The sequence below is a fragment of the Pseudooceanicola nanhaiensis DSM 18065 genome, from assembly GCF_000688295.1.
Taxonomy (GTDB): Bacteria; Pseudomonadota; Alphaproteobacteria; order Rhodobacterales; family Rhodobacteraceae; genus Pseudooceanicola; species Pseudooceanicola nanhaiensis.
In genome coordinates this window covers 167,354-215,839 of the sequence record NZ_JHZF01000015.1, presented here as the reverse complement: position 1 = coordinate 215,839, position 48,486 = coordinate 167,354, and the positions used below count along the sequence as shown (strand labels likewise).

Sequence of the window (48,486 nt, the reverse complement as noted above, 5' to 3'; positions counted from 1 at the left end):
CGTCCACGGCCGCCATCAGTTCGCGGATCTTGTTCTCGCCGATCGCTTCGTCACGGCCTTCGAGGGCGGCCAGGGCCGAACCCGCGATGATCGGGATGTCGTCGCCCGGGTAGTCGTATTCGGTCAGCAGTTCGCGGACTTCCATCTCGACGAGCTCGAGCAGCTCCTCGTCGTCCACCTGGTCGACCTTGTTCAGGAAGACGACCATGGCGGGGATGCCCACCTGGCGGCCGAGCAGGATGTGCTCGCGCGTCTGGGGCATCGGGCCGTCGGCCGCGTTCACCACCAGGATCGCGCCGTCCATCTGGGCGGCACCGGTGATCATGTTCTTCACGTAGTCGGCGTGGCCGGGGCAGTCGACGTGGGCGTAGTGACGCGCCTCGGTCTCGTACTCGACGTGCGCGGTCGAGATCGTGATGCCGCGGGCCTTCTCTTCGGGCGCGCCGTCGATCTGGTCGTAGGCGCGGAATTCACCGAAGAACTTGGTGATCGCCGCCGTCAGCGTCGTCTTGCCGTGGTCAACGTGACCGATCGTGCCGATGTTGCAGTGCGGTTTCGTCCGCGCGAACTTTTCCTTTGCCATTGGCTAGGGCGCCTCGTCGTTTGGGGGGCGTGCCTGACACTCAGGGTGAGCCCGTTTCGTCTTCGCGGGCCATTTATTGGCTCGCGGCGGGAAAATCAAGCACCTGCAGGGGGTGTCGGGGCTCAGAGGCCCGAGGTGATGGGAACCAGTTTCCGCGGCGTCTGGCGCGGCGCCGCGTAGGGCTGATCCCCGACCGTCACGGTGCCCTGTGCGGTGGCCGCAGGCGCCGGGTCGGCGGGTTGCGCCGCGGCGGCGGAGGCCGCCGAGACGGGGGCCGCCGCGGTCGTGGTGGCGGTCGCGGCCGGGACGCGCGCGGCGGCGCCGCCCTTGGCCGAGGTGGGCGCCGGCGCGGGACCGAACCATTCGCGGTTCTCGAGCAGGAAGTTCTCGATCTCCTTGGCGGCATTGGCCGCGAGGTTGGCGAGCTGTTCCTCCTTCGACTTGGTCAGCCCCGATCCGACGATCACGTCGCCCGAGAAGCTTTCGAAGACGGTGATCTGCTTCGGCTTCGGCGTCAGCTTGATCTGCTTCGCGTCGTCCCAGACCGAGACGTTCAGGATCAGGACCGATTTCGGCGCGACCACCAGCGGCACGCCGGGCAGCGCGATGTTGTAGCCCTCGACGCTGACGCCGAGGTGGTAGTAGTTCGTCCCGTCGTAGCGGCCGAAGCGGTCGTCGATGGCGGATTTCAGAGCCGTGCTCAGCTCTTGCTCGGTGGCGTCGCGCGACAGCGGGCCCTTCTGCGCCTTCGACGCGATCACGACATTGTGGCCGAGCAGGAAGTTGCCCAGATCCGCGGTCGGTTCGTCGAGGTCGTTGGAATTGGTGCAGGCGGCGAGGGCCACCAGGGCCGCAAGAATGAGAATGCGCAAGGTCGGCTCCCGTCGTTGTCCGTCCCCCCGGATACCCCACCCCCCGTCGTGGCGCAACGCCCCGGCCACTGGCACGCGGCCCGGGCGTGTCTATATTGCCGATCGAAGGGAGTGCATGCCATGACCATCCAGGAGCCCCCGCCGCGGCCGGGCGATGCGCCCGACCTGCCGGTCCGCGTGCCGCTCGTGACCCAGCCGCTCGGCCTGCTCGCGAGCCTGCGGGCGGCCCGGGCCAACATCCTTTCGATCATTCCGCGGATCGCGACGACGCAGCCGATGGTTTCGGGCCGGACCGGCGTGCGCTGGCACATGGTGATGGACCCGGGCGCGATCCGGCGGATGCTGCTCGAGAAGGTCGACGCCTATCCGAAGTCGATGGTGACGAAGAACCTGCTGCGGCCCGCGATCGGCGAAAGCCTCTTCGTGGCCGAGGGCGCGCATTGGCGCTGGCAGCGCCGGGCGGCCGCGCCGGCCTTCTCGCACCGGAACGTGGCGGCGCTGGCGCCCTGCATGACGCGGGCGGCGGAAGAGGCCTGCGCCCGGATCGAGGCCGCAGGGCCGCGCGCCGTGAACATGTACGACGAGATGGTCCGGGCGACCTTCGACGTGATCTCGGACGTGACCTTCTCGGGCGACGAGGGCTTCGACCGGGCCGCGGTGCACCGCGCCGTGGACGGCTACGTGGCCGAGGCGGGGAAGGTCTCGCTCTTCGACATGCTGGGCTTTCCCGACTGGGTGCCGCGACCGGGCCGGGTGCGCTCCGGCCGGGCGCTGCGCGAGATGAAGAGCGTCGCGGACGCCTCGATCGAGGCGCGGCGCAAGCGCGGGTTGGAGGGCGTGCCGGACCTGCTCGACCTGCTGCTGGCCGGGGAGGACCCGGAGACGCGGCGCCGGATGAACACCGGAGAGCTGCGCGACAACCTGCTGACCTTCATCGTCGCCGGACACGAGACGACGGCGCTGACGCTGTCATGGGCGCTCTATCTCTGTGCCTTCGATCCCGAGGTGCAGGAGGCCGCCGCCGCGGAGGCCCGCGAGGTGCTGGGCGACCGCGCCGCCGGGGCGGAGGATGTCGCCGCCCTGCCCCTCGTCCGGCGGATCGTGGACGAGACGCTCCGGCTCTACCCGCCCGCCGCCCTGGTCTCGCGGACCGCACTGGAGGCGGACGCGCTTTGCGGGCGCGAGATCCGGCCGGGCGACACGGTGATGATCCCGATCTACGCCCTGCACCGCAACGAGCTGCTCTGGGAGGCGCCGGATGAATTCCGCCCCGGGCGGTTCGCCGCGGCGAAGGCGGTCGACCGTTATGCCTACCTGCCTTTCGGCGACGGGCCGCGGATCTGCATCGGGGCGAGCTTCGCGATACAGGAGGCGGTGATCATCCTCGCGACGCTGCTTGCGCGGTTCCGGTTCCGGAAGGTGGCGGGCAAGGTGCCGGCGCCGGTGATGATCATAACGTTGCGCCCCGAGGGCGGGGTATGGCTGGAGGCGGAGCGGCGGTAGGGGTGTCGGCACCCTCCCGTGGCGAGGCGGAGGTTGGGTGACCCCGGCCCGATTTCGGGACCGTGAGACGGTGATCCGCTTCCCATGTCCGGAACAAGGCCGAAGGCCGCCGGACAAGCGCCGGCCCGTCCCCGCGGGCTGGCGCTTTGGCGACGCTGGCGCCTGCGTCCAAGGTCGGGATGTGTTTGGCTGCGATAAAGCGCGCCGCTCTCCTGTTGCAAGCGCCATCCCACGGGCCGGCGCTTGACCGGCTTGTGCCTGAAAGCCCCCATTCCCGAAGCCTGAAACGCAGTCGTCCCGCCTTTCAGCGGGACGAAACCTCCGGCAGGAGCATGTCCGGAACGATGACGCGGGCGACCGCCCCGCCCTCAGGTGAAGCGGTTGTCCCTCGGGAAGCCGCGGGGGGCCATGCGGCCCGAGGAGGCGCGCTTGCCCTGCCAGTCCGAGAGCTCGGTCTCCGTCCGGGTGCGGCCCGCGGGGTCCTTCCAGGAAAGGCCTTCGGCCAGCGTGAAGGTGGTGAGGTCCGACAGGCCGCCGTCCTTGAACTTCTGCAGCCGCACGCCCTTGCCGCGGGTCATCTCGGGCAGTTCCTCCAGCGGGAAGACCAGCACCTTGCGGTTCTCGCCGACGCAGGCGACATGATCGCCCGACGCGGGTTTGCAGAGGAGCGCGCGGACGCCCTCCTTCACGTTCAGCACCTGCTTGCCCGAACGGGTCTGCGCGAGGATCTCGTCCTCCGGCACGAGGAAGCCGTCACCCGCCGAGGAGGCGACGATCAGCTTGCGGCCTGGGACATGGACGAAGAGCGTGACGATCTCGGCCTCGTTGGGCAGGTCCACCATCAGGCGCACCGGCTCGCCCATCCCCCGCCCGCCGGGCAGGTTCGAGGCGGGCAGCGTGTAGAACCGCCCGTTCGAGCCGAAGACGACGATCTTGTCGGTGGTCTGGGCGTGGAGGACGAAGCGGCCCTCGTCCCCGTCCTTGAACTTCAGCTCGGAGTTCAGGTCGATATGGCCCTTCATCGCCCGGATCCAGCCCATCTTCGAGCAGACCACGGTGATCGGCTCGCGCTCGATCATCGCCTCGAGCGGGACCTCCTCGACCTCCGCGGCCTCCGCGAAGACGGTGCGGCGGGCGCCCCAGTCGTGGTCGCGGCCGAAGGCCTTCTTGGTCTCGCGGAGCTGTTCCGAGATGCGCGTCCATTGCACGCCCTCGTTCTCCAAGAGGTCCTCGAGCCCGGCGCGCTCTTCCATCAGCGCTTCCTGCTCCTTGACGAGCGCGTCCTCCTCCAGCCGGCGCAAGCTGCGCAGGCGCATGTTGAGGATCGCCTCGGCCTGCACGTCCGAGAGCCCGTTCTCGCGCCCCGCGAAGCTGTGCGGGACGGTGCGGCTGCCGTCGTCGCTCTCGGCGAGCACGCCGAGGGCCACCGCGTCGGCATCCGAGATCAGCGTCAGGCTCGAGACGTCGACCCCGGCGAGCGGCGAGCGGTAGCCCGCCTCGTTCATCGCGCGGGGGATGGTGGACTGGTGGCTGCGCGACCAGTCCTCGTACATCAGCGCGGCCTTCGGATCGTCGTCGTAGCGGATGATGTCGATCACCCGGTCGAGGTTCAGGAAGGCGGTGATCAGGCCCGCCAGCACCTCGAGCCGGTTGTCGATCCGCGCCATCCGGTGGCGAGACCGGCGCACGAGCACCTCGCGGCGGAAATCGAGGAAGGCGCGGAGGACCTCCTTCAGCGAGCAGACCCTGGGCGTCACGCCGTCGATCAGCACGTTCATGTTGAGCGAGAAGCGGGTCTCGAGGTCCGAGTTCCGGAAGAGCATGCCCATCAGGAGCTCCGGATCGACCGAGCGGGATTTGGGCTCCAGCACCATCCGGATGTCGTCGGCGCTCTCGTCGCGGATATCGGCGAGGATCGGGATCTTCTTGGTCTGGATCAGGTCGGCGATGCGTTCGATCAGCTTCGACTTCTGCACCTGGTAGGGAATCTCGGTGACGACGATCTGCCAGGTGCCGCGCCCGAGGTCCTCGACCTCCCACTTGGCGCGCAGGCGGATCGAGCCGCGGCCGGTGCGGTAGGCTTCGGCGATGGCGTCGCGGGATTCGACGATGACGCCGCCCGTGGGGAAATCGGGGCCGGGGATGTAGTTCAGCAGCGTGTCGTCGCGGGCGTCGGGCGTCTTGATGAGATGCAGGCAGGCATCGCAGAGCTCGGCGATGTTGTGCGGCGGGATGTTCGTGGCCATCCCGACGGCGATGCCCGACGAGCCGTTCGCCAGCAGGTTCGGGAAGGTCGCGGGCAGCACGACCGGCTCGGTCAGGGTGCCGTCGTAATTGTCGCGGAAGTCGACCGCGTTCTCGGCGAGCCCCTCCATCATCGATTCGGCGACGGCGGTCAGCCGCGCCTCGGTGTAGCGCGAGGCGGCGGGGTTATCGCCGTCGATATTGCCGAAGTTCCCCTGCCCGTCCACCAGCGGATAGCGGACGTTGAAATCCTGAGCGAGGCGGGCCATCGCGTCGTAGATCGCCTGGTCGCCATGCGGGTGGTAGTTGCCCATCACGTCGCCGGAAATCTTCGAGGATTTCCGGAAACGCCCGCTGGAGGCGAGCCGCAGTTCGCGCATCGCGTAGAGGATCCGGCGGTGCACCGGCTTCAGCCCGTCGCGGGCATCGGGCAGCGCGCGGTGCATGATCGTCGAGAGCGCATAGGTCAGATAGCGCTCGCCGATTGCGCGGCTGAGGGGTTCAGCCAGTTCCGGCTGGCCGATATTGGGGTTGTCGGTCGTCTCGCTCATAGATGATGTGATACCGATCCGCGCCGTCCCGGGCAAGGAAACAAAGGGGGGCGGAGGTATTCCTGACTTAGGGTCACCGCAGAATCGCGCTATGATGGGAACATTCAATTAATTGGAAGCGTTGCCCTTGGCTGCCAACGAAGGGAACGGTCAATGCGGTTTATTCTGGTTTCTACATTTTTCATGGCTTGGGTCTTCTACGAGATGAGCGGAGGGTCCGATTTCGTGCCCGCGTCGCAACGCGACACCGGACTCGTGGCATCGGCCGAGGCAAGCGACATCCCCGCCGCGCAGGCCGCGAAGGCCGAGGCGGACACCACCGCGAACGAACCGATCGCCACCCGTTCGGCCGCCTCCCCGGCCGTGGACGGGCTGATCTTCGCGACGATGAAACCGGCAGCGGCCTCCGACCAGGCGGAACTGCTGAACGCCTCGGCCACCGCGGAGCCGCGCAACGTCGGCGAAGGTTCCCTGAAGGTCATCGCCCTGCCCGGCACCGTGAAACCGCAACCCGCGTCCGCCCCCGCTGCCCAGGCGACGGTCGAGAAGGCCGCCGTGTTTGCCGCGCCCGAGATGCGCCGCGTCGCAGGCAGCAGCGTGAACATGCGCAACGGCCCGGGCACCAGCTACGACGTGCTGGACCGGTTGGGCGAAGGCGACCTTGTCGAGATCCTGCAGGACACGGGCGATGGCTGGGTGAAGCTGCGCGTCGAGGACACCGGCCGGATCGGCTGGATGGCGGACTTCCTCCTCGCCTCCGCGGAGTGACGCAGCCGCGCGTCCGAGCGCACCGCGTGGCCCGGCCCCGCGATTGATGGACCAGACGGAATGAGATAGCCCTGCCGGATCAACGGCGGGGCTTTTTCATGTCGGAACGCAGCATCCTCATCACCGGCTGTTCCAGCGGAATCGGGCTGGATGCGGCGCGCGGTCTGCGCGACCGGGGCTGGCGGGTCTTCGCCGCCTGCCGCCGGGAGGAGGATTGCGTGCGGCTGCGGGCCGAGGGGTTCGAAAGCCCGCGCATCGATTACGGCGACGGCGAGAGCATCCGCACCGGGCTGGCCGAGGTGCTGGCGGCAACGGGCGGGACGCTGGACGCGCTGTTCAACAATGGCGGGCACGGCCTGACCGGCGCCGTGGAGGACGTGCCGGTCGAGGGCCTGCGCGAGGTCTTCGAATCGAACGTTTTCGGCGGCCACGACCTGACCCGCCGGGTGATCCCGGTGATGCGGGCGCAGGGGCACGGACGGATCGTGCAATGCTCCTCGGTCCTGGGCTATGGCGCGCTGCGGTGGCGGGGCGCCTATGTGGCGTCGAAGCACGCGCTCGAGGGGCTGACCGCGACGCTCCGGCTCGAGATGCGGGACACGCCGATCCACGTGGTGCTGCTGGAGCCCGGGCCGATCACGAGTGATTTCCGGATCAAGGGCCGCGCCGTCTTCGAGCGCTGGATCGACTGGGAAACCTCGGCCCGCGCCGGGATGTATCGCGACACGCTTCTGCCGCGGCTCTACGGGCCGGGGGGCAGGGACGCCTTCGAGCTGCCCGCCTCTGCCGTCACCGCGCAGCTCGTCCGGGCGCTCGAGGCGCGTCGGCCCCGGGCGCGCTATCGGATCACCGTGCCGGCCAAGGTCACATGGTGGGCGCGCCGGCTGCTGCCCGAGGCACTGGTCGAGGCGCTGACGGCCCGGGTGTGACCGCCCCCTCCGCCCCCCTGCGCGGAAATATCCGGTTCGCTTTCCCGCGCCGCTCGCCTAAGTGGGGGGCAGAGGGATGCGACGTCCCGAGGAGCCCTGACGATGACCAATGACCCGTTCTTCTATGTCGTGATGATCGCCGTCCTGGCGGTGGCCGCGATCCTGCTCTACGGCATCGGCGGCTTCGCACGCGGCGTCGATCCGAAGAAATCCAACAAGGTGATGCAGCTCAGGATCGCGGCGCAGTTTCTCGCCGTCGTGCTGATCGTGCTCTTCGTCTGGCTCAGAGGGGGGAACTGATGGTCGTTCTGAACAAGATCTACACGCGCACCGGCGACGCGGGCGAGACGGCGCTCGGCGACGGGACCCGGGTGCCGAAACCCTCGCTCCGGGTCGAGACCTACGGCACCTCGGACGAGACGAACGCGACCGTCGGGATGGCCCGGCTTCATGCGACGGGCGAGATGGACGCGCGCCTTGCCGCGATCCAGAACGACCTCTTCGATCTGGGCGCGGACCTCTGCCGCCCGGGGATGGAGAAGGACGCCGAGGCGGAGTACCCGCCGCTCCGGATGGTCGCCGCGCAGGTGGACCGGCTCGAGCGCGAGATCGACGAGATGAACGCCGGGCTGAAGCCGCTGCGCAGCTTCGTGCTGCCGGGCGGCAACCCGCTGTCGGCGGCGCTGCACCTCTGCCGGACCGTCTCGCGCCGGGCCGAGCGGCTCGCCGTCGCGCTGATGGCCGAGGAAGGCTGCAACCCCGAGGCGGTGCGCTATCTCAACCGCCTGTCGGACTGGTTCTTCGTGGCCTCGCGGGTCGCCAACGACAACGGCGCGACGGATGTGCTGTGGGTGCCGGGCGCGAACCGGTAGACCGGCGCGGACCAGGCGGGGGGAGGGCTGACGCGCGACGCGGCGCCGCGATGACCCTGCCGTCAGCCCGCGACGCTTCGGAGCGGGTAGCGGGCGAGTTCCGTATGCACGGCCCCTGCCGCCGACAGCGCGCTCTCGAACAGCACCACGTCGCGCACCGGGAACGCCGCGCCGCGATACCCCGCGTTCCGGGCAAGGAACATCCGGATCCCCTCCAACGCCTCCGCCGGCAGCCGTTTGCGGAACCGCGCCACGGTGACATGCGGGCGGAACCGCTCGCGGTCGAGCTCCAGCCCCGCCGCCCGCACCTTGCGGCGCACCGCCCTGTGCAGTTCGGTCACCGGCCCGGCCTCGGCAACGCCGGCGAAAAGCACCGCGGGTGTGGTCCCGCCGAACGTGTCGAACCCCGCCAGCGCCAGATCGAACCCCGGCGCGGAAAGGCCCTGCATCTCGAGGTCCAGCTCCTCGGCAAAGGCCGCGTCCTGATCGCCCAGGAAGGCGAGCGTCAGGTGGAACGTGTCGGGATCGGTCCTGCGCCCCACGGTCAGGTCGTCCTGCACCGCGGCGAGGTCGTCCTTCACCTCCTCCGGCAGGTCGATGGCGAGGAACAGGCGCATCGCGCCGGTCAGTGACGCAGGCCGACGAGGTGCCAGAAGGTGCGCAGCACCACCAGCAGGACCAGCATCGGCAGGATGATCATCCGCAGCAGGAAGATCCCCGTCAGGCTGAGCGAGGCCTGCAGCAGTTCGTCCGCGCCGTTCCAGAAGACCCCGGCGGCGGCGCGATAGGCCTCGATCGTGTCGAGCCAGTTGCGCTCCTCGATCCCCGGCTGGTCGACGCCGATCAGCCGCTCCGCCTCGCCGCCGATCCGCGACAGCGTCGCGTTGGCCTCGGCGAGCGAGGCCTGCGTCAGAAGCTCCCCGCCCCAGAGCCCCACCACGAAGGCCAGCGGCAGCGCGACCGCGAGGGCGAAGCCGATCGCACCGCAGCCGCCGAAGGCGCGGCGGAGCGGCTGCGGCGTCCGGTGCCAGCCGCCGGGCGCCACCTCGCAGGTGCACCGTCCGATCAGCGCCAGCGCGAGCAGCACGCAGCCTGCCGCCACCGTCGGCGCCATCGAGATCGAGAGCACGCCGGTCAGCACCGCGACCGCGAAGATCAGGCCCGAGACACGCTCCACCGTGTCGTCCACGGGCTCCAGCCATTTCAGCGGGTGCACCGTGCCCGAGACGACCATCGAGCCGCCGACCTCGACCTCCTGCGCGAAGGACAGCGCGGCGTTGATCGCGCGGAGCGAGATGTAGGTCGTCCCCGCGGCGAGCGCGATGTCCTTCTGGAAGCCCTCGGCCTCTCCGACGAGCGGGTTCATCCGCGGCACCGTCGCGAGCAGCGCGAAGGCCACCGCCAGCACCAGCGCCAGAAGCCCGATCAGGGGCCGCGACCCGTGGCGGCTCGCCTCGTCCCGATACCGCGCCTCGGCGCTCACCGGCGGGGCGGTCCGGCGCGCGGGATCCGCCCGGAGCGGCGGCTCCTCCGGCCGGCGGGGCCGGTCGGTCACAGCGTGCCCGGCACGACCTGGTCGGGCGGCCGGTGACCGTCGGCGAAGGTCTTGATGTTGATGATGACCTTCTCGCCCATCTCGATCCGGCCCTCGGTGGTGGCCGAGCCCATGTGCGGCAGCATCACCACGTTGGGCAGGCTGCGCAGCTCCTCGTTGACCTGCCCGAATTCGTAGACGTCGAGCCCGGCGCCCGCGATGGCGGAGGATTTCAGCATCCGCGTCAGCGCGTTCTGGTCGATCACCTCCCCGCGCGAGGTGTTCACGATCACCGCATCGGGTTTCATCAGCTTGAGCCGCCGCGCGTTCATCAGGTGGAAGGTCGAGGGCGTGTGCGGGCAGTTGATCGACAGCACGTCCATCCGCGCGACCATCTGGTCGAGGCTTTCCCAGTAGCGCGCCTTGTATTCCTCCTCGATCTCGGGACGGAGGCGGCGGCGGTTGTGGTAATGCACCTGCATCCCGAAGGCGTTCGCCCGCTGCGCCAGCGCGCGCCCGATCCGGCCCATGCCGAGGATGCCGAGCCGCCGCCCGGCGATGCGGCCGCCGTTCAGCGCGCCGGGCGACCAGCCGTCCCAGTCCTGCGACTGCATCCGGGCCAGCCCCTCGGGGATCCGCCGGGTGACCGCGAGGATCAGCGCCATCGCCATGTCGGCGGTGTCCTCGGTCACCACGCCGGGCGTGTTCGAGACGAGGATCCCGCGCTGGCGGCAGGTGGCCACATCGATGTGGTCGACCCCGGCCCCGTAATTCGCGATCAGGCGGAAGTTCGGCCCGGCCTGCGCGATGAGCGTCTGGTCGATCCGGTCGCGCAGATTCGGCACCAGCACGTCCGCCGAGCGCATCGCCTCGCTGAGCTCCTCGCGGGTCATCGGGCGCTCGGTCTCGCCGAAGCGGACATCGAACAGCTCCCGCATGCGGTCCTCGACGGCCTCCGGAAGGCGTCGCGTAACGACAACACTCAGACGTTCAGATGGCATTCGGCTCCTCCGGCGACTTCCAACCCCTGCGGCTTGCTGGCAAGTTGCATGAACGAGGCGACCGGCACAAGAACCGGCACCGAAGAACAAGCAGTATCGGGCTGACAACATGACCAATATGGCGGCGGTTCTCTCCGCGGTGGCATGCGTGCTCGCATGGGGCGCAGGCGCGCCCCGCGGCATGGCGCAGGACACCGTGACGGTGGCGGCGATGCCCGCACAGGCGGCGGCCGAGGCGCCCGAAGTCCAGGCAGAAGAGCAGACCGTTCAGGCCATGGGCCCGGTGACGCATCTGCCGCTGCCCAGATTCGTCTCGATGAAGGCCCGCGAAAGCAACGTCCGCCGCGGGCCCAGCCTGACCCACCGGATCGACTGGGTGTTCCAGCGCCAGGACATGCCGCTCGAGATCGTCGCGGAATTCGGCCACTGGCGCCGGGTGCTGGACCAGGATGGGATGGGCGGCTGGGTCCATTACTCGCTGCTGAGCGGCAACCGGACGGTGCTGGTCCGCGACGAGATGGTCGAGCTCAGGATGCGGCCCGATCCGCAGGCCAAGGTGGTCGCCAAGCTCGAGCAGAACGTGATCGCCCGGCTTGGCGAATGTGGCCCGAACTGGTGCTACCTCCGCGTCGGATCGCACCGGGGCTGGGCCGCCAAGACCGGCCTCTGGGGCGTCGGCGTGGACGAGATCCGGGACTGACACGCGCGCTTCCGTCGCGAGGCCGAATTTCAGATATGTGCCGGAGGGTCGGGCGCTTTCCCCTGCCCTTGCCGCTTGCACGGTGACCGGGCGCCGGTAGGATGGCGCGGTTTGCAGCCCCGACGGAATTCCGATGCCCGCCTTTCTCCGCCCCCTCGCCCTGTTCCTCGCCCTGCTTCTCGCGCCGCTCCCCGTGGCGGCGCAGGAGGCCGACCAGCCGGACGGCGCGATCGAGGTCACCGACGACCGCGAGACCGACATCGCCATGGCCAACCGGATCCGCGCCATCCTGCGCGAGATCGGCGGCTACGAGGATGTGACGGTCGCGGTCAATTCCGGCATCGTCACCTTGCGCGGCACCGTGCTCGACGCCGTATCGTCGCAGCGGCTGAACGAGATCGTCAGCCGGATCACCGGCGTGGTGGCGATCCGCAACGAGGTCGAGGAGACGACCGACGTGGTCCGCCGGCTCGATCCCGCGCTGGAGCGCTTCATGGAGCGTGCCGGGCAGACCGTCGCCTTCCTGCCGCTCCTCGCCATCGCGCTGCTGGCCTTCATCATCGTGGCCACGATCGGGGTGCTGCTGGCGCGGATGACGCAGCCGTGGGACCGACTGGCGCCCAATGCCTTCATCGCCGACATCTACCGCCAGATCGTCCGCCTCGCCTTCGGGGTCGCGGGGCTGGTGGTGGCGCTTGATATCCTCAATGCGACCGCGCTGCTCGGCACGATTCTCGGGGCGGCGGGGATCATCGGCCTGGCCATCGGTTTCGCCGTGAAGGACACGGTCGAGAACTTCATCGCCTCGGTCATGCTCTCGGTCCGCCAGCCGTTCCGCCCGAACGACGCGGTCGAGATCAACGGCGACGAGGGCAAGGTGATCCGGCTGACCTCGCGCGCGACCATCCTGCTCAGCTATGACGGCAACCACATCCGCATCCCGAACGCGACCGTGTTCAAGAGCCGGATCGTGAACTTCTCGCGCAATGCCGAACGGCGGTTCCTGTTCGATCTCGGGGTGGCGCCGGATGCCGACCTCGCCCGGGCCGTGACCGTGGCGCAGGAGACGCTCACCGCCCTGCCCTTCACCCTCGAGAACCCCGCGCCGAGCGCCTGGATCGAGGGCGTGGGCGACAGCACCGTGACGCTGCGCCTGATCGGCTGGATCGACCAGAACCACACCTCGCTGCCGGCCGCCCGCGGCGAGGCGATCCGCCTGTCGATGGTCGCGCTGACCGAGGCGGGAATCGCGATGCCCGAGCCCACCTACCGCATCCTCGACGCGAACAGCGATGCCCGGACCGACGCGCCCGAGACCGACCGCCGCGCCCCCGCCTCCAAGGCCCCCGCGCCCGAAACCCCGCTCAACGTCGAGGCGCAGGCCGAGAGTGAGCTTGCGGCCATCGTCGACGAGGAGCGCACCCAGGGCAATCCGGACCTCCTGCGCCGCGAGGCCCCGACCGAATGAGCCCCGCGCCGCATGACCTTCCGGCAGCGGCGAAATTCGGTCGAGAAAACGCCGAAAGGGGTCTTGCGGTGCCCGCCGTCAGCGCGTAAATACCCGCCCACGTTGGGGTGTAGCCAAGCGGTAAGGCAGCGGTTTTTGGTACCGTGTACCGTAGGTTCGAATCCTACCACCCCAGCCAATCTCCTCGAATGACTGCATACGTCCCGACGGGACAGCCGCTGATCAAGCGGCCCGCCTCCGTCTGCGCGTCGGCGTGCCTCACAAAATGGGTCACAGGGCGCGCCGAACCGGCGTCGAGACCCGGGCCGAAAATGCGGTCTTCACTCGGAGGATGGGCTGAAATGGCCGGCGCGCAGAAGACGTGCCCTGCGCTGCGCGCCCGAGGCAGGTGCGGGTCCTGAGCTCAGCGCTCTCGGACATTTCGCTCGGGCTCAATTCCCGGACCATCGGCGGGCATGAGACGCCCGCCGCAATTCCACACGCAAGCAGGTGCATCAGACCCTGGAAACGGCCTTCCGCGCAACCTTCGGACCAATGAGCCAGGGCGCGACGCGCCAAAGGTAGACACCGAATGCCAGCGTCCAGAGGATGGCGGACAGATCGACCCCGTCGAGACCGCCAAGCGACACATCCTGGCCAGCCACGCGGGCCAGGGTGGCGGCACAGATCAGGGCGAATGCGCTGGTGAGCCAGGGGCCGGCAACCAGCGGACGGCCTGTATGACCCATCGTTGCCCGCATCATCACCGCCAGCGTCATCCCGGCGACGGCTCCGATGCCCAGCACATGGGCGCTGACGGCCGGACCCACGAGGCCCGCCGCTCCGGCCCCGATGGACGCAAAACCCAGCGGCACCATCAGGTATGCGACGTGGAGCATCAAGAGAAGCGGCGACCGCCAGGCGGCCAGCCCCCGCCAGCGCAGCAGTCGCACGAGGTGCAGCACCGCCGCGGCGCCGCCGGCAAGAACGCTCGCGGCATGAAACGGCGCAACGACCCAGCTGACCAGTGCGGCAGCCCCGACCAGGATGCAGAGACCGTCGAAACGATTGAACGCAACCGGCATCCGCTCCGACCTGCGTTGGGCAAGCCAGTTCCGCGTGAAGCTCGGCACGATACGCCCTCCGATCAGCATGATCAGGAAGATGAGCAGGGCGATCCCGAGCCGACGGCCGATTTCCGACACACCCTGAGTGAGCGCCTCGACGTGAAACAGGATATTCGCGCCCCAAAGCAGGGAGACCGGGACGAGCACCTTGAGGTTCTTCCAGTTGCGACCGGCCACGATTTCCCGTGCGATCATGGCGGCGACAGCCAGCAGGAACATCTGGTCGATGATGGCGGCCCCGACCGGACCGACCGGCAACAGCCCCGCGACACCCGCCCTCCCCGCCAGCCACAGCGCCAGCAGAACCATCAGAGGCCAGCCCCGCGTCGGCATCCTGCCCGTCCAGTTGGGAACGGCCGTGAACAGGAACCCTGCGACAACGGCAGCACCGTATCCGAAGACCATCTCATGTATGTGCCAGTCGGTCGGTGCGAGCTGGCCGCTGACGCTGATCTCTCCCCGCCAGATCAGCCACCACATCGGGATCACCGCGGCGGCGAAGAGCCCGGCAAAAAGAAAGAAGGGACGAAAGCCATAGCTGAAGAGCGCCGGGCCTTCGTATATCTCGCGCGTTTTCATTGATCTTACCCCTGGAAAGCAATCGGGCGGCACCATTGGCACCGCCCGGATCGGTCATCAGACGCGGGACGCTGCGTCATTCCACCTGAGCGATCAGATCGGCCATGCGGCCCTTCGCCTTGCCCTTCTGCTTCACGGCCTCGGCCGCTTCGAGGTTGACCGCCTCGCCCACCTGGATCAGCGCGACCATCCCCATGGCATAGTGCGGCGTGCACTTGATGCCGTAGACGCCTTCGGCCTCGACGGTGAGGTCGAATTCCTCGTTGAACTTGGTCTTGAAGCCCTCGACGCCGTCCGGGAGCATCCCGTCGATATCCTCGACGTTGTGGCCCTTGTCGGTGGGAATGAACTTCACCACATCACCGGGCTGCGCCTTCACGAAGGCAGGCTCGAAGACCATTGCACCGGCTTCGCCCTTGTTCTTCATGTGCACCTCGAAGGTCTCGGCACCGGCGGCACCGGCGGCAAGGGCAAGCGCGGCGGTCATCATCAGTTTCGTAAGCATCGGAACATCCTTTCGTGTCTTGTCCGGTTGCATTCTCTGACCCCGTTATGCGTTAAGGTGGGCAGCCGAACTTTGCTCTGAAACAAACTCCGGACACGAACGTGCCCAAACTCGACGAAAGCCTGCTCAGCGATCTGCCGCCCTTCTCCCTGCTGGAGAGGTCGCAGATTCGCGAGATCCTGGATCACGCCGTCTCGCGCCGTTACGAAGAGGGCACGGCGATCTTTCGCGAAGGCCACGACGCTGACCGGTTCTATCTGCTGCTCGACGGCTATCTGCGCGTGGTCCGCACGACGCCGGGTGGGGACCAGATCATCGTGCTGCACATATCGCCCGGTCAGCTCTTCGGGATCGCTCCGGCCCTTCAGCGCGACACCTACCCTGCGACATCCATCGCTGCCGCCGAGTCGATCGCGCTCTCGTGGCCGGTCAGCCTCTGGTCCGACTTCACCGCGAACTACCCCGGCTTCGCGACCGAGAGCTACAAAACCCTAGGGCAGCGCTTGGGCCAGATTCAGGAAACGCTGACCGAGATGGCCACGCAGGCGGTGGAGAAGCGGGTCGCCTGCGCCCTGCTCCGCATGGTCAACCAAAGCGGCCGGAAGACAGCCGAAGGGATCGAGATCGCCTTTCCCATCACCCGTCAGAACATCTCCGAGATGACCGGCACCACCCTGCATACCGTGAGCCGCCTGCTGTCAGGCTGGCAGAAGGACGGGATCGTGCAGTCGACTCGCAAGCACATCGTGGTCACGGACCCGCATCAGCTTGTCCTCCTGAGCGGCATGCAGGGCTGAGCAGGGCCGTCAGGCACCTGTTTCCCAGCTGTCCCCTCCGGTCAAGAACACGGGCGTCAAAGGCGGCTCAGCCTTCGGAGAGCAGCATCTCCAGATCCGCACGGAATTCGTCTTCGTCCAGATCATATTCCAGGCACGCATCCGTGATCGCGTGAAACGGCGCGATCGGGCAGCCCGGGCAAAGCATCCCGCGGGCCAGGAACGCAGCGGCAGCCAGAGGCCATGCGGCGAAAAGGTCCGCCAGCGGCAGGTCGGGGTCATCGAAGTCGGGCTTGCTCATCGCGGGTCCTTTCATACCCGCATGCTGCGCTCATCTTTCGTGCCGTTCTTTGCGATTGCGCAACAAGCGGCCACGTCCGGCCCCCTAGACGTCAGGTATCCGCAACAATTTGTCGGGACCGCGACATGTCAGAACTACTCACCAAATCGCGGGCCAGGAACGTGTTCTACGGGGGATCCATCTTCTTCGTCGTCGTGTTCGTGGCCCTGACGGCGCAGAGCCATCGCTACATCGTGGACAAGGCCACTGCCGGAATGCCCCTCACCGACGAGGTTCGGCTGGGCAAGCACGTCTGGGAACGAAACTCCTGCATCAACTGCCACACGCTGCACGGCGAGGGCGCCTATTTCGCGCCCGAGGTCGGCAACGTGATGACCAGGTGGGGCGCCCAGGACGACCCGGAACTTGCCTACGAGATGCTGGACGGGTGGATGCAGGCGCAGCCTTCGGGCATCGAGGGCCGCCGCCAGATGCCGCGTTTCGAGATCACCGAGGAGGAGATGCGCGGCCTGGCCGAATTCCTCCGCTGGGCCGATCAGACCGACACCCAGAACTGGCCGCCGAACGATGCCGGCTGATCGAGGGACAGGAGAAAAATCATGAAATACCAATCGCAAAAAGTGGCCTACGCCTACTTCCTCGCGGCGATGGGCCTGTTCGGCATCCAGGTGCTGGGCGGGCTGCTGCTGGGCTGGATCTACGTCTCGCCCAATACCCTGTCCGAGGTGCTGCCCTTCAACATCGTCCGCATGATCCACACCAACGCGTTGATCGTCTGGCTGCTGCTCGGCTTCTTCGGCGCGGCCTATTACCTCGTCCCCGAGGAAAGCGAGCGCGAGATCTTCTCGGTCAAGCTCGCCTACATCCAGCTGGCGATCCTCGTGGTCGGCACGCTGGGCGCCGTCGGCTCCTACCTTGTCGGCATCCACGGCGGGCGGGAGTTCCTCGAGCAGCCGCTCTGGGTCAAGTTCGGCATCCTCGTGGCCGCCGTGATCTTCCTCTTCAACGTCTCGCTGACCTTCCTGGCCGGGCGCAAGACGGCGATCACCAACATCCTGATGACGGGGCTCTGGCTGCTCTGCCTGCTCTGGGTCTTCGCCTTCATCAACCCGGACAACCTGTCGCTCGACAAGATGTACTGGTGGTTCGTCGTGCACCTCTGGGTCGAGGCGACCTGGGAACTCGTCATGGCCGCGATCCTCGGCTTCCTGATGCTCAAGCTGACGGGCGTCGACCGCGAGGTGATCGAGAAATGGCTCTACATCATCGTCGCCACGGCGCTCTTCTCGGGCATCCTCGGCACCGGGCACCACTTCTACTGGATCGGCACGCCGGGCTACTGGCAGTGGATCGGATCGGTCTTCTCGACCTTCGAGGTCGTCCCCTTCTTCGCCATGATGTCCTTCGCCTTCGTGATGGTCTGGAAGGGCCGCAAGAACCACCCGAACAAGGCTGCGCTGCTGTGGTCGCTCGGGTCCTCCACCGTGGCCTTCTTCGGCGCGGGCGTCTGGGGCTTCCTGCACACGCTGCACGGGGTGAACTTCTACACCCACGGCACGCAGATCACCGCCGCCCACGGGCACCTCGCCTTCTACGGCGCCTATGTCGCCCTCAACCTGGCGATGTTCAGCTATGCGATGCCGCTGCTGCGGGGCCGCGCGCCCTATAACCAGGTGCTCAACATGGCGAGCTTCTGGCTGATGACGGGGGGCATGGCCTTCATGACCTTCACGCTGACCTTTGCGGGCACGATCCAGACGCACATGCAGCGCATCGTGGGCGACTACTACATGGACGTGCAGGACCAGCTCGGCCTCTTCTACCTGATGCGCTTCGGCTCTGGCATCGCCGTGGTCCTCGGTGCGCTCCTCTTCATCTACTCCATGCTCGTGGTGCGCCGCGAGGTGGTCAAACCCGGCCCCGTCGTCAAGGACGCGGCCGTTCCGAAAGAGTGATCCGATGAAAGACCTCAACACAGCCGATCTGCCGTTCTACCAGCCCGTCGCCGACGAATGCGCGGTCTTCGAAACGGCCCATGCCAACGCTCTGCCCCTTCTTCTGAAGGGGCCGACCGGCTGCGGCAAGACGCGCTTCGTCGAACACATGGCCGCGCGTCTGGACCTGCCGCTGCACACCGTGGCCTGCCATGACGACCTCTCGGCCGCCGACCTGATCGGACGCTACCTGCTGAAGGGGGGCGAAACCGTCTGGGTCGACGGGCCGCTCACCCGCGCCGTGCGCGAGGGCGGCATCTGCTACCTCGACGAGGTGGTCGAGGCCCGCAAGGATGTCACCGTCGTCCTGCACCCGCTGACCGATGACCGCCGCCGACTGGTCATCGACAAGACGGGCGAGGAACTGGTGGCGCCAGAGAGCTTCATGCTCGTGGCCAGCTACAACCCCGGCTACCAGAACATCCTGAAGAAGCTGAAGCCCTCGACCCGGCAGCGCTTCGTCTCGGTCGGGTTCGACTTCCCGACACCGGAGGTCGAGGTGCCCGTGGTCATGCGCGAAAGCGGGCTGGACGAGGGCCGGACGAAGGCGCTGGTCCGGCTGGCGGGCGGCATCCGCAACCTCTCGGGGATGGACCTGGAGGAAGGGGTCTCCACCCGCCTGCTGATCTACGCCGCCACGATGATCGCGAAGGGGATGCCCGTCGACCGGGCGCTTCAGGCGGCCATCATCGAACCGCTCAGCGATGAGCCGGATGTGCAACAGGCCCTGCGCGATATCGCCAGCGCCGTGTTCGGGTGATGCCATGATCCACGTTCTCGACCTCATGGAGCCGGAGGAGACCGTCGGCAACCTCTGGCACGACATGGCCACGCGCAAGGCCGCATCGGATGCGGACCGCGCCGTCACCTTCGACGCCATGCGCCCCAGCCTTGCAGCCCTCTTCCGGGCTCTCGGCGGCCCGGCGGGGGTCGAGATCGTGGCAGCGCCCCTCGCCTCCTCCGACCACCGGCCCGGCCTCTTCCGCCGGGTCGGCACTCCGCGAGAGATGGTGCATCTGGCAGATTTCGACGGTGAGCGGCTGCGGCTGCCGCCGGAGATGGACTGCTTCCCGACGCGGGACCTCAACCGCGCCGCCTATCTCTGGCTCGCCTCCATCGCGGCCTTTGCCACGGTGCCCCCGGGGCTCGACGACCCTTACCGGAACGACCTCGCCCAGATCGCGGCGAATGGGGCTGCGATGGACCGGGCGTTCCGCGCCTGCCCCGGCCTGCAGGACGCCTATCACGCCCTGTGTCGGGAAGCCTGCGCCCTGCGCAAACGCAGCGCCCTGCCCCGACACGAGGCATCCGTCGAACGGATGATCCTGGACCAGATCGGCTGCCAGCGCGGCGGGATCGCCGTGATCGACGCCCCCGCCCCGCGCGGCTACCGCAGCTATGCCCCGGTGCCGATCTGGCTGCGGTTCCTGCCGCGCACCACCGGCAAGGGCGCGTCGGATACGGCGGAAGAGCCCGACCAGGCCCCCGCCTTCGCCGTGCCCAGCCGGAAGGAGGCGAGACGCGAAGACCGCGACCAGGCCAACCGCAACGACGGTTTCATCATCCATCGGTTCGAGACGATCATGTCCTGGGCCGAAAGCCTGAACATCAACCGCATGGTCGATGACGACGATCAGGACAACGCCGCCAAGGCGGCCGAGGATCAGGACCACCTGACATTCTCGGAGAACATGAAGCGCGCCGCGACCCGGCTGCGCCTGTCGCTGGACCTGTCGCCGCAGGACGCCGATCACGAGATGCTGGCGGGCAAGTTCACCTACCCGGAATGGAACCGCCGCACCGGCGACTACATGCCCGGCCATACCCGCGTGCTGGAAGCCGCCGCGAAACCGTGCGCCGAATACGCCCCGGACCCCCGCCTCGTCGCCCGGGTCAAACGCCAGTTCGCGCCGCTGCATCCGCGCCGCGTTGTCCTGCCTCGTCAGATCGACGGGGAGGACCTGGACCTCGACGCCCTGGTCACCTCCCGCACGGACATCGCCTGCGGGCAGGAAGGGTCGGACCGGGTCTGGCAGGCGGGCCGCCCCGTGGCGCGTGATCTGTCGGTGGCGATCCTGATGGACTGCTCCCGCTCGACCGAGGCCGCGATCGGCGACACCTCGGTGATCGAGGTTGCGCGCGAGGCGCTGACCTCGCTGGCCGAAGGGATCGACACCGCCGGCGACCGGCTTGGCATCTGGGGCTTTTCCTCGCTCCGCCGCGACCGTGTCTTCCTGCATCGTGCCAAGACCTTCGAGGAACCCATGTCCCACGAGGTCACCGCCCGGATCGGTGGTTTGACCCCGGGCCACTACACGCGCCTCGGCGCGGCGATCCGCCATGTCTCGGCGCAACTGGCCGAAGAAGGAGCCAGCCGCCGCCTGCTGCTTGTCCTGACCGACGGCAAGCCCAACGACCTCGACCACTACGAGGGCCAGCACGGGATCGAGGACAGCCGCATGGCCGTCCGCGAGGCCCGCGCGCTTGGCCAGGCGGTGCATGGCGTCATCGTCGATCAGGACGGGCAGGACTGGTTCGCCCGCATCTTCGGCCGCGCCGGCTTCACCCTGCTGCCGCATCCCGAACGCCTGCCCCGGGCGTTGCCCGAGATCTATCAAACCCTGACCATGGAGAGCTGAGATGAAGCGCATCCTCACCATCACCCCGTATCTTGCCCTGACCCTGCCCACGACCGCCCTGGCCGAGGCGTTCGACAGACCGATCCCGCAGCCGCAGACGGAAGCCGCTGAATTCTGGTTCTTCGTCGGCTCGGTCGCGCTGATCCTGTCGCTCGTCGCCGTGCAGATGCTGGTGAGCCGCCGATGAGACCATCACCGAAACTCTTCGCGGCGCTCTACCCCTTCGGCGCCGGGGCCATGGGAGTGAACCTCTTCTTCGCCTCGCTCATCGGGTCGTGGATGGGCTGGCCCGTTCTGACGCCCTGGCAATCCGCCGCCGGGGGGCTGGTCATCGGCCTGCCCGCAACCTACGCCTTTGCCTGTCACATCATGCGACTGATGGAGAAGGCCGAAGGCTGATGACCGGATGGACGGAATACATGCTCGCGCTGGCGATCTTCGTCGCCAGCCACGTCCTGCCGCGCTTCGGCGGCCTGCGCGACAGGCTGATCGGCGCGGTCGGGCGGCGGGCGTATTTCTCGGCCTACGGGCTCTTGTCCCTCGCCCTGCTTGCCTGGGTCATCGTCGCGGCAGGCCGGGCGCCCCATGTCGAACTCTGGCCTCAGGCGCCCTGGACGAGATGGGTGCCCAATATCGCGATGCCCATGGCCACCGTGCTGATCGCCTGCGGCTTCGGTCTGCGCAATCCCTTCACGCTTGGCGGCAAGCGCGACGCAATCGTCGATCCGGACCATCCCGGGTTCGCCGCCATCACCCGGCATCCGCTGTTCCTTGCGCTGGCGCTCTGGGCCGGGGCGCATCTGGTGCCGAACGGTGACCTCGCCCATGTGATCCTGTTCGGCTGCTTCAGCGCCATGGCCCTCGCCGCCATCCCCGCTTTCGACGCAAGGGCCCGCCGGTCGCTCGGCCCGCAAGCCACGGCGTTCTTCAAGGCCACCGCGACCCTCTCGCTGCAGCCTCTGACGGATCGGGTCTGGCTCCGCGACAACGCGCGCCCGCTGGCAATCCGGACCATCATCGGCCTGCTGATCTGGGTCGCCGCCCTTCACCTGCACGGCCCGTTGATCGGCGTCACGCCCTTTCCGATCTGAGCTTGATCCTGCGCAAGGTTCACGACCGGGAAAAGGCACATACCATGCACATGAAACAGATCGACCGCCTCAGATCGCTCGGCCTCTTCGACGCCCGGGTGCCCCGCTACACCTCATATCCCACCGCCCCGATCTTCTCGCCGGACGTGGGTGCCGCTCACCAGGCCGAAGCGCTCGCCGCGCTGGACCCGGACGAACCCGTCTCGGTCTACCTCCACATACCCTTCTGCGAGCGGTTGTGCTGGTTCTGCGCCTGCCGGACGCAGGGCACGAAGACCTTGTCACCGGTCGAAAGCTACATCGGCACGCTGGAACAGGAACTCGCGCTCTTGAAGGGCACCCTGACCGCGGGCATGAGAATGGGCCGGATGCACTGGGGCGGCGGCACGCCGACGATCCTGCCGCCGCACCTCATCCACCGCCTGGCCCGAGCCGTCCGGGCGGTCATCCCCCCGACGGAGGACCACGAGTTCTCGGTCGAGATCGATCCCACCATGGTGGATTTCCAAAAGATCGAGGCCCTCGCCCAAGAGGGCATGAACCGCGCCAGCATCGGCATCCAGGACTTCGATCCCAAGGTGCAGGAGGCCATCGGCCGCATTCAGCCTTTCGACGTCACGAAGGCCTGTGTCGACGACCTGCGTGCCGCAGGCATCCATTCGCTGAACGCGGACCTCGTCTACGGCCTGCCGCATCAGGACCTCACCCGGCTGGACGACACGGTCTCCAAGGTGCTCGAGCTGGCGCCGGATCGGCTGGCCATTTTCGGATATGCCCACGTCCCGTGGGTGTCGAAACGCCAGCAACTGATCGACGGTGACGCCCTCCCCAAGGAGGTCGAGCGATATGAACTCGCAAGACTGGCGGCGCAGCGGTTCGGGGATGCGGGCTTCGACGCGATCGGGATCGACCACTTCGCCCGGCCCGGCGACAGCCTCGCGCAGGCAGCCCGCTCCGGCCACCTGCGGCGCAACTTCCAGGGCTATACGGACGACACCTGCCCGACGCTGATCGGCCTCGGGGCCTCGTCGATTTCGCGCCTGCCCTCGGGCTATGTCCAGAACGCGCCGGCCACCGCCGCTTATATCCAACGTATCGAGACCGGGACACTGGCCGGCGCCCGTGGCCATGTCATGAGCGTGGATGACCTGCTCCGGGCCCGCGCCATCGAGATGCTGATGTGCGATTTCCGCCTGGATCGGGATGCGCTACGCCGCGATTTCGGTGCCCAGACCGCGACCCTCGCCCCGACGCTTGCCATGATCGCCGAACGCTACGGCGACCTCGTGACCCTCACCGAGGACCACCTCGCCGTCGAACCGCAGGGTCGCCCCCTGACGCGCATCATCGCCAGTGCCCTCGACACCCACCTGTCAGACAACGAGCGGTTTTCCCATGCGTCATGAAGGGGCAATTCCTATCGAATGTGCCCGAGAGATCATCGGAAGGAGGAAAATATGCATATTGGGCGGGAAGCTGTCATTCGCTGCGCATTGCGCCGGACGCAGCTTCATCAGCGCATCGACCCGAGATTTCAGTCTGATGATGTCAGCTCGAATGTGATCCGGTCCGTGACGCGCACATTCCGACATCCAATTTATTCAAGCCAGCCACCGGGCTCACGATCGTGCCCCCCCCGGTCTCAAAGGGCAGCGCATTGGCTGCGCCGCCCTTCATACTCCGGTTCAGCCTTGGGCCGATTCCATCCAGGCGCGGTGGCGCCGTTCATCGGCAAGCCCTTTTTCCATGAGGGGCCGCAACTCCGCACCCGTGATTTCGTTTTCGAGCGCCTGTTGATATGCGGCGACGGTATCGTCCTCGTTTGTCTTCATGGCTTTCAGAATGGCATTGTCGCCTGCGAGGTCCGCCAGAGCGACTTTCCCGGTGGTGAGCCATTGTTTCATGTCGCCTTCCATGGGCTTCTCGATACCCATGCTGTCGGCAATACGGCCAAGGTCCTGAACATGGGCCTCATGGTCGCGCCGGAAGGTTTCGATCTGCTGGCGATATTCCGCGCTTTCGAGCCGTTCGATGGTGCTGTCATAGGCCGCGATGGCGTCATGCTCCAGAGTGAGGAGGTTCTTGACGAGATCGGCGGCGGTGCTTTCGGTTCCGACGGTGGTTGGCATGATATGTCTCCTTTATCAGTTACTTCTGCTGTTCGGTTTGCGTGCCGGAATGCGGCCGAGCCTTGCCCAGGCTGGGCTTTTGACCCAGCGGATCAGGCTTGTCGCGCTTCGAGAACTCGCTACGGCCGTCCAGCGACGGCCCCGAGGTCCAGCGCCCTTCGGGTGTGGGTTCATCCAGCGAGGTATTGAGGAAGTAGTAGGAATGCTCCGTGGCTTCATGCTCCTGCGGCGTGCTGTTCGGGATCGGCATGGCTGCTTCCCAGCCGCCAAGCTCTTCAATGACGGCGAGCCATTGCTGCTGGTGCATCGTGTCACGGGCGATCAGGAACGACAGCATGTCCTTCATCCCCGTGTCGTCGGTCATGTTGTACAGGCGGGATGCCAGGACACGCCCCCCGCTCTCCGCAGTCACGTTCGCCATCATATCCGCGGCAAGATTGCCCGTGGCATAGACATGGCTCATGTCGAACGGCACACCGTTCGAATTCACCGGCATCGCCGACAGGCCGGAGGAAAGGATATGCCGAGGATTGGCGCCGCCCATGATGGCATTGACGACAGGGTCCTTCGCGGCTTCCTCCTGTACGGTCAGAGGCGCACCTTCCAGATTCAGCGCAACGGCGTGACCGAGGAATTCAATATGCGACAGCTCCTCCGTTGCCGTCATCATGAGCATGTCGCGATACTTGTCATCGCCCCGCGCACCCATCGCCTGAAAGAAATACTGCATGGCGACCCGAATTTCGCCTTCGACCCCGCCAATTGCCTGCTGGAGGAATTTGGCGAATTGAGGATCGGGCTTATCGACCCGGACATTGTATTGCAGTTTGCTGGAATGGTGGAACATTACGCTCTCCTAAAGTTTCAACAAAACCTCGGTGGGCTGGCAGGAGAGGAACCCCGCCGGTCCGCAAGTGTTCCAGCCCCTGCAAAGTTGAGCGATACGACGCCGAGCGACGTGAAGAGCTTTTCCTGTTTTCCGGCAATTTATTCCGGCACGCATGAGAATTGCCGCATATCTTGAAGACGCGCCGGCCGACCGCCACTCTTCAACCGAAGTATTGTCTATTGCCAATAGCCTACGCCACGGGCCGCTCCGAAACCGATCTGTCGCGAAGCACCGCAGCGGCGATCGCCGGGAGGAGAGCAGCCCCATACAGCATCGCGTCCGGGCCGAACCCGTCGGACACCAGTCCGGCCAAGCCCGGGCCAAGCACGCTGCCGGCGGCCATGAACAGAACCGTCACTGTAAAGCTCGTCGACGCCAGTGAAGGGAAAAGCCGTTCGGACCAGAAGGCCAGAACCGCGCTCGTCATCATGACGTTGATGCCTTGCAGACCCGCCGAGGTGACGAGCCCGGTCCAGCTCCCGGCAAGCAGTGCGGCCAATGCCAGCGATCCGGCGGCGACAGCCAGAAGCCCGCGCAACAGCCAGGTGAGGCCCGTCATGTTTCGCACCCGTCCGGTCAGCAGTCCGGCCAGCCCGAACACGCCATATGCGATAAAGACGAGCGCCGGAGCTGCGCCCTTCGGCAGGCCGGGCACACCTTCCTGTGCGAAGTGATCGGCGGCGAAGGAAATATAGATTGCGGAGGTGATACCGAAGAGAAAGGCGATGGCAAAAAGCGGCGCCGCTTCCCGCCGCATAAGCGCACGCCAGGAGGGGGCTGGCCCATCTCTCCGGGCCTTCTCGACCTGGCGCAGCGCGGCCCAGTTGCCGACAAGCGCCAGCGCGCTCGCCGCGGCGAAGATTGCCCAGCAGACACGCCAGTTGAACCCGATCAGAACCATGGCCGCCGCCACCGCTCCCGCCGCGGCGATCCCCAGGCTGGTCCCGGTGCTGATTTCCGATAATGCGGTCGCGCGGTCCACCTCTCTCACCTTTCGATGTACGGCGTCGTTGAAGGGCGTCCACGCCAGTCCGGCGCTCGACGCCGCGACAAAGACACCCGTGGCGAGCACCGGCACATTTGGCGCAAGCGCCACGATGGCCAGCCCCGTGGTCGCCGCGGCCAGCCCGCTCAGGACCGGGAATTCCGGCCCCCTCCGGTTCAGGAAAAACTGTGCGATCAACAGACCGACGAAGAAGCCCGCAAAGCCGATGCTCGAGACGAGGCCCACCATCGACTGAGACATTGAAAACACCGATTTGAACTCTGGCACGAACAGCCCGAACCCCATGCGAGCGGGGCCGAAGCTGATTGCGGTGGCCGCAAACCCGGCTGCGGACAAACTCTGGAAATAGGTCATGCTCTGGCCCTCTCTCTCGAAGGTAGGAAGCGCGCTCTTTGGCCCGGCCTGCGGCAAGGACATCCGCGATCCCGAGCTTTGCCAGATCACCGCCGCGGAGCTTGCTGGCGATGGCGCGGGCGCGCCCCTTCTTCCAGGCTCATTGCGCGCCATCCTATCACGGCGCCGCGGCCGAGGCCGGGAAAGAGTTCGAGGTGGCCGTTCTTCCCACGGGCTTCGCGGCTACTCCAGAAGGTTCAGGCCATCCCGAAGCGCTTCGGGCATACCGCTCGCTTCCATATGCAGGCGTAAACGCTGATTGAATCCTCCGGGCGTATTCAGGGCCTCGATGAGTGCGGCGCTCCCGGTTTCGGACAGGTTGGAGGCTACGAGTTCCCGAAGAAAGGCTTCCCCCTGCTCCTGGTTCGACACGCGCTCGCCGAGCCATTCCGCCGTGTCGTTGATCAGTCGCGCGACCGGCGAAAGAACGGCCTGCGCGCACAGATATGCCGCCATCTCGGCGCCGTCCCTCAGGGGAAAGATGCTGTTGCGGGCTCCGAACAGCTGACCGACGAGCTCCGTGTCACCCTGAACCAGAAGGGGTGTCCCGCCGGTCGAAATTCCCGGGAACGGCATCATCAACGCGACCACACGCGCTGGACGCACCATGGCGTCCGCCTCTTCGATGGTGGCACCCGCCATGAAGCTGACAAGCCTCTGGTTCTCCCGAAATCGAAGCGCGCCCAGCACATCCGGGGCCAGCTCTGCCATGAGACCGAGGAAAATCACGTCACTGGCGTCAACGACGGCCTGATTGTCGGCTATCCTGACGTTCTCATAAGCCTCGGCGAGTGCGTTGGCGTGGGTGGAACCACGTCTGGAGACGGTAATGCTGTGCCCGTCCTCCGCGATCCCCCGGACCACAGCGCTTGCAATCGTTCCACACCCGATGACCCCAAGTTGCATGCTGTCGCTCCTCCGTGTTCGAGACCTTCATACAGAAGAACGGCGGTTTTGTCCGCATAGCGGACCTCTGAGAGATGACCAATCCCGCGCAAGCGTGGCAACGACCGCCTTTGGGACGCTGTACCGCAGCCCTGGCGAGACGGGTGAACGGCATCTCAGGGCCGTCAGTGGAGGTCATCACGACCGGGCTCGAGGCGCTTCCCTCCGATCGCCGCGGCCTGCCCGCCCCCGGGCCCTCAAAGACCCTCCCGCACAAGGCGGAACCCCAGGTGATCCGGTGGAAGTCCGACGGCACAACCACCGACGCTTGCGTCCCGGACGAAGTCGATGATGGCCGCCTGATGACGACCGCCGGCAATGCGCACCCCGCAATAGGGATCGCGGGCAGTGATCTCGCCATCTTCTCCGACCTCGCCGTTCTCCATGCATCCATCCGTCCATTCCCAGACGTTTCCGCCCATGTCCGCCAGACCGAGGCTGTTTTCGCCAAACCCGCCGCGTGGTCTCAGGGCCGGACTGGACTCGCCGCGCAGGAATACGCCGCGCCGGTATTGCGACAGCATGCGTTCTCCGGGGTCGAGGTCGCCTTCGTCCGGGGCCGGATCACCCTGACGCTCGGCCGCAGCCCGGTGCCATTCCTGCACGGTCGGAAGACGCCATGTCTGGCCGGTCTGTTCGGATAGCCACGCGGCGTAGGCCGTCGCGTCGAACCAGTTGACGTCTGTCTGGGCCAGCCCGCCAGTGCCCGTCTCCACGTCTGCGCAGGCGCCTTCCGCGACGCAGGCCATGTAGTCCCGGCGCGAGACCTGGTATTTCATCATGTCGAACGCGCCGACCGGAAGCCTCTGCACGCCGGGCGTCACGGCCTTTCCGTCGCGGCTGAAGTTGCCAAGCGGCCGATAGGCCGCCTCGCCCGCGGGCACCCGCACGATATCACCTTCCAGGGCGGCCGCGCGCAAGGCCTGCGCCGCCTCCCTGTCCCGCGCCAGATCGCCAAGCCACGCCGCTCCCCCGAGGCCGCAAACCAGCGTCAGACCCGCCAGCCCGATCGTCACTCCAATCCTGTCCATATCGGGACCTCATGACCAGGAGAGGGCGCCCGGATTGTCCGGCCGCCCCCGTCGGTTTTCGCCCTGGAACAGCCGCGCCTTATGGCAGCGCGGTCCTGCCTTCGTAGGCGGCGTCATACTCGACAGGCGCCTGAACCTGCTCCATCAGGTCGTTGTTCCAGTCGCCTTCGACCACCACGTGCGCTGTCGCGCCGAGGTTCACGGCCTCGATCAGGTTGTGGTTCACGTAGGCATAGACGCCCGGCTGAAGGAACTCGTAGAGCGCCGCGCCGGCGGATCCGCCCGCGATGAACCAGGTTTCGAGGTCACGCTCCGGCGCGTTGTTGAACTTGCCGCGTTCCCAGACCAGATCACCGTGGCCACCGATCAGGTGAGGCCGGGTGTCCCGGTTGGCCTGGCTGTGCACGAACAGGACCTTTTCGCCCTGGGCCGCATGCAGCGCGTTGTCGCCGGTCAGCGAGCCGACCTTGCCGTTGAAGACGACGTGGCTCGGGACCAGGCCGTTCATCACCTCGAGCGTGTCGGGATAGCTTTCGCCAACATCCTCGAACCGTTTGTACTCGCCGTTTTCGTCCTTCGGGATGTAGAAGTCGTTCTCCCCGATATAGAACACGCGGTCATAGCGGACCGGGTCGCCCTTGTGGTCGGTCAGGCCGCCACGCGGCAGGACCATGATGCAGCCGGACATGCCGCTGACGACGTGCCAGGGGATCATGGGGCCCCCCGGGGCGCAGTGATAGACGAACGTCCCCGGCCGCGTCGCCTTGAACCGCAACGTGGTCTTTTCACCGGGGTTCACCAGCGTCAGGGACCCGCCCCCGAGCGCGCCGGTCGCCGAGTGGAAGTCGATGTTGTGCTGCAACATGTTCTCGGGAGAGTTGTAGAGCGTCAGCTCGACATAGTCGCCTTCGTGAACAACCATCATGGGACCGGGAACCGACCCGTTGAAGGTCATGGCCTGGAGATAGACACCATCGTCGACCTCGATCTCCTTCTCGACGATCTGCATCTCGAATTCGACGATGCGCGGTTCTCCCGGGGCTTCCTGCTCATGGTCGTGGACCATCGGAGGACGCACGAGCTTGCGCTTGATGCGTTTCAGGCTCGACAGGTCGGCGGGGGCCGCCATCGAGGTGTCCATGATCTCTTCGGCCTTCGCGGCCCTGGCGAGAACGGGCAGCGCGGCAATGCCTGCGGCGCCCATCAGTGCGGCTCTTCTCGTCAGCATCTTCAATCTCCTTTCAGGTAGGAATGCTGTTTGAGAAGACGCTACCGGCCCTTCCGATTCCGAACCTTGCGCAAGGACAAACTTCAGGACCGAATGCCGGCCGAACCGACAATTTTCGCCCCGAGCGGCCGAAGCAGGTCGCGTTCCGGTGACGACATGAGAACGGCGGCAGTCGATGCGGCATCCGCTATCGCCGCACTGTCATGGCAGATCGAGACCGGCCCGGACGGGGGGGGCGCGTCACCTCGGGGATCAAAGATGTGCCCGATACCGGCGACGGGATCGACCAGGGTGCCCGAAACATCCGACGTGGCAATCGCCTGGTCCTTCAGGGTGAGGGCCCGGCCGCCGGGAACCGATACGGTCCATCCCTGCCCCTGCCCGTCCCCGAGGGCACGGATTTCGCCTGCGTTCACCAGGATGTCCCGAAGACCGGCACTCTTCAGAAGAGTGGCAAGACGATCCGTGGCATAGCCCTGCGCAATCCCGTTCAGTGTCAGAGCCATGCCAGCCCTGTGAAACCTGATGGCCTGCGGGGACAGCGAGACATGGTCGAATCCGACCCCGCGACGCACCTGCTGCACTTCGTCCGCCCCGGCACGGCGACCTTCGGCAAATGCACGAGCATGCAGGTCAAACAGCGGCTGGACCGTCGGATCGAAGGCGCCCTCTGTCGCCGTGAAGACCGCCCGGGCCTCGGACAGGAGATGGAGCATGGCGGGATCGGGGTTGCGCAGTATCTGATCCCGGTTCAGCCGAGCGAGGGCGCTGTCCGTCCGGTAGAGCGAGAACAGGCTCTCGATACGCAGGAGCTCCAGTTCAAGGCCATCGAACAGGGGGGCCGCCTCGGCCTGCGAAATCCCGCAGAGGGCGATCTGGACGCGCGCGCCAAGGGCTTGCCCCCGCCAGTAGGCGGTTTCCCTGCCCGCCGCGGATGCACGGCCGGCCGCGATGGTCGCCGCCGACATCGCAATGAAACGACGTCTCGAGAGCCGGGTCATTGCATCAGCTCCCCGTCGCCGGCATGCCCGCTCATGCCGATTTCCGCGGGACGCACATAACTCTCCGGCACACCGCCCCATTGGACGATGCGTCCACCCCGGTCCGCCACGAAGGCGGTCGCGTCCTCCCGGCGGCTGAAGGGGAGAGCTTCCGGCACCCCCATTCCGCCGAGCTGATCGCTCTCGATGACAAGAAAGGCGGTTTCGGCGGCCTGCCAGTTGGCGATGCCCGGCATGCTCCAGCTTTCCGCATGGCTCATGTCGGAGACGAAGACCGCGGTGATCTCCATCTCCCGCTCCGGGTCATGCATGTAGGCGACGGCATCGGACACCTGGCTGAACCAGAGCGGCTCGGCCTTACCTTTCAGGTGGACCTGCGCCTTGGGGCCGGGATGATCCGCGACGAACATCTGGCAATAATGGCCGAGCGCATCGTCCGTCATCTCGACGGGGACAACGACGCTCGCCACATCTTCCTTGCAGGCGGTCAAGGCGAGAGACAGGGCAAGGGCGACCACGACTTTCTTCATGGGACAATCCTCCTGGTGCGGGCGGAGCCGATGGCGATGGTTGCCACCAGCCAAATCCCGAGGGCAGCCAGCGCGGCCACCGGCGGGAAGGGAAGGGTTTGGGCCAGACCGTCGATCCCCGCGACGGGCGCGGCGTCGATCATGGCGAGGTTGTAGAGGCGGAACGCATCGGCGGGGTTCGCGATGACAAGCCATGGGAAGACGTGGGTGGCGAAGATGCCTTCACCCGCCGCCATGATGGCCCCCAGAAGCGCGACGTCATAAAGGACGACCAGCAGCAGCCAGACCCCCACAGCGGCCGCAGCAGCCCGCGCGGTGCGACAGGTCAGCGCCGACACCATCAGCCCGATCCCCACGAAGATCGCCCCGAGCCCGCCTGCGGTAAGCATCAGGCGGAGCCAGGCGAAGATTCCGTCCTGACCGGTCTCGGAAAGCAGGGCGATGACACATCCGACCGTGCCGAAGGCGATCAGGATGGCCACGCAGACTGCAACGGTCTGGGCCAGGAACTTCCCGACGAAGACCTCCCACCGACGGACCGGTGTGGCAAATGTCAGGGCAAGGGACCCCCGCTCGACCTCACCGGAAATCGAGTCATAGGACATGAGCAAGGCGATCAGCGGGATCAGGTAGACCGAGAGGGTGGCGAGGCTGACCGCCGTCAGGGTCAACACGTCGACCTTCAGGCCACTTCCCTGCCCGGCCCCGAAGAGCGCCAGCGCCAGGGCGAACAGACCAAGCACTGCGGTCGCCAGAATGACCCAGAGATTGCGGCGCGCCTGCCGCAACTCCTGTCCGAAAACGGTGCCGATGCGCGTGCTCATGTCTGGTCCTCCGTCGGGCCCGTTCGGGAAAAATGCCGGTAGATGTCGGTGAGACCGGGAGGCGCGATGTCAATGTCGCGAAGCTTGTCCTGATGCCGCCCGAGGCGCGCGAGCAGATCCACCTTCGCGCCCTGTGCGCAATCGAGGGCCAGCCTGCATCCGTTGATCCGCCGCCCGCCGAATTCGCCATGCAGCGCGTCTGCCGCCCCCGGCCTGGCCGATATGCGGATCGTGGTCGGCAAACCCGCCTTGTGGGCCAGCTCGGCCAGTGTGCCCTCTGCCGTCAGCCGTCCGCGGGCGAGGATCGCGATGCGGTCCGTCTTGTCCTGCACTTCCTCCAGCCCGTGCGACGAGAGCAGCACGGCAGATCCCCGGGCCGCCGCATCGGCGATCACCTCGTAGAACTCGTGCCGCGACACCGGGTCGAGACCGCTGGTCGGTTCGTCGAGCAGAAGAAGCCGGGGAGTGCCGATCAGGGCCTGCGCCAGTCCGAGACGCTGCCGCATCCCCTTGGAATAGGCCCCGACCGCCCGATCGGCGGCCTCCAGAAGGCCGACACGCGCCAGCAGGTCCGAAACCTCGGCTTTCGGTGTTCCCCGCAGGCCCGAGAAATAGCTCAGCACCTCGCGGCCCGACAGGTTCCGCTGGAACGAGACGACCTCGGGCAGGTAGTTCACGGCCTCCCTGGCCAGGTCGGAGCCCGGCGCGTGCCCGGCAACGGCAACGGTTCCGGAGCAGGGTCGCAGGAAGCCGAGGACCGTCTTGAACAACGTCGACTTGCCAGCCCCGTTATGGCCGAGCAGGGCCAACCGTTCGCCGGGCTGGACGGACAGCGAAACATCGTCGAGCACCTTCTGCCCGCCGAAAGACAGACAGAGAGCTTTGATGGCGAGGGTTTCGGTCATGAGGGATCTCCTTGCGGCAGTCCGGTTCCGGTCGGCGACGTCAGCGGATGGGTGTCGGTCACGCCTCCGGGCAGGAGCCCCGGAAACCGTGATTGCGACCAGCGGATGAGTTGCATGGCCGGCGCCCCCATCAGCAACCGTGCCGCCGGCTGCGACCAGACAAGCCGGTCGATGCTGTCATTGGGCCGATAGGGACTGTCGGCGATGCCATCGCCGTTCACGTCAAAGGCGACGTGATCGGACCAGTGGTTGCCGATGCCGTCGGCCGACCATTCCATCCAGGTGGTGCCGACGTATTTCACCTGCGTCCTGTTGCCGATGAAGGCGTTTCCGGCCAGCACATTGCCCTGGCTGCCTGCGGTAAAGTGGACACCGATCCCGCAGCCTTCGAAGCGGTTGCCCTCGAACCGGTTGTGGTTGGAATTGTAGATGAACAGGCATTTCTCGCCGCCGTTGCGCACCTCGTTCCGACGCATTTCGGCCCGGTTGGCGAAGTTCATGAAAAAGCCGTGGTCGGCGTCGCCGTCCGACAGGTTCCGTTCCACGATCAGCCGCGTCGAATACATGAAGGCAAAGCCCATGTCGTTGCCGCGGCTGACATTGTCCGTGACCTCGATCCGGTTGGCGTACATGGAGTGGAACGCGAACCGCAGATCGCTGAAGCGGTTGCGCCGGTAGACCGCGTCATTCGACGTCGTGATGAACACGCCGTCCCGGCCTTTCGAGATCTGGTTGTCCTCGACCGTCAGACCCGGTGCGTTCCAGACGTAGATGCCCGGCCCGCGTTCCGCGACACGCAGGTCGTTGCGCCCCTCGATCCGGCTGTTCCGGATGGTGACGTCACGGGCCCCATGGACGTCGACCCCGATCAGGTTCCCCTCCAGCGTCACCCCGTCGATGATCGTGCCCCGGGCCGCCTTCGTCAGGCGAATACCGCTGTCGAGATCGCTGAGGCGGGCACCCGCGCCCGAAATGGTGAGTGCGGTGATCGTCACGCCGCCGGTGTCGACCGTGATGACGGAGCCCTCGCCCGGACCTTCGATCCGGGCAAGAGGTCCCGTCAGCGTGACAGGTGTCTTGATCCTCACCGGCCCGGCAAAGGTGCCTTCCCCAAGCACCAATGTATCGCCGGGCCGGGCGGTCGCGAGAGCCCGCACCAGCGCCCCCGGTCCCGGCCGCACCTCGACCGTCTCCGCAAGGGACGCAAGCGGAGCGAGGCAAAGGGCCAGCACGAAAACCAGAGAGCGCATGATCCGGTCCCCTCCCCTTACGCGACCGGTTTCACGAGCATGCGGCCGCGCATCTCCATGTGGAGCGCGTGGCAGAACCACTGGCAGTAATACCAGTGCACGCCCGGACGATCGGCGGTGAAGGTCACCGATGCGGTGGCCTGCGGACCGACCTCGAAGGCGATGCCGTGATTGCCCAGGGTGAAGCCATGGGTCAGGTCGTCGACCTCGTCCATGTTGGTGACGTAGACCGTCACCTCGTCGCCCTGCGTCACCTCGAACTGATCGAGGCTGAACGCCGGCGCGACCGAGTGCATGTAGACCCGCACCTTGTTGCCGTCACGGATGACATCGGCACCGTATTCCAGTTCCACGCCGTCCTTCTCGGCCTGAAGCCGCGCCTCTTCCCACAGGCTGTCACCACGGTCATAGATCGACACCGGGTTCACCTTGTCGGCCCGCACGAGGATGCAGTCATGCGGCTCGGCGAAGGTCGGGCCATCGTGGACAAGCGCCATCTTCTCGCCCGAGATGTCGATCACCTGGTCGTTCTCGGGTTTCAGCGGACCCACGTTCAGGAAACGGTCCTTCGAGAACTTGTTCAGCGAGATCAGGAACTGCCCATCCGCCTCAAGCGTCTCGCCCATCGTGGTGTGGTTGTGGCCCGGCTGGTAATGCACGTCGATCTTCTCGATGATCGGGTCCACGTCTTCGCCGTTGAAGGCCTTGATGGCGTCCTCGATGTTCCACTTCACCATCTGGCTGTCGAGGAAGAGCGTCGTGAACGCGTTGCCCTTGCCGTCATAGGCGGTGTGAAGCGGGCCGAGGCCCAGTTGCGGCTCCGCCACCACGGCCGAGCGCGGTTCCGCCCCGCCGAAGACCTCGGGCAGCCTGGTCACGTCGATCACGGTCACCGTGGGCGACAGCTTGCCGTTGATGCACAGGTGGCGCTTGTCGGGGGCCATGTTGCAGCCGTGCGGGCTGTTCGAGACGGGGATATACTGGGTGTATTTCCCGGCTTTCCGACCGTCGAGGACCTTCACGCCGTTGTATTCGGTGTAATCCCCGGCCGTGATGCCCGCCTCGATCGCCTTGATGTCGAAGATGACGACCCAGTCCTGCTCGTTCGCGGTCATGTCCGCCAGCGTCACCCCGTTCTCGGAGTTGTAGCAGGTCGAGAAGGCATAGAGACCGTCGTAATCCGCATCGCAATTGTCGAGGTTGCCGTTGACGATCACCTGCCAGGCGATCTCCATGGTGTCGCCGTCGATGGCGGTGAAGATCGAGACGTATTTCTCGGGTTCGTCCAGCACGATGCCGTCGTTCGGCAGCGGGACGCGGTGTTCACCATTGGCGAAAACGTAGCCGGTGCGCGGGTACTTCTGCGGCCGCAGACCATGGATGTCCGACGTGTTCGGGATCTCGATGATCTTGTCGGTCTTCATGATGTCGCAGCGGATGCGCGCGACGCGGGTGTTGGCCTTGTCGTTGACGAACAGGAAGCGCCCGTCATAGGTGCCCTCGGTGAAGGACATGTGCGGGTGGTGCAGGTCGCCGTTGTCGTAGGTGACGCGCCCCCGCTTGGCGAGGAACTCCTTCGTCTCGGGCAGCAGCCCCTCGGTCAGGATCTTCAGGCTTTCGTTGGTGGACCCCCAGCCGGTGGCCGAGCAGCGGTTGAACACCGGGATGCGCATCAGTTCACGCATGGACGGCACGCCGATGATGCGCACCTCGCCCGACTGGCCCGAGGACCAGAAGCCGTAGTAGCTGTCCAGCTCGCCCGGTGCGACCTCGGTCGAGGCCGTCGCGGCCGCTGCCCTGCGGGTCGAGGCAAGCAGGCCCAGCCCACTTGTCCCGGCAACGGTCGCGAGCGCCGCGACACCGGCGGTTCCCTTGAACAGCCCTCTGCGGGACACACCCTTGGTTTCTTCGCTCATTGTCTTTCCTCCTTCATTTGGCACTGGAAAGTTGGTTGGGATGACCGAGGTTCGGTCGTTCGGCATGGGCGGCGAGCGCAGCCGCCGATGCCGCGTCCTTGGCGCGCCGCTTGTCCGTCTTGATGACGACCGGACAGCGCGCGTGATCCTGGTAGAGCACCTGGCAATTCAGGCAGGAGATGCACTCGTTCGGGTTGATCTCGCCTGTCGGGTGGATCGCATCGACCGGGCAGTCCGTCGCGCAGAGCTGGCACGGGTTGCCGCATTCCTTGTAGCGTTTGAGCCAGCGGAACATGTGCAGCCGCGCGGGGATGGCGAGGCCGCCGCCGAGGGGGCAGACATAGCGGCAATAGAACCGCTCGATGAAAAGCCCCGGCAGCAGGAAGGCCAATGCGATCAGCACGTAGGGCAGAGGCCGCGCGAACTTCAGGATGATCGCGGTCTTGAACGGCTCGACCTCGGCGAAGCGCTCGGCCAGTTCGAGCGAATAGAGAGACAGGCCGAAAAGTCCGAGAAAGATGATGTATTTGACCGCCCAGAGTCGCTCGTGCAGCCCCCAGGGCAGCGTCACCTGCGGCACCCGGAACCGGCGCGCGATCTTGTTCGACAACTCCTGGAGCGCGCCGAACGGGCACAGCCAGCCGCAATAGGCGCCTCTTCCCCAGAACAGCAGGGCTGCGGCCACGGCGAACCAGAGGATGAAGATCAGCGGGTCCATCAGGAAGGTGTTCCACTGGAAGTCGCTGAAGAGCGCGTTGACCACGGCAAGGATGTTCACGACCGACAGCTGCGCATTGGCGATCCAGCCGACGAAGACGAGCGTGAACACGAGGTAGGCGTTGCGCAGGATCGCGAAGGTCCGCGGGTTCCGTGTGGCGAAAGCCTGGAAGAAGAAGATGCCCGACAAAAGCGCCAGCGCGGCGGCAAGAACGATCACCTGGAGCCGCTTGGTGTCCCAGATCCGTTGCCAGAGCGCGTCGCGGGCGTCCGTGTCAGCCGCGGCCGGTTCCGCCTGTGCAACGGGTTCAGAGGGAACCTCGCGCACATAAGGGGCCGGCAACTCGTATCCCAGATCATAGGTCAGGAAGACCTTCTCGATCGGACCGACCGCACGGCTGACGAGGAATTGCAGCCGGAAGGGCTTCGCCGGATCGAAGCCGGCCTGCTCGGGGATGATGAACAGGTCCATTTCTCCGAAATCCGGGGCGCCCTCGGCCGCGATCTGTCCGATGCGCTGATGCCCGCGATCGCGAAACCGATAGGACATCTCGCCCTGGATCAGCTGGAAACGGTCGAAAATGCCGCCGCGCACGTAGCCCGAGCCCTTGAAGGACCATTCCCCCGCGCCGAGGACGGCGATGGCGTGGTCACCCGGCTCCAACCGTGCGGCCAGATTGTCCCAGCCCGCCTCGCCGAGCAGCGACCGCCCGATGGCCGGATGGCTGACGAGCGCCGTCCGGACATCGAGATAGGCCTGGTCGGGTGCTGATGCCTCCGCGTTCTTCTCTGTCCGCGGATCGCCGAGCGCGGCGAAATCCGCATTGATCGTGCCGACGTCCAGCATGAGGCGGCGAATGGCACCATTGCCGGCCAGCGTTTCCCAGTCGGTGACCTGACCGGCATCGGGGGCGATCTCTTTTCCCGGTCCGGATGCGGAAGGGGCAGCGAAACCCTCCAGCCCCAATGCGCGGGCAGCCTTGACCCCGGCCCGCAGGATCGAGTCGTCGATCACCATGATCGTGACCGTGGCCCCCGAGACGATTTCCAGGTCACCGGTATCCCGCGGGCCGGCCACGGAGCGCAGATCGAACCCGGTATAATGGTCGATGACTGCCCGGATCTCGCTTTCGGGAATGCCGACCAGAACGATCGGCTCAGAATGCTTGATCAGCTTCGCGCCGGTCAGATGCGCCTCCGGCGAGAGGCCAACGAGTATGTGGATCGGTTTGCCCGAATACCCGGTCGTGGGCACGAAATCAGAGGTCAGGAAGACCCAGCCGATCCTGTCCCCGCCCTTGATGACCGGCACGAGCCCGTCTTCGCGCGGCGTGCCGAAGGCCTCGGCTCCGGGCACAAGGTCCTGAGGCTCTACAGCCTCGAGGAATTGATCCACCATGGGAGCCGCGCAGGCCTGAGCAGCAAAGCTCAGCAGGACGGACAGCGCCCAAGCAATCCGGCGTATCGCGCTTCGCATCGTTTCTTCGCCCCACATCAGCCCGAACATCTTCGGACCTTGCTTAGAGGCGGGGCCCGATGCGGAGTTTGCGATTGAGCAACGTTCCCGGCGAATTGCAGGCGCGGCGAAACGAAAAGCGGGGCCATGGGCCCCGCGCTCTCTTTCTGTCTTTCTCTCGGCCGCGGATCAGGCGGCGGTGGTCTCGTCCGTCTCCGGATCCTGCTTGAGTCCTCGCCGGAAGGCGGTCAATCCCTGTCCCACCTCGCCCATGATCGAGGAAATCTTGCCGCGCCCGAACAGCACGATCACTACGACGAGGATGATCGCCAGACCCGGCAATCCGATATTGTTCAGCATGACGTCATGTCCTTTTCTGCATTGACACCGGCACGTCGGCCGCGCCCTGCTCCGCACCATGGGCGCGGAACTCCGGTAGTCATGCGCATCCCTGCGGCCGCTGTCTTTGCGCTTCGGCAAACTCGGGCTCGACGATCCGCTCACCATCGCCGAGGTGAGTCAGGCGCGGAACGTCGACGACCGCGCGGCCTGACGGCGCAGGCTCAGAAGGTGTTCCAGGAGACGCCCAGAAAGACCTCTTCCGCGCGGAACTTGTAGCCGGCCCGGACCGAGAAATCCGTGCCCGGAACCGGCTTGGCGACGGCCACGGCGGTTTCGCGGTAATCGTCGTCGTCGCCCTGGTGCGTAAGCTCGATCACCACGTCGGGTCCGCTCAGCCCGAAGGCCACGAGGCCGAAATACGCCTTGTCGATGCTCGAGACCTCGCCCAGCAGGAAGAGGCTCCCGAAATCCGTGGGCCGGTAATGCTCGGCCACCACGCGCAGCCCGACCTTCAGCTCCTCGAGCCCTTCGTATTGCAGCGCGGGCCCGACGCGCAGCGTCACCGGCATCGCCGGATCGCCCAGCGGGAAGGCATAGGCGGCGGTGACGTTCAGATCCTCCCCGCCCTCGTAATCGGAATAGACCGTGCCGAAGGTCAGCGGACCGCGCTGCATGCTGAAGACGCCGGTGAAGGTATCGACCGAGATGTCGGCCTGGGCGAAATACCCGTCTGCCCGCACCACGCTGGCGCCGCAGGCCACGGCCCATGCGGCGACAGAGAGGAAGGACAGGCGGAGAGGGCGGCAGGGCATCGTGGATCCTCGTTCGGGTTCAGGTGCGGCTGTTGAAGGAAAAGCGCCGGGCCACGTCCGAGACCAGCGCCGAGAGGCGCACGTTCACGATGCCGGGCGTGTTGTCGGTGGCATGGAGGCGCAGCATCAGCGCGGTGCGCTGGTCGGGCGTCGGCAGAAGGCGCAGGCGCGCGCCGTCTTCCGTCTCGGCCGTGACGACGGCAAGCACATCGCCCACCTCTTTCAGGCTCACATGCCCTTCCGTCCCGATCGGATAGGTGTGGCCGCGCAGCCGGGCGGTGTCCATCGTCAGGCTGGTCAGCCAGAGCCGGCGGCTGCCCGCCTCGGTCACGAAGGCCAGGCGCTCGGGGCTGTCGGCGACGTGACGCTCGCGGCGCGGCAGCTCCACGCAGGCGATGGCACAGACCGCAAGGACGAAGAGGTTGTAGAACGTCCAGAACAGGATCACCCCCTTGCCCGAGCCCGCGTCGTAGAAGGCGAAGCGGTCCGAGACGATGCCCAGCATCAGCCCTCCGATCGTCAGCGCCAGCAGCGCCAGAAAGAAGCCGAGCATGCGCCATTGCACGATGATCCGGCCCCGGTCGCCGCCCTTGGCGGTCACGCTGAACGGATGGCCGTGCGGCCGGACCAGCCCGACGACCGCGGCGCGGGCGATCGGCCAGGCGCCGATCAGCTGGCTCACGTCGTGCAGGATGGGCACGATGGTGCCGCGGGAGAGCATGTTCTGGACGAGAAGCGTCCAGAGATAGAACACTCCGAAATACGAGATCACGTCGGGCAGACGCGCATCCACCACCGTTATGTTGAAGTACCAGTAAAGCAGCGGAAACACGATCGTGGCCAGCCGGAAGGCGAAGGTCGTCAGCCAGTACATCACCGAATCGATCACGCTCCACCGGTCGCGCAGCCGCAGGTTGTTCAGCTTCAGCGGCCCGAGGCTGCTGCGGGCGATCTGCATCAGCCCGAGGCACCAGCGCGCTCGCTGGGTGATGTATTCCTTCAGCCCTTCGGGGGCCAGGCCCTCGGTCAGCGGCTCGTTCAGGTAGACCGTCTTCCAGCCGCGGTTCTGCAGGGTCAGCGTCAGCATGAAGTCCTCGGTCACGCTTTCCGTCGGAAAGCCTCCGATGGACATCAGGGCCCGGAACCGGATCATCGACGAGGTGCCGCAGCAGAAGGCGATGCCCTAGGCGTCGCGCGAGGGCTGGAGGTGGTCGAAGAAGAAGCGCTGTTCGTCCGGATAGGTCCGGCTGATCCCGAGGTTGTGCTGGATGGGGTCCGCGTTGAAGAAGTGCTGCGGCGTCTGCACGAGTCCGACCTGAGGGTCGTGGAACAGCGCCAGCGTGCGCGAGATGAAGCCGCGGTGCGCCACGAAATCGGCGTCCAGCACGGCGACGAAATCCGGCACCTCGTCCCTTTCCGACAGCACCTTGAGCGCGTTGTTGATGTTGCCGGCCTTGGCGTCGCGGTTGTCGGAGCGGCGCAGGTAGGTGACCTCCTGCTCGGCGCAGAAGTCACGCAGCCAGTCGCGCCGGCCATCGTCGAGGACGATGATCTCCTTGTTGACGTGCCGCAGGGCCTTGGCACCGATGATCGTGCGTTCGAGGACCTCGAGCTCTTCGTTGTAGGTGGCGATCAGCAGCGCGACGCGCATGTCGCGGCCCGGTCCCCACCATCCGTAGTTCAGCGAGGCCTCGTCGGACCGGTCGCGGTAGCGCATCATGATGATGAAGGCGCTGAAGGTGCCCAGCGTCGTGATGAATTCGAGCCCGAAGAGCGCAGAGCTCGCCACGAAGTCGGGCGTCAGGCCGACGGGCGCCAGCGTCTCGGTGCCCCGCCACCAGATGTAGCGCACCGCGAGGACGATCGCGACCGCGAAGAGGCAGATGCGTTCCCAGGTGCTGGTCCGGTCGATTATGCCCGGAAGGATCAGCGCCGCGCCGAGGACCGGCAGCAGGTGCAGCAGGCTCGACCCGGTCTCGCTGAGGTGGAACGGGAGCATCTCAGTCCCAGAGCCCGCGGAGGAAATCGAGCGGGCGGTCGTCGAAGAAGGCCCGGCCGGTCCGTCCGATCTGGCACCCGTGAGCCCCGCCCGAGGCCAGCTCGGGCACGATCAGCGACACGTCGTAGCGTTCGAGATGCCGCTCGCTGGGCGCCACGGCCAGCTCCCGGTAGACCGTCGCGGCGCCGGCCCCGGCGAGGCGGGCGATCTGCGCCCTCATCACCTCGTCCGTCCCCGAGATACGGAAGGTCGCCGGATCGCCGGTTTCCAGCGTGTTGTAGACCTGTTCGGTGACCGAGAGGGTCACGATCACATCGTCGCAATTCGCCAGACGGATCACGGGGTCGCCGCGCTGGACGGTCACGCCGTCCGCCGCCATCCTCTCCCAGACGATGCCGTCGAAGGGCGCGACGAGGCTGGCACCGGAGAGCGCGTTGACCCGCAGGCGCTCGCGCTCCAGCCGGTTCGTATAGGCCGAGAGGCGCGCGCTGGCGGCTTTCAGATCGGCCGACAGTTCCGTCAGCCGGAATTCCGCATCGAAGAGGCGGAGGTCGTGGTTCCAGACCGGGCTGGCCGACCCGTCGAGGAAGACATCCTCGCCCGCCGCCACCTGCCGGATATCGCGCGCCGAGGCGCCTGCCTCCAGCGGCGCGTCCTCCGCCGGGGCCTCCGCCGCCTCGTCCGACACCGTCTCCGCCGCGCTCCCGGCCGTGTCGTCCTCGAGCTTGCGGGGATCGAAGAGTCCGGCCGCCCCCGACCCGGAGGCCGCGGGCGCGACGCCCAGTTCCCGCCGCCGGAAGACGTGGTAGCGCTCGGTCTGCTCGGCCAGGGCCTGCTGCCGGACTTCCATCCCGTCGCGCAGCGCGGTCAGCCGGTTCACCTCGGCCAGCGCCAGATCGCGCTCGAGCAGCAGGTCGTTCATGCGCACCCGGTCGGCCTGCGGATCGTCGACGGTGGCGACGGTCTGTCCCCGCCGCACCACGGCGCCGAGCGCCAGCGGCTCGAGATCGACAGTGCCGGCGACCGGCGATCTGAGCGCGATGACGGGGGCGTTGATCACCGCGTCGCTGCTGGCACCCGCCATCTGCTCGGCCGTGATCAGGTAGAGTGCGCCGACCAGGACGAGCGCGCCGATGACAAGACGGAAGTACCGCAAACTATTCCCCTTTTGCCGAACAGGACCGCGTTATCGTTAACGCCTGCCCCAGATCTTTGACGATCTTGAGGCAGGCAAGACACGAAACGCGCAATGGCGAAGTTTCGCTAACCATGTGGGCAGGAATCACCTTCCCGCGCGGCGATCTCGGCCATCAGCCCCAGCGTCGCGGGATAGTATGGCTCCTCGGACGGGGTCGACGGCTGCGGGCGGCAGGTCACGAGCGCATTCAGGGCGGCATAGCCGGGATACGAGCTGCGGGTGAGAACCGTGCCGTCGCGCTGCACGACGGTCGGCACGCCGCCCTCGGCCGCCGGAAGCTGCGCCCGCGCCGCGACCGCCGGATGGTCCCGCCGCCCGGACCAGACGAGGTAGAGCGCCACCCGCAGGGCGTCGTAGCCGTGGTGCGTCGAATACCCCTCCGCGGCCCGGAAACCCGCCGGCGTCACCAGCGTCCAGTCCGGGACCAGCCCGCCCTCGGTCAGTTCGCGCAGCACGGTCTCGCCGTGGTCGGCCGCCCGGATCAGCGCGGGGCTGTCGAAAGCCGCGCCGAGCTCGCGCAGGGCACGGGACATGACATAGGACGGATTGAACAGGACCCCCTGCGAACCGCGCGGGCTTTCTGCGGCGGGGGCGAGCAGCGGCTCCGCGGGGGCACGCGGGTCCGGGGCGAGGCAACGCGCGGCGAGCGCATCGGCAATCCGGCCCGCCCGGCCCGCGGCTTCCGCCCAGCCCGACTGGCGCTCGGCCCTCAGCAAAGCCCATGCGCGGAAGAGATCGCCGTCCGTCGCGGTCGCCCGGTCCGCGACGGCGGGCGTTGCGCCCGGCTGCCACCGCCAGGCCATCAGCCCGTCGCCCCGGATGTCGAGCACCCGCGCGGCCCAGCCGTCCATCGCCGCAAAGGCCGACCGGTCGCCGAAGGCCTGCGCGAGCAGCATGCCGTAGCCCTGGCCCTCGGAATGGCTGGCGCCGTCCTGAAGCTGGTCGATCACCCGTCCGTCTGGCGCAAGGAACCGGGCCTTCCACGCCTCCCAGGCCCCGGCCTGCTGCGCGCGCGCAGGCCGGCCCGGGACGAAACCCGCCACGCCCGCGGCGGCCATTGTGCCCAGAAGGCCTCGGCGTCCGATCGGCCTGTTACCGCTCATCGCCGGTCCGGTTGCGAAATAGTCTCAACTTTGGCACTCAAACCCGTATGACAGGTGCGGGGCACCAAGGTCACTCAGGCATCGAACAATAACAAGAGCATCCAACGTGTCACCCTCATACGACCAGAACAGACCCGGACAGCGCGTCCGCGCGCCTCATCTGGGCACCGCCTTCATCGCCTCCTCGCTCATCTTCGGACTGATCGCCGCTCTGGTGATCCTCGGACCCATCACGCGCTACGGCCGCGCCTTCCAGAGCGAGGTCCAGACCGACAACGCGATGCGGGGCGCCCGTGCGCTCGAGGTCGCGCTCGGCCGCGCCATCGAACGGGAATGGGACAGTCTGGTTGCCGTGGCAGGCAATGCGGACCCCGGCGACCTCGAATCGATCCGCGGCTATGCCAATGCCGTGCTGCGCGCCGGCGGGCGGATCGCCTGGGCCGGGTTCGCGGACCGCGGCGGCACCATCCGCGCCGGGGCGCAGGGCACCCGCGAAGGCGAGGACGTCGGCACGCGGCGCTGGTTCCGCGAGGGGCTGAACGGCGGTTCGGTCGGCAGCGTCTACCTCTCGCCCGAGAGACGGGCCGGCTCGGACAGCGACGACGAGGCGCTGGTGAACCTCTCCACCCCGGTGACGAATGCGGTCGGCCAGTCGGTCGGCGTCTTCGTCTACAGCCTGCGCATGCCCTGGGTCGACACCTACCTCAAGATGGCGGCCGAGGAGCTGGAGCTCGACGCCTTCATCCTCGACCGCGAAGGCAAGGTGATCGCCGAACGCCGCGCCGAGGGCGCGCCCGAGCTGGCGCCCGAGGCCATCCGGTCGTTCCAGCTGAACCGGCCGCATACCGAGGTGCTGAGCGGCGCGGACGATCGCGACGAGGTCTACGCCATCATTCCGAACATGACCGCGACCCAGATGCCTCCGATGAACTGGTCGGTCGTCGTGCGCCTCCCGGCGCTCGCCCCCGGGTCGGCGGCCCGGTCGCTTTCCATCGCGGTCCTGAGCAGCCTGATCGCGCTCTTCGCCCTGCTGGCGGTCTTCGTGCTGATCTTCAACCGGCACTTCCTGACGCCGATCTCGCGGCTGGCCGACATCTCGGACGACGTGGCCGACGGCCATGAGATCTATCCGGAGGAATTCGGCTCGAGCCATGAGAGCACGCGGCTGTCGCACGCGCTCAGCCGGATCCAGGCAAAGCTCCAGTAGCGCACGGCGGCTCCGCCCGGGGCCTGCCCAAGGCGGCTGCGTGCCCGCCCGGCCCCGTGCTATGCTCGGCCCGGGCGCCCGTGCCGGCGCCCCTGCCCGACCTTGCGGAGGCCGGGCGGACATGACAGTAACCTTGGCCGTAGATGGTTTTTCGAGTTTCCCCGTGCCCGCCGCGATCCCGCGACGCCCGCCGGTCGATGCGGGAAACGCCCAAGTCACCACGGCCCTCTGCCACCGCAGCCATGCGCGGCGCGGCGGACCCAGAAACGAACAGGGATACCCCCATGACCAGATTCCCCATGACCCGGCGCAGCTTCGCCTCCCTCGCCCTTGCCGCCACCTCGGCCCTCGCGCTGAGCGCCGCCGCGCAGGCGCAGGCGTTCGATCCCGAAGCGGTGGTGAACATCGGCTCGCTCTACGAGCCGCAGAACCTCGACAACACCGCCGGAGCGGGCCAGGGCATCAACGAGGCCTTCAACGGCAACGTCTACGAGGGCCTCTTCGTGCTGACCGACGACGGCGACGTGGAGCCGAAACTGGCCGCCGATTACGAGATCAGCGACGACGGCCTCACCTACACCTTCACGCTGCAGGACGGCGTGACCTTCCACTCCGGCGACCCGCTGACCGCGGCCGACGTGAAAAGCTCGATCGAACGGGTCACGGCCGAGAACTCGGCCTCGTCGCGCAAGAGCACCCTTGCGGTGATCGACAGCATCGAGACGCCGGATGACAAGACCGTGGTCGTCACGCTGAAGACCCCGTCGATCTCGCTGCCCTACAACCTCTCCTACGTCTGGATCGTGAACGACGCGGCGACGGACATCTCGTCCTCCGAGGACGGCACCGGCCCCTACACGCTGCAGGAATGGCGCCGCGGCTCCGCGCTCTCGATGGTGCCGTTCGAGGGCTACTGGGGCGAGAAACCGTCGAACGGCGGCGTGATGTTCCAGTACTTCACCGACGCCACCGCGCAGAACAACGCGCTGCTGACCGGCGCCGTGGACATCATCACCTCGGTCCAGAGCCCGGACGCGCTGTCGATGTTCAGCGACAACGACGACTTCACCGTCTCCGAGGGCGCCTCCACCACCAAGGAGCTGATGGCCTACAACGACCGGATCGAACCCTTCGACGATCCCAAGGTGCGCGGCGCGCTCGCCATGGCCGTGGACAACGAGAAGCTCCTGAACGCCATCTGGGGCGATTACGGCACGCTGATCGGCTCCTTCGTGCCGCCGACCGATCCGTGGTACGTGGACCTGACCGACGTGAACGCCTACGACCCCGAAGCCGCCAAGGCCCAGCTCGCCGAAGCGGGCTATCCGGACGGCTTCTCGTTCACGCTCGACACGCCGGATTACGACCCGCATCCCGTGGTGGCGCAATTCGTGCAGAACGAGCTGGCCAAGGTCGGCGTCGAGGTGAAGATCAACATCATCACCGCGAACGAATGGTACACGAAGATCTACAAGGCGCATGATTTCGAGGCCACGCTGCAGGAGCACGTGAACCACCGCGACATCGTCTTCTACGGCAACCCCGACTTCTACTGGGGCTACGACAACCCCGAGGTCGCCCGCCTGATCGCCGAGTCCGAGAACGTCTCGTCGATGGAGGAACAGACCGAGATGCTGGCCGAGGCCAACCGCATCATCGCCGAGGACGCGGCGTCGATGTGGCTCTACCTCTACCCGCAGATCGTGGTCTCGACCGCGAGCGTGACGGGCTACCCGCTGAACGGTCTGAACTCCCAGTTCTTCGTCTCGGACATCAAGAAGGCCGAGTGATCGGCCGACCGGGGCGCGCGTGTCGCCGCACGCCCCGGCCCTTCAGGGAACGGGATACCATGCTGGCATACATCCTGCGGCGGCTCGTGATCCTGCTGCTCTCTCTTGTCGTCGCGGCCATCGTGCTCTTCGTGCTGCTGCGCCTGCTTCCGGGCGACCCGGCCGCCGCGCTCGTCGGCGTCGGCGCCACGCCCGAGCAGATCGCCGCCGCGCAGGCGCAGATCGGATCCGACCAGCCGCTCGGGGTGCAGTTCCTCGCCTATCTCGGCGATCTCGCGCGATTCGACCTCGGCCAGTCCTTCGTGTCCCGCGCCCCGGTGATCGAGGAGATCTCGCGCCGGCTCTCCGTGACCCTGCCGCTGACCTTCGCCGCCTTCACGCTGGCGCTGCTGATCGCGGTGCCGCTCGGCATTCTCGCGGCGATCAGGGCCGACAGCTGGGCGGGGCTGGCGCTCTCGGTCGTCTCGCAGATCGGCATCGCCGTCCCGGTGTTCTGGCTGGGTATCCTGCTGGTCTACGAATTCTCGCTGAACCTGCGCTGGCTGCCCTCGGGCGGCTTCCCCCTCCGCGGCTATGCCGACCCGGGCAAGGCGGTGGAATCGATGATCCTGCCGGTCCTCACCATCGCCATCGTGATGTCCGCCTCGCTGATGCGCTATGTCCGCGCCTCGATGCTCGAGGTGCTGAACAGCGACTTCCTCCGCACCGCCCGGGCGCTTGGCGAAAGCCACAGGGGCGCCCTTGCCCGGCACGGGCTGCGCAACGCCGCGGTGCCCGTCGTCTCGGTGCTGGGGATCGAGCTCTCGACCACGTTCCTCGGCGCGGTGGTCGTCGAACAGGTCTTCTCGCTGCCCGGCATGGGCTCGATGCTGCTTCTGGGCATCCAGCAGCGCGATTATCCGAACATCCAGGGCGTGCTGATCGTCTCGACCCTGCTGGTCCTGCTCACCGGCTTCCTGGCCGACATCCTTCAACGTCTGCTCGACCCGCGCCTCAGGGAGGCCCGGAGATGAGTGCCGTCACGCGGTCCCGCCCCCGGTCGAACCCGGTCCACTGGCTGGGCTACGGGCTGGTCGGCATCGTCGTGCTCTTCGGCGTGGTGTCGTTCTTCTGGACACCCTACGCGCTGTCGGACATGGCCGGCGGACGGCTGGAGCCGCCGAGCGCCGCGCATTGGGCCGGCACCGACCGGCTGGGGCGGGACCTCTTCACCCAGCTGATGATCGGCGCGCGGATCGCGCTGGTGGTGGGCTGCGGCGCGGTGCTGATCGGCGGCGTCATCGGCATCGTCACGGGTGTCCTCGCGGCCTTCGCCACGCGGGTCGCGGACGACGCGCTGGCGGCGGTCTTCGACATCCTGATCGCCTTTCCGACGCTGCTGATCGCCATGCTGGTGGTCGCCGCGCGCGAGGAAGCCTCGCTCGGCACCGCCATCCTCGCGCTCGGGATCGGCCTCTCGCCCATCGTGGGCCGGATCACGCGGATCCTGACGAAGCGCGTGCTCTCGAAGGATTACATCACCGCCGCCCGGGTCTCGGGCACCGGCTGGGGATCCATCGTCTTCTGGCACGTCCTGCCCAACATCGCGCCCTTCCTCGGCGTGAACCTCGCCCTGCAGTTCGGGCTGGCGGTGATGGCCGAGGCGTCGCTCTCCTACCTCGGCCTCGGCGCGCCGCCGCCGAACGCCTCGTGGGGCCGGATGCTGCAGGAGGCGCAGGGCACCGTCTACACCGCGCCCTGGGGCGCGCTGCTGCCGGGGCTCGCGCTCTTCGCGCTGGTGATCGGGATCAACCTGCTCG

46 protein-coding genes, 1 tRNA gene and 1 pseudogene (1 of these 48 running past the window's edge) are annotated in these 48,486 nt (G+C 66.9%); 21 read left to right on the top strand and 27 right to left on the bottom strand.

Features of this window, described 5'->3' with window-relative positions; all coding sequences use genetic code 11:
* Together Q344_RS0119315 and Q344_RS24500 are read right to left on the bottom strand one after the other, a co-directional pair.
* Positions 1 to 583 (bottom strand): GTP-binding protein (locus tag Q344_RS0119315; RefSeq protein ID WP_028288222.1); only part of this gene is annotated, 583 nt, incomplete at its 3' end.
* Positions 584 to 705: 122 nt separating this feature from the next.
* Positions 706 to 1,455: a hypothetical protein gene (locus tag Q344_RS24500; RefSeq protein ID WP_188781498.1), complete on the bottom strand. Its 750-nt coding sequence runs from the start codon at positions 1,453 to 1,455 to the stop codon at positions 706 to 708.
* Positions 1,456 to 1,575: 120 nt separating this feature from the next.
* On the opposite strand from Q344_RS24500, the gene Q344_RS0119305 reads away from it, so the two are divergent.
* Positions 1,576 to 2,958 (top strand): cytochrome P450, encoded by a 1,383-nt coding sequence (locus Q344_RS0119305; protein WP_036539994.1) that lies wholly within the window; start codon positions 1,576 to 1,578, stop codon positions 2,956 to 2,958.
* 368 nt (positions 2,959 to 3,326) lie between these two features.
* Here the strand turns inward: Q344_RS0119305 and Q344_RS0119300 are convergent, their stop codons facing one another.
* On the bottom strand, positions 3,327 to 5,753 hold the full coding sequence (locus tag Q344_RS0119300) for a DNA topoisomerase IV subunit A (protein WP_028288220.1): 2,427 nt from the start codon (positions 5,751 to 5,753) through the stop codon (positions 3,327 to 3,329).
* Between the two features lie 153 nt (positions 5,754 to 5,906).
* Here Q344_RS0119300 and Q344_RS0119295 point away from each other — a divergent pair, with 153 nt between their 5' ends.
* The 4 genes from Q344_RS0119295 to Q344_RS0119280 all read left to right on the top strand — a co-directional run bounded on the left by Q344_RS0119295 (position 5,907) and on the right by Q344_RS0119280 (position 8,322).
* Complete coding sequence (locus tag Q344_RS0119295) at positions 5,907 to 6,521, top strand: SH3 domain-containing protein (protein WP_084178493.1); 615 nt, start codon at positions 5,907 to 5,909, stop codon at positions 6,519 to 6,521.
* A 98-nt stretch (positions 6,522 to 6,619) separates the two neighbouring features.
* A complete protein-coding gene (locus Q344_RS0119290) occupies positions 6,620 to 7,450 on the top strand; it encodes an SDR family NAD(P)-dependent oxidoreductase (RefSeq protein ID WP_028288218.1) in 831 nt (276 codons plus the stop codon).
* A 102-nt stretch (positions 7,451 to 7,552) separates the two neighbouring features.
* The gene (locus Q344_RS0119285) at positions 7,553 to 7,750 is read left to right on the top strand and encodes a twin transmembrane helix small protein (RefSeq protein ID WP_028288217.1); all 198 of its coding nucleotides are present in this window, start codon (positions 7,553 to 7,555) and stop codon (positions 7,748 to 7,750) included.
* The gene (locus tag Q344_RS0119280) at positions 7,750 to 8,322 is read left to right on the top strand and encodes a cob(I)yrinic acid a,c-diamide adenosyltransferase (RefSeq protein ID WP_028288216.1); all 573 of its coding nucleotides are present in this window, start codon (positions 7,750 to 7,752) and stop codon (positions 8,320 to 8,322) included. The genes Q344_RS0119285 and Q344_RS0119280 overlap by 1 nt, the downstream gene beginning before the upstream one ends.
* A gap of 62 nt (positions 8,323 to 8,384) precedes the next feature.
* On the opposite strand, the gene thpR is transcribed toward Q344_RS0119280, so the two are convergent.
* From thpR to Q344_RS0119265, 3 genes are read right to left on the bottom strand one after another with little or no spacing between them, the layout of a single operon-like run.
* Complete coding sequence (thpR, locus tag Q344_RS26405) at positions 8,385 to 8,939, bottom strand: RNA 2',3'-cyclic phosphodiesterase (protein ID WP_028288215.1); 555 nt, start codon at positions 8,937 to 8,939, stop codon at positions 8,385 to 8,387.
* Positions 8,940 to 8,947: 8 nt separating this feature from the next.
* Complete coding sequence (locus Q344_RS26400; protein ID WP_028288214.1) at positions 8,948 to 9,877, bottom strand: hypothetical protein; 930 nt, start codon at positions 9,875 to 9,877, stop codon at positions 8,948 to 8,950.
* Positions 9,874 to 10,857, bottom strand: a complete 984-nt coding sequence (locus Q344_RS0119265; protein WP_028288213.1) for a 2-hydroxyacid dehydrogenase — start codon at positions 10,855 to 10,857, stop codon at positions 9,874 to 9,876. The genes Q344_RS26400 and Q344_RS0119265 overlap by 4 nt, the downstream gene beginning before the upstream one ends.
* A 211-nt stretch (positions 10,858 to 11,068) precedes the next feature.
* Here Q344_RS0119265 and Q344_RS0119260 point away from each other — a divergent pair, with 211 nt between their 5' ends.
* The 3 genes from Q344_RS0119260 (at position 11,069) to Q344_RS0119250 (ending at position 13,203) form a co-directional block, all read left to right on the top strand.
* Positions 11,069 to 11,557: an SH3 domain-containing protein gene (locus Q344_RS0119260; protein WP_028288212.1), complete on the top strand. Its 489-nt coding sequence runs from the start codon at positions 11,069 to 11,071 to the stop codon at positions 11,555 to 11,557.
* 133 nt (positions 11,558 to 11,690) lie between these two features.
* Positions 11,691 to 13,025, top strand: coding sequence for a mechanosensitive ion channel family protein (locus Q344_RS0119255; RefSeq protein ID WP_036539993.1), 1,335 nt, complete (start codon positions 11,691 to 11,693; stop codon positions 13,023 to 13,025).
* A 103-nt stretch (positions 13,026 to 13,128) separates the two neighbouring features.
* Positions 13,129 to 13,203 (top strand) — tRNA-Gln (locus Q344_RS0119250).
* 316 nt (positions 13,204 to 13,519) lie between these two features.
* Here the strand turns inward: Q344_RS0119250 and Q344_RS0119245 are convergent.
* Positions 13,520 to 14,710: an NnrS family protein gene (locus Q344_RS0119245; RefSeq protein WP_028288210.1), complete on the bottom strand. Its 1,191-nt coding sequence runs from the start codon at positions 14,708 to 14,710 to the stop codon at positions 13,520 to 13,522.
* 76 nt (positions 14,711 to 14,786) lie between these two features.
* Entirely contained in the window at positions 14,787 to 15,215 is a 429-nt protein-coding gene (locus Q344_RS0119240; RefSeq protein ID WP_028288209.1) for a pseudoazurin, read from the bottom strand.
* A gap of 101 nt (positions 15,216 to 15,316) precedes the next feature.
* On the opposite strand from Q344_RS0119240, the gene Q344_RS0119235 reads away from it, so the two are divergent.
* Positions 15,317 to 16,012 carry a Crp/Fnr family transcriptional regulator gene (locus tag Q344_RS0119235; protein WP_028288208.1) on the top strand — a complete coding sequence of 232 codons (696 nt, stop codon included), beginning with the start codon at positions 15,317 to 15,319 and terminating at the stop codon, positions 16,010 to 16,012.
* A gap of 67 nt (positions 16,013 to 16,079) precedes the next feature.
* On the opposite strand, the gene Q344_RS0119230 is transcribed toward Q344_RS0119235, so the two are convergent.
* Positions 16,080 to 16,292 carry a hypothetical protein gene (locus Q344_RS0119230; RefSeq protein WP_028288207.1) on the bottom strand — a complete coding sequence of 71 codons (213 nt, stop codon included), beginning with the start codon at positions 16,290 to 16,292 and terminating at the stop codon, positions 16,080 to 16,082.
* A 125-nt stretch (positions 16,293 to 16,417) separates the two neighbouring features.
* Here Q344_RS0119230 and Q344_RS0119225 point away from each other — a divergent pair, with 125 nt between their 5' ends.
* The 8 genes from Q344_RS0119225 to hemN are packed head-to-tail and all read left to right on the top strand — an operon-like array spanning position 16,418 to position 23,422.
* Positions 16,418 to 16,870, top strand: a complete 453-nt coding sequence (locus Q344_RS0119225) for a c-type cytochrome (RefSeq protein WP_028288206.1) — start codon at positions 16,418 to 16,420, stop codon at positions 16,868 to 16,870.
* A 21-nt stretch (positions 16,871 to 16,891) separates the two neighbouring features.
* Positions 16,892 to 18,247: a cbb3-type cytochrome c oxidase subunit I gene (locus Q344_RS0119220; RefSeq protein ID WP_028288205.1), complete on the top strand. Its 1,356-nt coding sequence runs from the start codon at positions 16,892 to 16,894 to the stop codon at positions 18,245 to 18,247.
* Positions 18,248 to 18,251: 4 nt separating this feature from the next.
* Entirely contained in the window at positions 18,252 to 19,046 is a 795-nt protein-coding gene (locus Q344_RS0119215; RefSeq protein ID WP_028288204.1) for a CbbQ/NirQ/NorQ/GpvN family protein, read from the top strand.
* Positions 19,047 to 19,050: 4 nt separating this feature from the next.
* Positions 19,051 to 20,925: a nitric oxide reductase activation protein NorD gene (locus Q344_RS0119210; protein WP_028288203.1), complete on the top strand. Its 1,875-nt coding sequence runs from the start codon at positions 19,051 to 19,053 to the stop codon at positions 20,923 to 20,925.
* A 1-nt stretch (position 20,926) separates the two neighbouring features.
* Positions 20,927 to 21,112, top strand: a complete 186-nt coding sequence (locus tag Q344_RS0119205; RefSeq protein WP_028288202.1) for a hypothetical protein — start codon at positions 20,927 to 20,929, stop codon at positions 21,110 to 21,112.
* Complete coding sequence (locus Q344_RS0119200; protein ID WP_028288201.1) at positions 21,109 to 21,324, top strand: hypothetical protein; 216 nt, start codon at positions 21,109 to 21,111, stop codon at positions 21,322 to 21,324. Before Q344_RS0119205 ends, Q344_RS0119200 begins: the two co-directional genes overlap by 4 nt.
* The gene (locus Q344_RS0119195) at positions 21,324 to 22,016 is read left to right on the top strand and encodes an NnrU family protein (RefSeq protein ID WP_028288200.1); all 693 of its coding nucleotides are present in this window, start codon (positions 21,324 to 21,326) and stop codon (positions 22,014 to 22,016) included. The genes Q344_RS0119200 and Q344_RS0119195 overlap by 1 nt, the downstream gene beginning before the upstream one ends.
* Before the next feature lie 50 nt (positions 22,017 to 22,066).
* Complete coding sequence (hemN, locus tag Q344_RS0119190; protein WP_028288199.1) at positions 22,067 to 23,422, top strand: oxygen-independent coproporphyrinogen III oxidase; 1,356 nt, start codon at positions 22,067 to 22,069, stop codon at positions 23,420 to 23,422.
* Between the two features lie 279 nt (positions 23,423 to 23,701).
* Here the strand turns inward: hemN and Q344_RS0119185 are convergent, their stop codons facing one another.
* The 18 genes and pseudogenes from Q344_RS0119185 to Q344_RS0119095 all read right to left on the bottom strand — a co-directional run bounded on the left by Q344_RS0119185 (position 23,702) and on the right by Q344_RS0119095 (position 43,690).
* Entirely contained in the window at positions 23,702 to 24,145 is a 444-nt protein-coding gene (locus Q344_RS0119185; RefSeq protein WP_028288198.1) for a ferritin-like domain-containing protein, read from the bottom strand.
* Positions 24,146 to 24,164: 19 nt separating this feature from the next.
* Positions 24,165 to 24,992, bottom strand: a complete 828-nt coding sequence (locus Q344_RS0119180) for a manganese catalase family protein (RefSeq protein ID WP_028288197.1) — start codon at positions 24,990 to 24,992, stop codon at positions 24,165 to 24,167.
* 232 nt (positions 24,993 to 25,224) lie between these two features.
* Positions 25,225 to 26,394, bottom strand: a complete 1,170-nt coding sequence (locus Q344_RS24495) for an MFS transporter (RefSeq protein ID WP_084178499.1) — start codon at positions 26,392 to 26,394, stop codon at positions 25,225 to 25,227.
* Positions 26,395 to 26,616: 222 nt separating this feature from the next.
* A complete protein-coding gene (locus Q344_RS0119170) occupies positions 26,617 to 27,339 on the bottom strand; it encodes an NAD(P)-binding domain-containing protein (RefSeq protein WP_028288196.1) in 723 nt (240 codons plus the stop codon).
* A gap of 236 nt (positions 27,340 to 27,575) precedes the next feature.
* Positions 27,576 to 28,394: a formylglycine-generating enzyme family protein gene (locus tag Q344_RS0119165; RefSeq protein ID WP_229669159.1), complete on the bottom strand. Its 819-nt coding sequence runs from the start codon at positions 28,392 to 28,394 to the stop codon at positions 27,576 to 27,578.
* A gap of 94 nt (positions 28,395 to 28,488) precedes the next feature.
* A complete protein-coding gene (nirK, locus tag Q344_RS0119160) occupies positions 28,489 to 29,637 on the bottom strand; it encodes a copper-containing nitrite reductase (RefSeq protein ID WP_028288194.1) in 1,149 nt (382 codons plus the stop codon).
* 83 nt (positions 29,638 to 29,720) lie between these two features.
* Complete coding sequence (locus tag Q344_RS24490) at positions 29,721 to 30,638, bottom strand: FAD:protein FMN transferase (protein ID WP_036539992.1); 918 nt, start codon at positions 30,636 to 30,638, stop codon at positions 29,721 to 29,723.
* Positions 30,635 to 31,168: a nitrous oxide reductase accessory protein NosL gene (locus Q344_RS0119150; protein WP_028288193.1), complete on the bottom strand. Its 534-nt coding sequence runs from the start codon at positions 31,166 to 31,168 to the stop codon at positions 30,635 to 30,637. The genes Q344_RS24490 and Q344_RS0119150 overlap by 4 nt, the downstream gene beginning before the upstream one ends.
* The gene (locus tag Q344_RS0119145) at positions 31,165 to 31,992 is read right to left on the bottom strand and encodes an ABC transporter permease subunit (RefSeq protein WP_028288192.1); all 828 of its coding nucleotides are present in this window, start codon (positions 31,990 to 31,992) and stop codon (positions 31,165 to 31,167) included. The genes Q344_RS0119150 and Q344_RS0119145 overlap by 4 nt, the downstream gene beginning before the upstream one ends.
* A complete protein-coding gene (locus Q344_RS0119140) occupies positions 31,989 to 32,897 on the bottom strand; it encodes an ABC transporter ATP-binding protein (protein ID WP_051630864.1) in 909 nt (302 codons plus the stop codon). Before Q344_RS0119140 ends, Q344_RS0119145 begins: the two co-directional genes overlap by 4 nt.
* A complete protein-coding gene (locus Q344_RS0119135) occupies positions 32,894 to 34,147 on the bottom strand; it encodes a nitrous oxide reductase family maturation protein NosD (RefSeq protein ID WP_051630862.1) in 1,254 nt (417 codons plus the stop codon). The genes Q344_RS0119140 and Q344_RS0119135 overlap by 4 nt, the downstream gene beginning before the upstream one ends.
* A 17-nt stretch (positions 34,148 to 34,164) precedes the next feature.
* Positions 34,165 to 36,063 carry a TAT-dependent nitrous-oxide reductase gene (gene nosZ, locus Q344_RS0119130; protein ID WP_028288189.1) on the bottom strand — a complete coding sequence of 633 codons (1,899 nt, stop codon included), beginning with the start codon at positions 36,061 to 36,063 and terminating at the stop codon, positions 34,165 to 34,167.
* A 13-nt stretch (positions 36,064 to 36,076) separates the two neighbouring features.
* The gene (locus Q344_RS0119125; RefSeq protein WP_028288188.1) at positions 36,077 to 38,257 is read right to left on the bottom strand and encodes a 4Fe-4S binding protein; all 2,181 of its coding nucleotides are present in this window, start codon (positions 38,255 to 38,257) and stop codon (positions 36,077 to 36,079) included.
* 168 nt (positions 38,258 to 38,425) lie between these two features.
* A complete protein-coding gene (locus tag Q344_RS0119120; RefSeq protein ID WP_028288187.1) occupies positions 38,426 to 38,596 on the bottom strand; it encodes a twin-arginine translocase TatA/TatE family subunit in 171 nt (56 codons plus the stop codon).
* A 203-nt stretch (positions 38,597 to 38,799) separates the two neighbouring features.
* Positions 38,800 to 39,390, bottom strand: coding sequence for a hypothetical protein (locus Q344_RS0119110; RefSeq protein WP_028288186.1), 591 nt, complete (start codon positions 39,388 to 39,390; stop codon positions 38,800 to 38,802).
* A gap of 19 nt (positions 39,391 to 39,409) precedes the next feature.
* Positions 39,410 to 41,041, bottom strand: a pseudogene (locus Q344_RS24485) (glycosyltransferase family 2 protein).
* A 349-nt stretch (positions 41,042 to 41,390) separates the two neighbouring features.
* On the bottom strand, positions 41,391 to 42,545 hold the full coding sequence (locus Q344_RS0119100; protein WP_028288185.1) for an HlyD family secretion protein: 1,155 nt from the start codon (positions 42,543 to 42,545) through the stop codon (positions 41,391 to 41,393).
* A 107-nt stretch (positions 42,546 to 42,652) separates the two neighbouring features.
* Positions 42,653 to 43,690, bottom strand: a complete 1,038-nt coding sequence (locus Q344_RS0119095) for a family 8 glycosyl hydrolase (protein WP_028288184.1) — start codon at positions 43,688 to 43,690, stop codon at positions 42,653 to 42,655.
* A gap of 106 nt (positions 43,691 to 43,796) precedes the next feature.
* Between Q344_RS0119095 and Q344_RS0119090 the strand changes: the two genes are divergently transcribed.
* The 4 genes from Q344_RS0119090 to Q344_RS0119075 form a co-directional block, all read left to right on the top strand.
* Positions 43,797 to 44,897, top strand: a complete 1,101-nt coding sequence (locus Q344_RS0119090) for a cache domain-containing protein (protein ID WP_028288183.1) — start codon at positions 43,797 to 43,799, stop codon at positions 44,895 to 44,897.
* 284 nt (positions 44,898 to 45,181) lie between these two features.
* Positions 45,182 to 46,687 carry an ABC transporter substrate-binding protein gene (locus Q344_RS0119085; protein WP_051630860.1) on the top strand — a complete coding sequence of 502 codons (1,506 nt, stop codon included), beginning with the start codon at positions 45,182 to 45,184 and terminating at the stop codon, positions 46,685 to 46,687.
* Positions 46,688 to 46,746: 59 nt separating this feature from the next.
* The gene (locus Q344_RS0119080; protein WP_028288181.1) at positions 46,747 to 47,700 is read left to right on the top strand and encodes an ABC transporter permease; all 954 of its coding nucleotides are present in this window, start codon (positions 46,747 to 46,749) and stop codon (positions 47,698 to 47,700) included.
* Positions 47,697 to 48,486, top strand: the 5' portion of a protein-coding gene (locus Q344_RS0119075; RefSeq protein ID WP_028288180.1) for an ABC transporter permease. 47 nt of this gene lie beyond the right edge of the window; only the first 790 of its 837 coding nucleotides appear in the window; it begins with the start codon at positions 47,697 to 47,699; its stop codon lies off the right edge, out of view. Before Q344_RS0119080 ends, Q344_RS0119075 begins: the two co-directional genes overlap by 4 nt.

Bases quoted from the DNA above. Each gene is read 5' to 3' on its own strand.
- Q344_RS0119305 (WP_036539994.1), top strand. From the start codon at position 1,576: ATGACCATCCAGGAGCCCCCGCCGCGGCCGGGCGATGCGCCCGACCTG.
- Q344_RS0119300 (WP_028288220.1), bottom strand. From the start codon at position 5,753: ATGAGCGAGACGACCGACAACCCCAATATCGGCCAGCCGGAACTGGCT.
- Q344_RS0119295 (WP_084178493.1), top strand. From the start codon at position 5,907: ATGCGGTTTATTCTGGTTTCTACATTTTTCATGGCTTGGGTCTTCTAC.
- Q344_RS0119290 (WP_028288218.1), top strand. From the start codon at position 6,620: ATGTCGGAACGCAGCATCCTCATCACCGGCTGTTCCAGCGGAATCGGG.
- Q344_RS0119285 (WP_028288217.1), top strand. From the start codon at position 7,553: ATGACCAATGACCCGTTCTTCTATGTCGTGATGATCGCCGTCCTGGCG.
- Q344_RS0119280 (WP_028288216.1), top strand. From the start codon at position 7,750: ATGGTCGTTCTGAACAAGATCTACACGCGCACCGGCGACGCGGGCGAG.
- thpR (WP_028288215.1), bottom strand. From the start codon at position 8,939: ATGCGCCTGTTCCTCGCCATCGACCTGCCGGAGGAGGTGAAGGACGAC.
- Q344_RS0119265 (WP_028288213.1), bottom strand. From the start codon at position 10,857: ATGCCATCTGAACGTCTGAGTGTTGTCGTTACGCGACGCCTTCCGGAG.
- Q344_RS0119260 (WP_028288212.1), top strand. From the start codon at position 11,069: ATGCCCGCACAGGCGGCGGCCGAGGCGCCCGAAGTCCAGGCAGAAGAG.
- Q344_RS0119255 (WP_036539993.1), top strand. From the start codon at position 11,691: ATGCCCGCCTTTCTCCGCCCCCTCGCCCTGTTCCTCGCCCTGCTTCTC.
- Q344_RS0119245 (WP_028288210.1), bottom strand. From the start codon at position 14,710: ATGAAAACGCGCGAGATATACGAAGGCCCGGCGCTCTTCAGCTATGGC.
- Q344_RS0119240 (WP_028288209.1), bottom strand. From the start codon at position 15,215: ATGCTTACGAAACTGATGATGACCGCCGCGCTTGCCCTTGCCGCCGGT.
- Q344_RS0119230 (WP_028288207.1), bottom strand. From the start codon at position 16,292: ATGAGCAAGCCCGACTTCGATGACCCCGACCTGCCGCTGGCGGACCTT.
- Q344_RS0119225 (WP_028288206.1), top strand. From the start codon at position 16,418: ATGTCAGAACTACTCACCAAATCGCGGGCCAGGAACGTGTTCTACGGG.
- Q344_RS0119220 (WP_028288205.1), top strand. From the start codon at position 16,892: ATGAAATACCAATCGCAAAAAGTGGCCTACGCCTACTTCCTCGCGGCG.
- Q344_RS0119215 (WP_028288204.1), top strand. From the start codon at position 18,252: ATGAAAGACCTCAACACAGCCGATCTGCCGTTCTACCAGCCCGTCGCC.
- Q344_RS0119210 (WP_028288203.1), top strand. From the start codon at position 19,051: ATGATCCACGTTCTCGACCTCATGGAGCCGGAGGAGACCGTCGGCAAC.
- Q344_RS0119205 (WP_028288202.1), top strand. From the start codon at position 20,927: ATGAAGCGCATCCTCACCATCACCCCGTATCTTGCCCTGACCCTGCCC.
- Q344_RS0119200 (WP_028288201.1), top strand. From the start codon at position 21,109: ATGAGACCATCACCGAAACTCTTCGCGGCGCTCTACCCCTTCGGCGCC.
- Q344_RS0119195 (WP_028288200.1), top strand. From the start codon at position 21,324: ATGACCGGATGGACGGAATACATGCTCGCGCTGGCGATCTTCGTCGCC.
- hemN (WP_028288199.1), top strand. From the start codon at position 22,067: ATGAAACAGATCGACCGCCTCAGATCGCTCGGCCTCTTCGACGCCCGG.
- Q344_RS0119185 (WP_028288198.1), bottom strand. From the start codon at position 24,145: ATGCCAACCACCGTCGGAACCGAAAGCACCGCCGCCGATCTCGTCAAG.
- Q344_RS0119180 (WP_028288197.1), bottom strand. From the start codon at position 24,992: ATGTTCCACCATTCCAGCAAACTGCAATACAATGTCCGGGTCGATAAG.
- Q344_RS24495 (WP_084178499.1), bottom strand. From the start codon at position 26,394: ATGACCTATTTCCAGAGTTTGTCCGCAGCCGGGTTTGCGGCCACCGCA.
- Q344_RS0119170 (WP_028288196.1), bottom strand. From the start codon at position 27,339: ATGCAACTTGGGGTCATCGGGTGTGGAACGATTGCAAGCGCTGTGGTC.
- nirK (WP_028288194.1), bottom strand. From the start codon at position 29,637: ATGCTGACGAGAAGAGCCGCACTGATGGGCGCCGCAGGCATTGCCGCG.
- Q344_RS24490 (WP_036539992.1), bottom strand. From the start codon at position 30,638: ATGACCCGGCTCTCGAGACGTCGTTTCATTGCGATGTCGGCGGCGACC.
- Q344_RS0119150 (WP_028288193.1), bottom strand. From the start codon at position 31,168: ATGAAGAAAGTCGTGGTCGCCCTTGCCCTGTCTCTCGCCTTGACCGCC.
- Q344_RS0119145 (WP_028288192.1), bottom strand. From the start codon at position 31,992: ATGAGCACGCGCATCGGCACCGTTTTCGGACAGGAGTTGCGGCAGGCG.
- Q344_RS0119140 (WP_051630864.1), bottom strand. From the start codon at position 32,897: ATGACCGAAACCCTCGCCATCAAAGCTCTCTGTCTGTCTTTCGGCGGG.
- Q344_RS0119135 (WP_051630862.1), bottom strand. From the start codon at position 34,147: ATGCGCTCTCTGGTTTTCGTGCTGGCCCTTTGCCTCGCTCCGCTTGCG.
- nosZ (WP_028288189.1), bottom strand. From the start codon at position 36,063: ATGAGCGAAGAAACCAAGGGTGTGTCCCGCAGAGGGCTGTTCAAGGGA.
- Q344_RS0119125 (WP_028288188.1), bottom strand. From the start codon at position 38,257: ATGCGAAGCGCGATACGCCGGATTGCTTGGGCGCTGTCCGTCCTGCTG.
- Q344_RS0119120 (WP_028288187.1), bottom strand. From the start codon at position 38,596: ATGCTGAACAATATCGGATTGCCGGGTCTGGCGATCATCCTCGTCGTA.
- Q344_RS0119110 (WP_028288186.1), bottom strand. From the start codon at position 39,390: ATGCCCTGCCGCCCTCTCCGCCTGTCCTTCCTCTCTGTCGCCGCATGG.
- Q344_RS0119095 (WP_028288184.1), bottom strand. From the start codon at position 43,690: ATGAGCGGTAACAGGCCGATCGGACGCCGAGGCCTTCTGGGCACAATG.
- Q344_RS0119085 (WP_051630860.1), top strand. From the start codon at position 45,182: ATGACCAGATTCCCCATGACCCGGCGCAGCTTCGCCTCCCTCGCCCTT.
- Q344_RS0119080 (WP_028288181.1), top strand. From the start codon at position 46,747: ATGCTGGCATACATCCTGCGGCGGCTCGTGATCCTGCTGCTCTCTCTT.